Source organism: Streptococcus equinus ATCC 9812 (assembly GCF_000187265.1).
Classification (GTDB): Bacteria; Bacillota; Bacilli; order Lactobacillales; family Streptococcaceae; genus Streptococcus; species Streptococcus equinus.
Window position 1 is genome coordinate 218,043 of the sequence record NZ_GL698429.1, and the last position, 57,671, is coordinate 275,713.

Genomic DNA, 57,671 nt, shown 5'->3' on the forward strand with positions numbered 1-57,671 from the left:
TTCGCATTTCAGCGCGTGATAAGGATGCTCGTTCACTCTTGCGTCGATTAATTATTAATGAAATTCGTGAGATTTTTGAACCTTTTAGCATTCGTGTGCATCAAAGTCAGGCTTACAAGCTTTATGATTTAAATAAAATTGCGCTTCTTGACCGTTATGACTTTGCACAAGAATACGAAACGATTACAGGTTACATTAATCCCAAAAATAAATGGAGACTAGAAGAATTCTATGACTGATTATATAAGCTTAGCTTTAAAATATGGTGGTTTTACATCACTTGATAAAGTGTATTTGAAAAATACTTTGGAAGATTTAACTGATGCGCAAAAATTGAGTTTTATCACACCACCACCAAGTGTTATTAACGCTTATTTTGCAGAAATGTATCAAAAACAATCTCCACAAGCAGCAACGGATTATTACTTTGAACTGTCAAAAGCACTTGATTTGTTAAATGACAAACCATCTTTTGACGAGCATAAACCGTTTATTCGCTTGAATTTATCTGGAAAATCATATGGTTTCACTTATGAAAATGACAAAGAAGTTGCGCGTGTTTTCTCTGAAAAGGATGAAGCAGTGACAACGGATGTCTTGTTTGAATTGGCTCGGGTTTTCCCACAATACAAAGTCTATGTTGAAGCTGATAAGATTAAAATGTCAAAAATGGACTTTGATGACGAAGAACTTGAAGACTTAACGCCAGAAAGCAGTCTGCTCAGCCATGTTTCAAAATTAAAAGGTAACATGGTTAAGCTAAAAAGTTTTAATCGTGATGAATTATCAGATTTGTTGGCGCATTATCAAGGGCAAGTCTACTATACCTTTGATCAGCGTGAATTCATTGCGTATGTAAAAGTAACGAAATAGGAAGGATAACTAAAAACTTCGGTTTTTATTGGTATATATGGAATTACAATTTTTGGGAACAGGGGCGGGTCAGCCCTCAAAGTCACGTAATGTGTCAAGTTTAGTATTAAAGTTACTTGATGAGATCAACGAAGTCTGGATGTTTGATTGCGGCGAGGGCACACAACGCCAAATTTTGGAAACTACAATTCGTCCACGTAAAATAAAACGCATTTTTATCACACACTTACACGGTGACCACATTTTTGGATTGCCAGGATTTCTAGCAAGCCGCGCCTTTCAAGCTAATGAAGAACAGACTGACCTTGATCTTTATGGTCCAGTAGGCATTCGTTCTTATGTTTTAAATAGCTTGCGCTTGTCAGGTGCACGTTTGCCATATCGTATTCATTTCCACGAATTTGACGAAAATAATCTTGGAAAAATCATGGAGACAGATAAATTTGTGGTTTATGCTGAAAAGCTCGATCACACTATTTTCTGTATTGGCTACCGTGTGATGCAAAAAGATCTTGAAGGAACGCTTGATGCGGAAGCTTTGAAAGCGGCTGGTGTACCATTTGGTCCATTGTTTGGAAAAATCAAGAGCGGACAAGATGTTGTGCTTGAAGATGGCACAAAAATCATTGCTAAAGATTATATTTCAGCACCGAAAAAAGGAAAAGTGGTTACTATTTTAGGTGACACACGTCAGACTGATGCTAGTGTTCGTCTTGGCCTTGGTGCTGATATTTTGGTCCACGAATCAACTTATGGTAAAGGTGATGAGAAAATTGCTCGTAAGCATGGCCACTCAACGGGGACACAAGCTGCTCAAATTGCAAAAGAAGCGTCAGCAAAATGTCTGCTGCTTAACCATGTTAGTGCTCGTTTCTTGGGTCGCGAATGCAAGCAAATCGAAAATGATGCCAAAGTCATTTTTGAAAATACACACTTAGTTAAAGATTTGGAAGAAGTTAGCTTATGAGAATAATCGCAATCACAGGGGCAACAGGTGGTCTTGCTCAAGAAATCGTAAAACAATTACCGACAGATGATTTCGTTATTGCTTTAGGACGAAACCTAAAACGTTTGGAAGCATGTTACGCCAACCGACCAAATACAGCTTGTTATGAATTAGACATGACAAGTGATGAGGCGATTGGTGACATGGTTGAAAAATTGTACGCTAATCATGATCACATTGATGTCTTCATTAACAATGCTGGCTACGGTGATTTTAGTGAATTTGATGCTTATACAACAGCACAAATCCGTGATATGTTTGATATCAATACATTTGCAACCATGACTTTTTCACGTTTAGTTGGTCACAAGATGAAAGAAGCAGGACATGGGCATATTGTTAATATCGCAAGTATTGCTGGCTTGATTTCGTCGGTTAAGTCATCTGTTTATTCTGCAACAAAATTTGCAGTGATTGGCTTTTCAAATGCTCTTCGTTTGGAACTTGCTGATAGTAATGTCTATGTGACCACTATTAACCCTGGACCAATTGCAACGACATTCTTTGACAAGGCAGACCCATCTGGCGAGTACTTAAAGAGCGTTGACAAATTTGTTCTTCAACCAGATTATGTTGCCCGTCGTACGGTTGCCATTTTAGGTAAGAATAAACGTGAAGTGAATATGCCATTTTCAATGGCAGCAGCTCATAAATTCTATACACTTTTCCCAAAAATTGCTGATTTTCTAGCACGAAAAGTGTTTAACTACAAATAACCTCCTTTCAATTCTACGTAAGAAGTGAGAAGTGAATGATAACAAGTAAATACCATTGGAAAAATATTGAAAAAGCGCCAGATGATGGCTTTTTTGACCTGACAAAAAAAGAAAAAATAACTGCCTTGGCTAGTAAGATTATTTACAGTCGAGGTATTGATACAGAAGAAAAAATAACTCAATTTTTGTCAAATGATTTATCAAAATTGCATGACCCATATCTCTTACATGATATGGACAAAGCTGTTGCCCGTATTCGTCAAGCAATTGAAAATTATGAACAAATCTTAGTGTACGGAGACTATGATGCTGACGGTATGACAAGTGCAAGTATTATGAAAGAAGCACTTGAAATGCTAGGTGCGGAAGCTCAAGTCTACTTGCCAAATCGTTTTGTGGACGGCTACGGTCCAAATGAATCTGTTTATAAATATTTCATCGAACAACAACAGGTTTCGCTGATTATTACAGTTGACAACGGTGTGGCTGGACATGAAGCGATTAGCTACGCACAAAGTCAAGGTGTTGATGTTATCGTGACAGACCACCATGGTTTGCCAGCTGAGCTTCCAGAAGCCTTTGCGATTGTGCACCCAGAGCATCCAGAAGGAAATTATCCGTTTAAGTATTTAGCTGGTTGCGGTGTTGCTTTCAAAGTAGCTTGTGCTTTGCTTGAATCTATTCCGACAGAAATGCTTGATTTGGTTGCTATCGGTACGATTGCAGATATGGTCAGTTTGACTGATGAAAATCGAATCATGGTTAAAGTTGGACTTGAAATGCTTAAGCAGACTGAACGCATTGGTTTAATGGAGCTGATGAAAGTGTCTGATATTGACATGTTGGATGTTAATGAAGAGACTGTTGGTTTTAAAATCGCTCCGCAGTTAAATGCTCTAGGACGTCTTGATGATCCAAATCCTGCTGTTGAATTATTAACGGGATTTGATGATGAAGAAGCACTAAGCATTGCTCAGATGATTAATGCAAAGAACGAAGAGCGTAAAGAAATCGTTCAAAAGATTTATGATGAAGCTATGAACATGGTGGATTTGGATAAGCCAGTTCAAGTTTTAGCCAAGGAAGGTTGGCATCCAGGTGTTTTAGGGATTGTAGCTGGACGTATTTTAGAACATATTGCTCAGCCTGTTATCGTTTTAAATATCGAAGATGGCATGGCGAAAGGTTCGGCAAGAAGTATTGAAGCTATCAATATTTTCCAAGCACTCGATGACCATCGTGATTTATTTGAGGCTTTTGGTGGACATGCTGGTGCTGCTGGAATGACTTTGCCAGTTGAAAATCTTGAACAACTATCTCAGGTATTGTGCGACTACATTGCTGATAATGGCATTGATTTGTCACAGAAAAAGACGCTGACAATTGACGAAGTTTTGCCACTAGCTGAAATTGATTTAGACACGGTTAAGAGCCTTGAAAAAATTGCACCGTTTGGTATGGACAATCCAAAACCAGTTTTTGAGATTAAAGATTTTGAAGTTAAGCAAGCGCGTACCATGGGGCAAAATGGTGCACACTTGAAATTGAAAATTACGCAAGGTTCAACAGCTGTTGATCTGGTTGCTTTTAACCAAGGACACCTAGTCCAAGAGTTCCAACAAGCACAAAATCTTTGCCTTGCTGTGACTTTGTCAATCAATAAATGGAATGGTCAGACTACTGTACAATTGATGCTTGAAGATGCGCGTGTTGACGGTGTTCAGTTGATTGATATTCGTGCTAAAAATGCAAGCCTTCCTGAGCGTGTGCCTGTTCTAGATGAAGATACAACTGCAAGTGAGGTAGTTGTTCTAGACGTTCCAGAGAGTGCTGATGAATTAAAATCACTTTTTGTAGGTAAACAATTTGATGCTATTTATTTCAAAAACCACATCAAGCGTGCTTATTACCTAACAGGATACGGTACACGAGATCAATTTGCTAAGCTTTATAAAACGATTTATCAATTCCCTGAATTTGATGTTCGTTACAAGCTGAAAGAATTGAGTCATTATCTTAATATTCCTGATATTCTTTTGGTCAAAATGATTCAGGTTTTTGATGAATTGGATTTTGTAACCGTCACAGATGGAGTGATGGTCGTCAATAAAGATGCTGAGAAGCGCAGCATTTCTGACAGTAAAATTTATCAAAATCTTAAGCAAGAAGTGAAATTTCAAGAGCTTATGGCACTTGGAACGCCGCAAGAAATTTATGACTGGTTGATGAACTAGACTAAAAAGTTACGTTGCTTAGCTAAGCGTAGCTTTTTTAGTTTTTTTCCATAGAGAACACTTACTTAAAAATTGAAAACTTTTTAAATTGGAACTATAATGAGACTATAGGGCTTTAGATGACTTTTAAGGTATTTTTTAAAGGAGGTTTCTTATGTGTACTGCAATTACTTATACAACTAAAGATAATTACTTTGGTCGAAATCTTGATTTGGACTTTTCTTACAATGAAACGGTAACGATTTGTCCTCGAAATTATCCTTTTTCGTTTAGACACCAAGGAGAAAATAACAGCCATTTTGCCATGATTGGTATGGCGACCGTAGTTGATGATTATCCACTTTTTTATGAAGCCGTTAATGAAAAAGGTTTGGGTATGGCAGGATTGAATTTTCCAGACAATGCTAACTATCAAGAAGTAGCAGAAGATAAGGTTAATGTTGCATCCTTTGAATTCATTCCTTGGTTATTGTCACAATGTGAATCTGTTGCAGAAGTTAAGGGACTATGTAAAAATCTTAATATAACAAACGAAGCTTTCAGCTCAGATTTTCAACCAAGTCCGCTACACTGGTTGGTAGCAGACGGTCATGAATCAATTGTGCTAGAACCACTTGCTAAAGGGTTAAAAGTTTACGATAACTCAACAGGTGTTTTGACTAATAATCCAACTTTTGATAAACAATTATTCAATTTGAATAACTATCGTCATCTATCTCCAAAGGTTTCAGAAAATCGTTTTGCTAAAGAGTTAGAACTTGAAACTTATAGCCGTGGCATGGGTGGACTTGGCTTGCCTGGTGATTTATCATCAATGTCACGTTATGTAAAAGTTACTTTTACAAAATTAAATTCTGTGGCTGAAGAAACAGAAGAAAGCAGTGTTAATCAATTCTTCCACATTTTAAAATCCGTTGAACAACAAAAAGGACTTTGCTATGTCGATGAAAGTGGCAAATATGAGTACACTATTTATAGCTCATGCATCAACACTGATAAGGGAATTTACTACTACACAACTTATGACAATTCACAGATAACAGCGGTTGATATGCATAAAGAAAATTTGGATGATAGCAAGTTGGTTTCTTATCCATTAGTAAAAGAATGGCAAGTCAACTATCAGAACTAAGGTCTCAAAATTTAATTGCCAAAATCTCTTCCCTTTTAGAAAAAATATGCTATAATGAAATGTAAAACATTTTTTGGCAAAAAGCCCATAGAAAGAAGAAAATGGATTTAAAAAATTATATCGCTACAATTGAAAACTATCCTAAAGAAGGAGTCACTTTTCGTGATATTTCTCCTTTGATGGCAGATGGAAATGCTTATAGCTATGCTGTTCGCGAAATTGTACAGTATGCTACTGACAAGAAGATCGACATGATTGTTGGTCCAGAGGCACGCGGATTTATCGTAGGATGCCCAGTTGCATTTGAACTTGGAATTGGTTTCGCACCAGTTCGTAAACCTGGTAAATTACCACGTGAAGTAATCTCAGCTGATTACGAAAAAGAGTACGGCATTGATACACTATGTATGCATGCTGATGCTATCAAACCTGGACAACGTGTCCTTATCGTTGATGACCTTTTGGCAACAGGTGGTACTGTGAAAGCTACTATCGAAATGGTAGAACGCCTTGGTGGTATCGTTGCTGGATGTGCTTTCCTTGTTGAATTGGACGGATTGAACGGACGTAAAGCACTTGAAGGTTATGATACGAAAGTCTTAATGAATTTCCCAGGATAATTATAGTTAAAAACTATAACTACCTAAAGAAATTATATAATTGAAAACTATATCTCCATCTCTTATAATATTACTTAAAAATAATATTATAGAGTGGAGATATTTTCATGCCAATAAAACTTGATAAAGAATTACCGGCCTTAGACATTTTGCGCAAAGAGAATGTCTTCATCATGGATAATAAACGTGCAAAACACCAAGATATTCGTGCGATGGATTTTCTCATTATCAATCTAATGCCAACAAAAGAAGTGACGGAAACGCAACTTTTACGTTTGCTTGCCAACACCCCATTGCAAATTAATGTAGAATTTCTTTATATGACAAGCCATGAGTCGAAAAATACAACAGCTGAGCATTTGGAAACTTTTTATAAAACTTTTTCAGATGTTAAGCACAAGTATTATGATGGTCTGATTATTACTGGTGCGCCTGTTGAGACGATGCCTTTTGAAGAAGTGGATTATTGGGAAGAGCTTTGTGATATTTTTGACTGGGCAAAAACTCATGTTTATTCGACGCTTCATCTTTGTTGGGGAGCTCAAGCAGGGCTTTATTACAAATATGGCATTAAAAAGGTTATGTTAGAACAAAAATTATCGGGTATCTTTTCTCAAACAGTAAAAGAACCATCAAATCCAATTGTTCGAGGTTTTGATGATTCCTTTATGGCTCCGCATTCTAGGCATACGGAAGTTCGTCATGAAGATGTTGACAAAATCGATAATCTTGAGGTAATTGCTGAAGGACCGTCGGTTGGATTGTCTATTGTGGCAAGTAAAGATTTGCGTGAGGTTTATAGTTTTGGGCATTTGGAATATGACCGTGAAACTTTGGACCGTGAATACAAACGTGATTTGAAAGCTGGGAAAAATCCGAATCTTCCTGAGCATTATTATACCAACGATAATCCAGAGCAAGATGTTCCAATGAAGTGGAATATGGCTGCAACGACATTTTTTAGTAACTGGATTAATTATGCTGTTTATCAAGAAACCCCATATTTGTTAGAGGAGTTAGAAAAAGAGCCTTCATTTTATGGTTTTCTATGATTAGCTGGAGTTGAAAAGTTAGCCGTCTTTTGATATGTTAAGTTTTAGTGGATGTAAAAATCTTTTAGGAATGATATTATGAGTTATTTAGAAAATTATAAATCTGGTAATTTAGTGTTACCAAGTGCTCTTTTGTTTCATTACAAAGACATTTTCAAAAGTTCAGATGACTTTTTGATCTGGCAATTTATTTATTTACAAAATACGACTAAAATGGATGATTTGGCACCAAGTCAAATTGCCAGTGCTCTCGATAAAACAGTTGCTGAAGTGAATCGTTCAATATCTGATTTGGCAGCACAAGGTCTACTTGATATGAAGACGATTGAGCTTGAAAATGAAATCGAAGTGATTTTTGATGCTAGCCCAGTATTAGAATTGTTGGATCACTTGGTAGAAGCACCAAAACAAGTGGCTAAAAAGCAAGCTTCTAATCCATTAAAAGAGTTAGTTGAAGATTTTGAACGTGAATTAGGTCGTATGTTGAGTCCATTTGAATTGGAAGATTTGCAAAAAACCATTCGTGAGGATAAGACTGAGCCTGACTTGGTACGTGCGGCTTTGCGCGAAGCCGTTTTCAACGGAAAAACAAACTGGAATTACATCAATGCCATTTTGCGCAATTGGCGTCGTGAAGGTATAACAACGCTACGTCAAGTTGAAGAACGACGTAAAGAACACGAAGATTCTAAAGCTGGTAAGGTCAATGTTTCAGACGACTTTTTGGCTGCTATGGATTTGTGGAGTGACTGATGAGAATTGGACGAGAACGTTTAAAGAAAGTCTTAGAAATTATCGGTGATATGTATCCTGATGCCCGTTGTGAGTTGGATTGGCAAACGCCATTTCAACTTTTGGTTGCGGTGATATTGTCTGCGCAAACGACGGATAAAGCCGTCAATAAAGTTACACCAAATCTTTGGAAGAAGTATCCTGAGATTGAGGATTTGGCGATGGCTAATCTGTCTGATGTGGAAGATTGTCTTCGTGCGATTGGGCTTTATAAAAATAAAGCTAAGAATATCATCAAGACTGCGCGTGCGATTTTGCAAGATTTTGATGGCAAAGTACCTAAGACACATAAAGAACTAGAAACCTTGCCTGGTGTTGGTCGAAAGACAGCTAATGTCGTACTAGCTGAAGTTTATGGCGTGCCGTCAATTGCTGTCGATACGCATGTTTCACGAATTGCAAAACGTCTTAACATTTCTGCACCAGATGCTGATGTTAAGGAGATTGAACAGGATTTGATGAAAAAAATTCCAAAGAAAGATTGGATTTTGACGCATCATCGTTTGATTTTCTTTGGACGCTATCATTGCTTGGCTAAAAAGCCTAATTGCGATATCTGTCCAGTCCAAACTTATTGCAAGTTTTATAAAGAAAATATCAAAAATAATTAGCAGTTCATATGGACTGCTTTTTATAGTGCTTTTGTAAGGAGAAGTCGTTTTTGATATAATAAAATGAATGATATTTTAGAAGGAAGAATTATGCAAACAGTATTATCACAGCGCTTAGCTGATGTGGCTGAATTTGTGCCACAAGGAGCGCGTTTATTGGACGTTGGAAGTGATCACGCTTACTTACCGATTGCTCTAATGGAAGAAGGAAAAATTGATTTTGCCATTGCTGGAGAAGTTGTGAAGGGGCCTTATGAAGCTGCAGTTCACAACGTTTCTGGAGCGGCTTTATCAGACAAGATTGATGTTCGCTTAGCTGATGGTCTAGCAGCATTTGAAGCATCTGATAACATTACAACAATCACAATTTGCGGCATGGGTGGCGGATTAATTGCCGATATTTTGGCTGCTGGTGCTGAAAAATTAGCAAACGTAGAGCGTCTTATCTTACAACCTAACAACCGTGAAGATGAGCTTCGTACTTGGTTGATGAACAATGGCTTCAAGTTGGTTGCTGAAAAAATCATGACTGAAAATGATAAATTCTACGAAATCATGGTGGTTGAAAACGGCCAAATGGAGTTATCAGTGACAGAATTGCGCTTTGGTCCATTTTTGAATCAAGAAAAGTCTGATGTCTTTAAAGCACGCTGGCAACGAGAGTTGAAAAAACTTGAAATTGCTTTACCACATGTTCCAGAAACTCGAGTTGATGATCGCTCTGCTATTTTACAAAAAATGACAGCCATCAAGGAGGCAATCAATGAAGGCTAGCGAAATTATTGCACGTTATGAAGCATATTGCCCTCGCGAACTCTCAATGGAAGGCGATGTTTCAGGACTTCAAATCGGAACACTTGACAAAGAAGTGAATCGAGTTATGATTGCACTTGATGTGCGTGAAACAACTGTCGCTGAAGCAATTGAAAATAATGTTGATTTGATTATTGTTAAACATGCACCGATTTTCCGTCCGCTTAAAGATCTAGTGGCAACTCCTCAAAATCAGATTTATCTGGATTTGGTTAAGCACGATATCGCAGTTTATGTCAGTCATACGAATATTGACATCGTTTCAGATGGTCTGAATGACTGGTTCTGTGAGCTTTTGGAAATTACTGATACTGAGATTTTGAGTCCGACTTCTGATGGCTACGGTATTGGTCGTGTCGGCAACATCAAAGAACAAACTTTTTCAGAATTTGCTTTAAAAGTTAAAGAAAAATTCCAGCTCGACAGTGTTCGTTTGGTGGCATACGGCAGTCAAGAACAACTTATTAATCGTGTCGCTATTTGTGGTGGAAGTGGCCAAAGCTTTTATCGTGATGCAATGGCAAAAGGTGCCCAAGTTTATATTACAGGGGACATTTATTATCATACAGCCCAAGAAATGATTACAAATGGTATGCTAGCTATCGACCCAGGACATCATATCGAAGTGCTTATGGTTGACAAACTACTTGAGAAATTTAATGCTTGGAAAGCAGAAGGTGACTGGAACGTCGAATTCTTAGCAAGTAAAGCTGAGACAAATCCGTTTTATCATTTGTAGGATTTTTAGCTAACATTTGTCAATAATAGTCTCTAATTGCCTGTAAAATTAGGAAGATTAGTGACAGCATTTGCAAAAAATGATAAAATAGTTCTGATAATTGATATTTATTTATAAAGAGGGAGACCTAACTATGAAAGGTATTATTCTTGCAGGAGGCTCAGGAACACGTTTGTATCCTTTGACTCGTGCAGCTTCAAAACAACTTATGCCAGTGTATGATAAACCAATGATTTATTATCCACTATCAACATTGATGTTGGCTGGTATCCGAGATATCCTAATCATCTCAACACCAACTGATATTCACCGTTTTGAAGAATTACTAGGTGATGGTTCTGAATTTGGTATTTCACTTTCTTATGCTGTACAACCAAGTCCAGATGGATTGGCACAAGCATTTATCATTGGTGAAGACTTCATCGGTGATGACAACGTAGCACTTGTTTTGGGTGATAACATTTATCACGGTGCTGGACTTAGCAAAATGCTTCAAAAAGCGGCAAGCAAAGAAAAAGGTGCTACAGTATTTGGTTACCAAGTTAAAGACCCAGAACGTTTTGGTGTTGTTGAATTTGATGAAGATTTCAACGCTCTTTCAATTGAAGAAAAACCAGAACATCCAAAATCACACTATGCCGTAACAGGTCTTTACTTCTACGATAATGATGTTGTTGAGATTGCTAAAAGCATTAAACCAAGTGCACGTGGTGAACTTGAAATCACAGATGTCAACAAAGTTTACCTAGAACGGGGAGATCTTTCAGTAGAAGTTATGGGTCGTGGATTTGCATGGCTTGATACTGGTACACACGAAAGCCTTCTTGAAGCAGCTCAATACATCGAAACAGTGCAACGTATGCAAAACCTTCAAGTGGCAAACTTGGAAGAAATTGCATACCGCATGGGCTACATCACAAAAGATGATGTGCGCGAACTTGCACAACCACTTAAGAAAAACGAATACGGAAAATACTTGCTCCGTTTGATTGGAGAAGAATAATGACAGAACAATTTTTTGGTAAAGAATTAGCAGCACGAAAAATCGAGGCTATTCCTGGAATGATTGAATTCGATATTCCAGTTCATGGAGATAACCGTGGTTGGTTCAAAGAAAACTTCCAAAAGGAAAAAATGTTACCGCTTGGTTTCCCAGAATCATTCTTTGCAGAAGGAAAATTGCAAAATAACGTCAGCTTCTCACACAAAAATGTTTTGCGCGGACTTCACGCAGAACCATGGGATAAATACATCTCAGTTGCAGACGAAGGTAAAGTTCTAGGTTCATGGGTTGATTTGCGTGAAGGTGAAAGCTTTGGTCACGTTTATCAAACAGTTATCGACGCTTCAAAAGGTATCTTTGTTCCACGTGGTGTCGCTAATGGTTTCCAAGTATTGTCTGATAAAGTATCATACAGCTACTTAGTCAATGATTACTGGGCACTTGAACTTAAACCAAAATACGCTTTTGTAAACTACGCAGATCCAACTCTTGGTATCAAATGGGAAAACTTGGAAGAAGCAGAAGTTTCTGAAGCAGATAAAAATCACCCATTGCTTAAAGACGTTAAACCTTTAAGTAAAGATGATTTGAACTAAGACTTTAAATATTTAACAAAATTTAATCAGAAAGGAGTGTTCAGTTTTTCAAACTGAACACGGGACTAAATCTCCAAGAAAAAAGATAAATCTTCCTAGACGCTAGTCGTCTGCGTCAGATTTCCTATTTTTCTACGAGATTTTTCGCAAGCGAAACGTCCCTTTGTATCTTAATTATGTCTGAATACAAAAATATCATCGTAACCGGTGGTGCAGGTTTCATCGGTTCAAACTTTGTACACTATGTTTACAATAACCACCCAGATGTACACGTTACAGTACTTGATAAATTAACATATGCTGGTAACCGTGCAAACTTGGAAGAAATCCTTGGTGACCGTGTTGAGTTGGTTGTTGGTGATATCGCTGACGCAGAATTGGTTGACAAATTGGCTGCTAAAGCTGATGCAATCGTTCACTACGCTGCAGAAAGCCACAACGATAACTCATTGAAAGATCCAAGTCCATTTATCCAAACAAACTTTGTTGGTACATACACACTTTTGGAAGCAGCTCGTAAATACGACCTTCGTTTCCACCACGTATCAACTGACGAAGTTTACGGAGATCTTCCACTTCGTGAAGACCTTCCAGGACATGGTGAAGGACCAGGTGAAAAATTCACTGCAGAAACAAAATATAACCCAAGTTCACCATATTCATCAACAAAAGCTGCATCAGACTTGATCGTAAAAGCTTGGGTACGTTCATTTGGCGTTAAAGCAACTATCTCTAACTGCTCTAACAACTACGGACCATACCAACACATCGAAAAATTCATTCCTCGTCAAATCACAAACATCTTGTCAGGAATTAAACCAAAACTTTACGGTGATGGTAAAAATGTTCGTGACTGGATTCACACAAACGACCACTCAACTGGTGTTTGGGCAATCTTGACAAAAGGACGTATCGGTGAAACTTACCTTATCGGTGCAGATGGTGAAAAGAACAATAAAGAAGTTCTTGAACTTATCCTTGAAAAAATGGGTCAACCAAAAGACGCTTACGATCACGTAACAGACCGTGCAGGTCACGACCTTCGTTACGCTATCGATTCAACTAAACTTCGTGAAGAACTTGGTTGGGAACCAAAATACACTAACTTCGAAGAAGGACTTGAAGCAACAGTCAAATGGTATACAGATAACCAAGATTGGTGGAAAGCTGAAAAAGAAGCAGTTGAAGCTAACTACGCTAAAACACAAAAAGTTCTTGACTAATAAATTAAAAAGCCTATCACATCAAGCTTTTTCAGCTTGTGTGAAGGGCTTTTTTATGTAGAAGGGGCAAAGTATAGGGGAAAATGTTATAATAAGTTTACTTTTTGGATAAAGGAGGAGCAGTGATGAGAGATGACGTTAAATTAGCTCACGAAATTACTAAAAGAGCGCATAAAGGTCAAGTTGACAAAGCCGGTGCACCCTATATTTTACATCCTGAGACTGTAGCGTCATTCGTCACGAAAGATGATGAAAAAATTGTTGCCTATTTACATGATGTGATAGAAGACACTCCTTGTCAGCTGAGAGATTTAGAAAATGCAGGATTCTCATCTGAGATTATAAAAGCAGTTGATTTATTGACTAGAAAAACTGGTCAATCGTATAAGCAATATCTTAAACTTGTTAAAACAAATGAATTAGCACGTGTTGTCAAGTTAGCGGATTTGAAGCACAATTCGGATTTATCAAGGCTTACTCATGTTACTGAAAATGACATTAAACGTTTGAAGAAGTACCAAGATGCTATTGTTTTTTTAAGCACTTAGAAGCTCTACGTGCTTTTTCTCACTTTACATTAGGAAAAAAACAACTCATAAGTTAACCTTTGATGTAAGAATTGTTCTTGTTTTTCTTAACATCAAATTCAGAATAATAGCTATTTTTCTGGTACAATAGAAGAAAACGAGAAAGAAGAGAATGATGACAAAGTTAGCAACGATTTGTTATATTGATAATGGTGAGGCACTTTTGCTTTTGCACCGTAATAAAAAGCCAAATGATGTTCATGAAGGAAAATGGATCTCAGTTGGTGGTAAGCTTGAAGCAGGTGAGACTCCTGATGAATGCGCAAAGCGGGAAATTTTTGAAGAAACTCATTTTATCGTCAAAGAAATGGACTTTAAGGGAGTGATTACTTTCCCAGAATTTACGCCTGGTCATGATTGGTACACTTATGTGTTTAAAGTGACTGATTTTGAGGGTGAGTTGATTTCTGATGAGGAATCACGTGAAGGAACATTGGAATGGGTTCCTTATGATAAAGTTCTTTCAAAACCAACTTGGGAAGGTGATTACGAAATCTTTAAGTGGATTTTGGATGATGTTCCATTCTTTTCAGCTAAATTTACTTATGATGACCAACAACGTTTAGTTGATAAAAGTGTCACTTTCTATGATAATAAGTAGCACTTAAAGAATAGATTTACGTGAGTGAGGTTTTTATGGACAGTCATAAAGAAAAAAAGTTTACAGATTCCTGGTTTTTCAAATGGGTATTAAATAGTCAAGCGACAGTAGCTATTTTGGTTACGTTTATTGTCTTTTTGACACTTTATTTGTTTACTAAGATTTCATTTTTATTTGAACCGGTTCTGGCATTTCTTGCTATCATCATGCTTCCTTTGGTTATATCAGCCATTCTTTATTATCTGATTAAGCCTTTGGTTGCTTTTATTGAACGTCGTGGTTTTAGTCGAACGACTTCAATTTTTATTGTTTTTGCCATTATTATCGCTTTGATTATTTGGGCAGTTGCAAGCTTTATTCCGATGATTGAAGGGCAAGTTAAGTCATTTATTGAAAATTTACCTGCCTATGTTAAAAGTGTTAACATTGAAGGTTCTAAGCTTTTGAGAAGTCCATGGCTTTCTAATTATCAGACTGAGCTGCAGGATATGCTGGTAAATATTAGCAACAAGGCCGTTGATTACGCTGAAAGTTTTTCTAAGAATGCTTTTGATTGGGCATCTAATTTTGCCAGTGCTATAGCTCGTGTAACTGTTGCTATTATTATGTCACCTTTCATTCTATTTTATTTCTTACGTGATAGTCATAAGATGAAGGATGGTTTAATCAAGGCTCTGCCAACAAAAATGCGTCGTCCCTCAGCACGAATTCTTGGTGACATTAATAAACAACTTGCTGGATATGTTCAAGGTCAAGTTACGGTTGCTATCGTTGTTGGAATTATGTTTACGGTCTTCTTTAATATTATAGGCTTGCGTTATGCGGCAACTTTTGGTATTATTGCAGGGTTTCTTAATATGATTCCGTATCTTGGTAGCTTTTTAGCTATGGTTCCTGTTGTGATTATGGGGATTGTTCAAGGACCGATTATGCTTGTTAAGGTTTTAGTCACTTTTGTGATTGAACAGACTATTGAAGGACGTTTTGTGGCACCATTGGTTTTGGGAAGCAAGTTGAGCATTCACCCAATTACCATTATGTTTATTTTGCTAACGTCTGGTTCGATGTTTGGTATTTGGGGAGTTTTCCTAGGAATTCCAATCTATGCGTCTATCAAGGTTGTTGTAAAAGAAATTTTTGACTGGTACAAAGGTGTCAGTGGTTTATACGAAGAAGATTTTATCGTCGAAAAAGGAGAAGAAAAAACAGAGAATGTTAAATAGTGAAAAAATGGTAGCTTCGCTTCAAAGTCAAGATTTGGAGCATGCTAATAAATACTTTAAACGTGCTTTAAAAGAAGATGATGCGGAAACGCTCTTAGAATTGGCTGAATATCTTGAAAGCATTGGATTTTTACCGCAGGCAAAAGAAATCTACTTGCAAGAGCGTGAAGAATACCCAGAAGTTAATGTCAATCTTGCACAAATTGCTACAGAAGACGGCGACATTGAGGGGGCATTCTTGTATCTTGATGCGATTTCACCTGATAGTGATGCCTATTTGTCAGCACTTCTTGTTATGGCAGACATTTATGAAATGGAAGGTCTTGCGGATGTGGCGCGTGAGAAACTTTTGTTGGCTAATGAAATCAGTGATGAACCATTGGTTATCTTTGGTCTTGCTGAAATTGAACTTGAGCTTGGCAATTACAATCAAGCGATTAAAGAATACGCTAAGTTAGATAATCGTGAGATTTTGGAATTAACTGGTATCTCAACTTACCAACGTATTGGTCGAGCTTACGCTAGTCTTGGTAAATTTGAAGCTGCGATTGAGTTCCTTGAAAAAGCTGTAGAAATCGAATACGATGATAATACTATCTTTGAATTGGCAACAATCTTGTATGACCAAGAAGAGTACCAAAAAGCAAATATTTACTTCAAACAATTGGAAACAATGAATCCAGACTTTGAAGGTTATGAATATGTCTACGCGCAATCTCTTCACGAAGAAAATAAAACTGAAGAAGCTCTTCGTTTAATTCAAAAAGGGTTAGCAAAAAATGAATTTGATACCAATCTTTTACTTGCTGCATCACAATTCTCATATGAATTACATGATCCAAAACAAGCTGAAAGCTATTTAGTGAAAGCAAAAGAAGTAGCTGTAGACGATGAAGATGTGCTTATGCGTTTGACTAACTTGTATTTGGAAGAAGAGCGCTATGAAGATGTGATTGCACTAAATCGTGATAATATCGATAATGTTCTTACAAAATGGAACATTGCTAAAGCTTATCAAGCACTTGAAGCTGATAAAAAAGCTCTTAAGATTTATGATGATTTAGCGACAGATTTAGCAGACAATCCTGAGTTCTTACAAGATTATGCTTATATTTTGCGTGAATTTGGCTATATCGATCGTGCAAAAGATGTTGCAAAACGCTATTTAACCTTTGTTCCAGATGATGTTAATATGGTGGAATTTATAGATGAAGATGAATTTTAAAAGTCTTTTAGCTGGTAATCTCATAACAGTTATTATCATTTTTGTTTTGTTATCGTTCTTTGATCAAAGTGGAGATTTGATGCGCAATATTATTGTCGTGTTTGTCGGATTTGTCTTGATGACTAGCTATGATTTTATCAGAACAAGAAAAGATAAGAAAAAGTAGAGCGTAGCAATTGCTACGTTTTTTTATGCTGTTTTCATAGACATTTTCATTAACATAGGTTAAAGATAAATAAAAATTTCACAAGCGAAATTTCACAAACATTTCGTAAAACTATGGTATAATTGATTCATGTTTGTGAAAAAATAAAATTTTGTGATTTAGATTTGACTAATTTTATCACTAATCATATTAATAAGTGATGTATTTTGAAGGAAATACCTTTCTTGATTAGTCATCTAAATATAGGAGATAAAATGACAGAACAAAAGCAATATGGGGCTGACTTAGTTGTAGACAGTCTCATTAACCATGACATCGAATACGTATTTGGTATTCCAGGGGCAAAAATTGACCGAGTTTTTGATACCCTTGAAGACAAAGGACCAAAATTAATCGTTGCTCGTCATGAACAAAATGCTGCCTTTATGGCACAAGGTATTGGACGTATTACAGGAAATCCTGGTGTTGTGATTACAACAAGTGGACCTGGTGTGTCAAACTTGGCAACAGGTTTGGTTACAGCGACTGACGAAGGGGATCCAGTTCTTGCTATTTCAGGACAAGTAAAACGCTGTGATTTGTTGAAACGTTCGCACCAATCAATGAAAAACGTTGCGATGATGGAACCTGTTACAAAATTAGCAGTTGAAGTTCATGATCCAAATACTCTTTCTGAAACAATTGCTAATGCTTATCGTGCTGCAAAATCAGGCAAACGTGGGGCAAGTTTTGTATCAATTCCACAAGATGTGACAGACAGTCCAGTGTCAGTTAAAGCTATCAAACCATTGACAGACCCTAAACTTGGTTCAGCATCTGTTGAAGATATTAACTACCTTGCACAAGCTATTCGCAATGCCAAATTGCCAGTTCTACTTTTAGGGAACGGTGCTTCTACACGAGCTGTAACAAAATCAATTCGTAAACTGTTAGGAACTGTTAAATTGCCAGTTGTTGAAACATTCCAAGGTGCTGGTATTGTATCACGTGAACTCGAAGAAGATACTTTCTTTGGTCGTGTTGGACTTTTCCGCAATCAACCAGGTGATATGCTTCTTAAAAAAGCTGACCTTGTTATCGCAATCGGTTATGACCCAATCGAGTATGAAGCTCGTAACTGGAATGCTGAAATTTCAGCACGTATCATTGTTATCGATGTAGCTCAAGCAGAAATCGATACTTATTTCCAACCAGAGCGCGAATTGATTGGTGATATTTCTGATACCATTGACTTATTGTTGCCAGCAGTTAATGGCTACACATTACCAGCATGCTCAGTAGATTATCTTCAAAATCTTAAGAAAAACGTTGTTGAGGATGTGAAATTTGATCGAAACTCTAAAGAAGGTCTTGTTCACCCACTTGATGTTATTGACGTTTTACAAGAAAACACTACAGATGACATGACTGTTACTGTTGACGTCGGTAGTCACTACATTTGGATGGCACGTTACTTCAAATCATACGAAGCACGTCATTTGCTATTTTCAAATGGTATGCAAACTCTTGGAGTGGCTCTTCCATGGGCGATTTCAGCTGCGCTTGTCCGCCCAAATACAAAAGTCATTTCTGTCTCTGGTGACGGTGGATTCTTATTCTCAGCACAAGAATTAGAAACAGCTGTTCGCCTTAATTTACCAATCGTACACATCATCTGGAACGATGGAAAATACAACATGGTTGAATTCCAAGAAGAGATGAAATATGGTCGTTCTGCCGGTGTTGACTTCGGACCAGTTGACTTTGTAAAATATGCTGAAAGTTTTGGTGCTAAAGGTTACCGAGTTGATAGCAAAGATTCATTTGAAGCAACACTTAAAAAAGCTATTGCTGAAGCTGAAAATGGTCCAGTCTTGATTGATATTCCAATTGACTACAAAGATAACATCAAACTTGGTGAAACAATTTTACCTGATGAATTTTATTAAGCCTTGCATTTTAGAGAATTTGGCAATAAAATAGATTAGTATTATTTAATTTTAAATGACGAAAGTGAAGGAGAATATGTCAGAAACAATTAAACTTTTCCAATACAATACCTTGAGTGCCCTTATGGCTGGTCTTTATGGTGGTACATTAACAATCGGTGAACTTTTAGAGCACGGTGATTTGGGAATTGGAACACTTGATTCTATTGATGGAGAGTTGATTATTCTAGACGGTAAAGCCTATCAAGCTATCGGTTCAAACGGAAAACCTGAAATTGTTGAGGTTTCTGATGATGTCAAAGTTCCTTATGCTGCAGTTGTCCCTCATCAAGCAGAAGTGATTTTCAAACAACGTTATGAAATGGATGATGTTGAATTGAAAAAACGCATTGAATCATATTATGATGGGGTAAACTTGTTCCGTTCGATTAAAATTAAAGGGACTTTTTCTAAAATGCATGTTCGCATGATTCCAAAATCTGCACCAAATACAAAATTTGCAGAAGTAGCGACACGTCAACCAGAATATACTCGTGAAAACGTGACTGGTACCATTGTCGGCATTTGGACGCCACAGATGTTCCACGGTGTTAGTGTCGCAGGATATCATTTGCACTTTATTTCAGATGATTTAACTTTTGGTGGTCATGTGATGGATTTTGTGATTTCAGAAGGTGTTGTTGAAGTAGGACCTGTTGACCAACTAGATCAACGTTTCCCAGTTCAAGATCGTAAATACCTTTTTGCAAAATTCAATATGGATGAGCTAAAAGAAGACATCAATAAAAGCGAGTAAATCGTCTAGTTACGCATAAGAAAAAGCACATTACTAAATAAGGGTTATCCTTATTTTAGCAATGTGTTTTTTTATAAGATAAAATTCAATACAAAGTTGATTTTTATACGATTTTATCATAAACTATAATTTGTTGTGTATGAATTTTTTATCAATTTTGAAAATATTTGAAAATGAATTAATTCAACAATTTTATTAAATTTACAGGAGAATGTATGGATATTTTTCGAAAGACCCCAATGGCGCAAAAGACAAGTCATTTGCAACGACGCTTGGGGCTTGCTGAACTTATCTTTTTAGGGGTAGGTTCGATGGTCGGGACTGGTATTTTTACCATAACAGGAGTGGGTGCTTCGCAATATGCAGGACCTTCCATTACCATCTCGATTATTATTGCTGCTATTTGTGTGACGATGTCAGCATTGTTCTTTGCTGAATTTGCTTCAAGATTGCCTCATTCAGGCGGTGTTTATCGCTATTTGTATACTGTTTTTGGTGAGTATCCTGCTTGGATTGCTGGTTGGTTTATGATGATTGAGTTCGCCGGAGCTATTTCATCGGCTGCCTCAGGTTGGGGTGAGTACTTAAAAGCTTTCTTAAGAACTTTTGGCATCAATCTGCCAACGGCATTGAGTGGTCCATTTAATCCAGCAAAGGGAACTTACGTTGATATTGTTCCAGTTATCTTGTTATTTTTTGTAACGGTGCTGGTTGTCATGGGAGTGCAGACAGTATTACGCTTCAATTCAATCTTGGTTATTTTTAAACTAGCTGTGTTAGTCATTTTCATCGCTCTTGGTTTAACAGCTATTAACACTAACAATTGGAGTGATTTTGCACCGTACGGTTTTGGTCAAATTTATGGCGGAAAAGTTGGTATTGTGGCAGGAGCTTCATTGATGTTCTTTGCCTTTCTTGGATTTGAATCAATTTCAATGGCGGCTGATGAAACAAAAGAGCCACAAAGAAAAATTCCTCAAGGTATTTTCACATCAATTGGTTTGACAACTTTATTGTACATTTTAGTGACATTGGTTCTAACAGGAACAGTTCACTATTCTAAGTTGAATACTGCAGATGTTGTTCCTTTTGTACTTCGCAGCATTGGATTCCCTTTGGTTGGTAATATTGTTTCTGTTGTGGTTATTTTCACATTGGTGACTGTATGTATCTCAATGATGTTTGCATTGTCTCGTGTGATTTATAACATCAGCTGTGATGGGTTACTGCCAAAACTATTCCAAGAATTGACACCTAAAAGTAAGGTGCCTAAAAAAGCAACAATCTTTGTTGGGATTGTGACAATGCTCTTTTCAGGAATTTTCCCTTTGGAAATCCTTGCTTTGTTAGTTAATATTGTGACACTTGCATACCTTATCTTGCTTGCTTTTGGGGTTATCAAACTTCGTAAAGACTTTGGCGAACCAAAAGAAGGAGAGTTCAAAACACCTTGGGTGCCTGTTCTTCCAATTCTATCAATTATAGTTTGCTTGTCATTGATGACACAATGTAAGCTTGAGACATGGATTAGCTTTATTGTTGCTTTCATTATCGGAAGTTTAATCTATTTTGGTTTTGGTTACAGACATTCTCAATTTAGAAAAGAAACTGAAGAAGAAAAATAATAAAAAGTGATTCGTTTGAACGAATCACTTTTTGCTCTCGATGCGCATGCTATTGATTTTTTCTTCAGTTGGTGTGACACGAAGTGTTTTTTGACCAGTGTAAGTGACAAAACCAGGTTTGGCACCAGTTGGCTTATTAAGTTTTTTAGCCTCAATCATATCGACTTGGATAAGATTTGATAGGCGAGCTTTAGAGTAATAGGCGGCAAGCTCCGCGGCATCAGTCTTGACTTCGTCGCTTGGGTTGAAGTTATCTTTGATAAGAACGTGACTGCCAGGAATATCTTTGGCGTGGAACCAAAGTTCACCTTTTTTAGCCATTTTGAAAGTCAATTCATCGTTTTGAAGATTATTTCGCCCAACCATGATGATTGTCTTGCCGTCTGAAGCCAGATATTGTTCTGGTTTTTTACGTTTGTGACGTTTATCTTTTGTGCGACGTTTGACAAATCCTGTCTCAACCAATTCTTCACGGATATCAGCAATATCTGAGATAGAAGCATGACTCAAGGATGTTTCAACACTTTCAAGATAAGCAATCGTATGTTTAGTTTCTTCGATTAGACCAGTTAAGTGTTTAACAGCTTCTTTAAGTTTTTGGTATTTTTTGAAATAACGCTGCGCATTTTGGTTAGGTGTCAAACTTTTATCAAGAGCAATCGTGATTTTTTCGTTAGTGTAGTAGTTGTCAAGTTCCACTTGGTCTTGGTTGTTTGGCACCATTGAGAGATAAGTGGTTAAAAGTTCACCTTTTTGTCGGAACTCTTCGGCGTTTTCAGTCGCTTGGAGTTCTTTTTCTTGTTTTTTGAGTTTTTTGATATTCTTGTCTAGCTCTGTTTGAACGCGGTGAATTAAATCACTTGATTGTTGGTTAACACGATCGCGCTCGGCTTTATCTTGGTAGAAAACATCTAGAAGTTCTGAAAGACTATCAAATGTTTTTTCTTTATTACTGTTGTCAAATAGCACAGCGGCAAATGATTTATCAGTCATATTTGGCTGAACATCTCTAGCAAAGAAGGCGCGGAATTGTTTGATTTTGTCATCGCTAAGCTGAGCTGACAGATTTTCAGCAGTGTCACGTCCTAAGCCTTGGAAAAGTTTTTGAAGGTGACGAGGTGCTAAATCCTCAGTTTGTAAGATTTCAAATAATTTTTCATCTGAAACCGTAAATGGATTTTTGGCATCTGTTTTTGGTGGAGCGATGTAAGTTGAACCAGGCAAGATTGTTCGGTAGCTATTTTGTGAAAAGCCGATATGTTTGATAGATTCGATAATCTTACTTTCAGCCTTATCAATCAAAATAATGTTACTGTGTTTGCCCATGATTTCAACGACCAAAGTGACCTTGACATGATCACCAATTTCGTTTTTATTTGAAAAGGCAATTTCTAAAATACGGTCGTTATCGATTTGTTCAAGACTTTCAATGACAGCACCTTGCAGGTATTTACGCATAATCATGGTAAATGTGTTTGGTGTTTGTGGATTTTGAAAATCTGTTTTGGTAATTTGCACACGTCCAAAAACAGGGTGAGCAGAAAGTAGTAGTTTATAATTTTTACGGTTATTACGAATAGTTAAAACAAGCTCATGCTCAAAGGGTTGATTGACCTTTTGAATGCGTCCGTAGAGGAGCTCATCTTGTAATTCTTTGGTTAAATGATGTAGAAAAAAACCATCAAATGACATGATTAAAGTTGTCAAAAGTCTTATTAGCAGAAAAAACTGCAAAAAAGACTTGCGACGTCTCCTTTCTAATCTCGTGATTTCAATTCTTTTATTATACCATATTCACTGTGAAAACTGGTATTTACGCGATGGGAAAGTTTACTTTCTTGGGAAACTGACAGAAAAAATGTGAAAATTTTGAAAAGTGCTTGATATTTTTTGATTTTAGGTTATAATTATAAAAAAACACAGGAGGAAGACTAGGATGAACATGACACAAATTCTTACAAGTTGGCAAAGTTGGCGTATGTAGAAGTTGTGTTTATGTAGTTGCATAGATACGACTTTTGGAGTACTTCTAAAAAGTATCTATGCGCTAATCTTAGTTACAAGATACCAAAAGCGTGTAGTAAAAACTTACTACACGCTTTTCTTTTTAGTTGACTCACAGGTTGAAAGCAAATGAAAAACAGATATTAGTCAACGGAGATAAAAAGATGAAAAATAAAGCACTTATTGGAACACTTATTGGTCTTGTGATTTTGGTAGTTGGTTCAATGATTTATGACCAAACTAAAAGTGATTCAAGTAAAAATGATGTAGTTAAAATTGGTATTTTGCAATATGTTACCCACGATGCTCTTGATGAAATCGAAAGAGGGATTGAAGATGGTTTAGCCGATGCTGGTTATGATAAGAGTAATGCTAAAATTACGGTTCTCAATGCAGAAGCTGACCAAAGTAAAATTCAAACCATGAGTAAACAATTGGTTAACGCCAAAAACGATATTCTTATTGGAATTGCTACACCAGCAGCTCAAGGTTTGGCATCAGCTACGAGTGATACTCCAGTTGTGATGGGAGCAATTTCAGACCCAGTTGGTGCAAAACTGGTGAAAAATCTTAAACAACCAGAAGCAAATGTCACTGGTGTGTCAAACCAAGTTCCAATTGAGCAAACAGTTGAAATGATTCAAGAAATCACGCCAAATGCCAAAACAATCGGTGTTCTGTATGCTAGCAGCGAGGATAATTCTGTTTCTCAAGTAGCGGAATTCAAAAAATACGCTGAAGCAGCAGGAATCAATGTCGTTAAATACGCCGTTCCATCAACAAATGAAATCAAAACGACAATGTCAGTAATGACTAGCAAGGTTGATGTGGTTTTCGTGCCACAAGATAACACGGTTGCTTCAGCATTTACGACAGTTGTCAATTCAGCAAATGCTGCTAAAGTTCCTGTTTACTCATGTGTCGATACTATGGTTGAACAAGGAAGTCTTGCATCAGTTGCACAAAGTCAATATGATTTGGGTGTGGAAACAGCTAAAATTGCAGTTAAATTACTTGCAGGTAAAAAAGTGTCTGATGTTCCTGTAAAAATTGTTAATACTGGTACACCAACGCTTAATTTGAAAGAAGCAAAAGAGCTTGGCATTACGATTCCTGACAGCATGTTGTCAAAAGCAACAGTAGCAGTCAAAGAAGATGAAAATTAAGAGAGGAAGAGAAAAAATATGATTATTTCGTCAGTTTCACAAGGACTTTTGTGGGGAATTCTTGGATTAGGAATTTACCTCACATTCCGAATCCTTAATTTTCCAGATATGACAACAGAAGGGTCATTTCCGCTTGGCGGTGCGGTAGCCGTTACCTTGATGAACAATGGATTACATCCGCTTTTAGCGACTTTAGCAGGAATGTTTGCGGGATGTTTGGCTGGGTTGGTTACTGGTCTTCTTTATACGAAAGGAAAAATTCCAACACTTCTAGCAGGGATTTTGGTGATGACGTCATGTAACTCTGTCATGCTTATGGTTATGAAGCGTGCTAATCTTGGATTACTTGATATCAAACCACTGCAAGCAATGCTGCCATTTTCAGATAGCACAAATCTTTTGGTGATTGGCTTGTTAGCAGTTGTCATTGTGATTTTTGCACTGATTTTCTTCTTATACACCCGCCTAGGTCAAGCTTATATTGCAACGGGTGATAATCGAGATATGGCAAAAAGTTTTGGTATCAATACTGACCGCATGGAAGTTATGGGACTTGTGGTTTCAAATGGTTTGATTGCTTTGTCAGGTGCCCTGGTTAGTCAACAAGATGGCTACGCGGATGTCTCAAAAGGAATCGGTGTTATCGTTATTGGTCTTGCAAGTATTATTATCGGAGAAGTGCTTTACTCAACAGGCTTGACGCTACTTGAGCGTTTGATTGCGATTGTGGTTGGTTCAATCTTGTACCAATTCTTAATTACAGGTGTTATTGCACTTGGATTTAATACGAATTATCTTAAATTGTTTAGTGCGATTGTCCTAGCAATCTGCTTAATGGTTCCAGTTCTTAAAAATAAATTCTTTAAAGGAGTGACCTTATCGCGATGAAAAAAATTGTAGAATTAAAAAATGCAACGGTTCAAGTCAACAATGGTCTTGATGAGGTCAAAACAATTCTTGATGATGTAAATTTGACCATTTATGAACATGATTTTTTAACCATCTTAGGTGGAAATGGTGCTGGTAAATCAACACTCTTTAATGTGATTGCTGGAACATTGATGTTGACTAGCGGAAAAATTTACATTTTGGGTAAAGATGTGACGCATCTGCCAGCTGAAAAGCGTGCCAATTATCTTGCGCGTGTTTTCCAAGATCCGAAAATGGGAACAGCACCACGTATGACGGTGGCTGAAAATCTTCTCATTGCTAAATATCGTGGTGAAAAACGTGGACTTTTGCCACGGAAAATTCATCATTTCACTGATGAGTTTAAAACATTAGTTGCACGAACTGGAAATGGTCTTGAAAAACACTTGGACACACCGACGGGGCTTTTATCAGGTGGGCAACGTCAAGCGCTCAGCCTTTTAATGGCAACCTTAAAACGACCAGAATTGTTGCTTCTTGATGAACACACAGCTGCGCTTGATCCAAAAACAAGTGTATCTTTGATGAATCTGACAGACGAATTTGTAACTGGTAATGAGCTAACAGCGCTCATGATTACACACCACATGGAAGATGCACTCAAGTATGGCAATCGCTTGATTGTTATGAAAGATGGAAAAATCATTAAGGATCTCAATCAAGAAGAAAAAGCTCAGATGGCAATTGCTGATTACTATCAATTGTTTGAATAAGAAAAAATGCCTTAGGGCGTTTTTTTGCGCTCTTAATAACATTTCCAAATTCAAAAGAAGAAAATCTTCTGAAAATATGTTACAATGAAATTGCTGTAATTCGACTTGCTAACCTTTTTTTGGAGGCAAGGACCGTTAGTAAGATTTCATAAGCAAAGTAATTTGCACGTAAAAAAATTAAAATAAGGAGAAAACATCGACATGAGCGATATTAAAATTATTGCCCTAGGTGGGGTTCGTGAAAATGCTAAGAACCTCTATGTGGTAGAAGTTAATGACTCGATTTTCGTTTTGGATGCTGGGTTAAGATATCCTGAAAACGAGCAACTTGGTGTGGATGAAGTTATTCCAAACCTTGATTACTTGATTGAAAATAAAAAACGTGTTCAAGGGATTTTCCTAACACACGGGCACGCGGATGCTATCGGAGCTCTTCCATACATCTTATCTGAATTCAAAGCACCAGTCTTTGGTTCACCACTTACAATTGAATTAGCAAAACTTTTTGTTAAAAATAGCACTAATGTTAAAAAATTCAATAATTTCCACGTTATTGATGCTGAAACAGAGATTGAATTTGCGGATGCAACTATTTCATTCTTTAAAACTACTCACTCAGTTCCAGAAAGTTTAGGGATTGTTGTAGGGACAGACGAAGGAAACATTGTTTACACAGGTGACTTCAAATTTGACCAAGCTGCACGTAAATATTACCGCACTGATTTGTCACGTTTGACAGAAATTGGTCGTGAAGGAGTGCTTGCTCTTCTTTCTGATTCAGCTAACGCAACTAGCCATGTGATGACAGCTAGTGAAGCAGAAGTTGCGGCTGAAATGGATAGCGCAATCGCTGACGCTGAAGGCCGTGTTATCATCGCTGCCGTTGCTTCAAACCTTGTTCGTATCCAACAAGTTTTTGATTCAGCTGCAGAATATGGTCGCCGTGTGGTTCTTACAGGTTTTGATGCTGAAAACATTGTTCGCACAGCGATTCGTATGAAACGCCTTCGTTTGGTAGATGAAAAACTTATCATCAAGCCAAAAGATATGCACAAATACGAAGACCACGAATTGATTATTCTTGAAGCTGGTCGTATGGGTGAACCAATCAATGGTTTGCATAAGATGGCTCTTGGTCGTCACCGTTACGTTCAAATTAAAGACGGTGATTTGGTATACATTGTTACAACACCAAGCCTTTCAAAAGAAGCTGCTGTTGCACGCGTTGAAAACTTGATTTACAAAGCAGGTGGGATTGTTCACCTTATTTCACAAAGCCTTAACGTGTCTGGTCATGCCAATGCGCGTGACTTGCAATTGATGCTTAACCTTCTTCAACCGAAATACCTCTTCCCAGTTCAAGGTGAGTACCGTAATTTAGCTGCTCACGCTGAATTGGCAGAAGAAGTTGGTATGTATCCTGAAAATATCTATATCGTTAAACGTGGTGATGTCATGGTTCTTGGTAAAAATGGCTTTAACCACGAAGGTAGCGTGCCAGCTGGAGATGTCATGATTGATGGTAATGCTATTGGCGATGTTGGTAACATCGTTCTTCGTGACCGTAAAGTCTTGTCAGAAGATGGTATTTTCATCGTTGCTTTGACCGTTAATAAACGTGAGAAGAAAATCGTTTCTAAAGCGAAGATTCACACACGTGGATTTGTCTATGTTAAGAAGAGCCGTGATATTCTTCGTGAGTCAGCTGAATTGGTTAACCAAACTGTTGAAAATTATCTTGAACAAGAAAACTTTGACTGGGGTGAATTAAAAGGAGCAGTTCGCGATGAAGTCGCTAAGTTCTTATTTGACCAAACAAAACGTCGCCCAGCGATTTTACCAGTCGTCATGGAAGTAAGATAAAAAATAAAGGGAGGGTGAGCAATGCTCGATCCTCTTTTTTTGTTTTTTTAAGCTTTGCTTGTTATACTAAAGCCCGGGTAATTTGTTTATCTAAAAAACCGATAAAGAAAGGCTATGTATGAGAACATTATTTAAGATTATCTTCTTTATTCCAAGTCTTATTATTAATATTATTTGGAATGTTTTCTGGGCAATTATCAAGACCGTCGTCTTGTTTGCTATTGTTTGTTTTGGTCTGCTTTATTATGCTAATAACAGTAGCTCGCAGTTAGCAAATTCTATTTCAAATATTGCAAACAGTGTAACGACTTATTTTGCAGACAATAAAGACGATATTGCTTCTAATTTAAAAGAATTGTCAACGGATGACTTTACACATTATTCTGGTGCTCGCTGGTCTAGCAATTCAGCAAATGTTTATATTGAAACAACAGATGAGACCTTGGTTTCTGCTTACGAAGAAGCTATTAATGCTTGGAATGCGACTGGTGCCTTTACGTTTAATCTTGTCGAGGATGAAAGTTCAGCTGATATTGTTGCGACGGAATACTCTGATGCAAGCTCGAAAGCAGCAGGGCTTGCTGAAACTGAGACTAATGCTTTGACAAATCAAATCACCCATGTTGATGTGAAGTTGAACACGTATTATTTGCTTGAAAATGATTATGGCTACACACACAACCGTATCGTTTACACTGCCGAGCATGAACTTGGGCATGCAATCGGATTAGATCACGACGATGACGAAGAATCAGTGATGCAGTCATCAGGCTCTTACTATGGTATTCAAAGCGTCGATATTGAAAAAGTGAATGAGATTTACAATTCTTAATGAAAAAGATTTTGAAAAATCTGCTGAATTTGGCAGATTTTTTAATATTCTTCTAGTTTAACGGGTGAGGATTTGTTAAAATATAACTATGATTATTTTACAAGGAAACAAAATTGAACGCTCTTTTTCGGGCGATGTATTATTTGATAATATTAATATTCAAGTTGATGAAAAAGACCGTATTGCGCTTGTTGGGCGAAATGGTGCTGGTAAGTCAACGTTGTTAAAAATTTTAGTTGGGGAAGAAGCACCAACATCAGGTGAAATTAACACAAAACGTGATTTGAGTTTGTCATATTTGGCACAAGATAGCCGTTTCGAGTCTGAAAATACGATTTTTGATGAAATGCTCCATGTTTTTGATGATGTGCGCAGTATGGAATCTCGTCTTCGTAAGATGGAAATGCAAATGGCTGAGCTAACAGGCGATACTTTTGATAAATTGCTGTCAGATTATGACCGCTTATCAGAAGAATTTCGTGTTAAGGGTGGTTTTACTTACGAAGCAGAAATCAAAGCGATTTTGAACGGGTTCAAATTTGATGAATCGATGTGGCAAATGAAGATTTCTGAGTTGTCTGGTGGTCAAAATACACGTTTGGCACTTGCCAAAATGTTGCTTGAAAAGCCTGAACTTTTGGTGCTTGACGAACCAACCAACCACTTGGATATCGAAACGATTGCTTGGCTTGAAAATTATTTGGTCAACTACCAAGGCGCATTGATTATCGTCAGTCACGACCGTTACTTCCTAGATAAAGTGGCAACGATTACTCTTGACTTGACAAAACATTCGCTTGACCGTTATGTTGGTAATTACTCAAAATTCATGGATTTGAAAGCTGAGAAATTGGCACTCGAAGCCAAAAATTACGAAAAACAAGCTAAAGAAATTGCTAAGCTGGAAGATTTTGTGCAACGTAATCTTGTGCGTGCTTCAACGACAAAACGTGCGCAAGCTCGCCGCAAACAATTGGAAAAAATGGAACGCTTGGATAAACCGTCAGCTGGTCAAAAATCTGCTAATATGACCTTCCATGCGGACAAAGTATCAGGTAACGTTGTTTTGACAGTGGCGGATGCTGCCATTGGCTATGACGACCAAATCTTATCTGAACCAATCAACATTGATGTTAAGAAATTTGATGCGATTGCCATTGTTGGACCAAACGGTATCGGAAAATCAACGTTGATTAAATCAATCGTCGGTCAGATTCCGTTTATCAAAGGAATATCAACTTACGGTGCCAACGTCGAAGTGGGTTACTATGACCAAACACAATCAAACTTGACTCGTACCAATACTGTACTTGATGAGCTTTGGAATGATTTTTCAACAACACCAGAAGTTGAAATTAGAAATCGTCTTGGTGCTTTCTTATTCTCAGGTGATGACGTTAAAAAATCTGTCAGCATGCTTTCAGGTGGCGAACGAGCTCGTCTTTTGTTAGCAAAATTGTCAATGCAAAACAACAATTTCCTTATCCTTGATGAACCAACCAACCACTTGGATATCGACAGTAAGGAAGTTCTGGAAGATGCCTTGATTGATTTTGACGGCACGCTTTTATTTGTCAGCCACGACCGTTATTTCATTAACCGTGTAGCGACAAAAGTGCTTGAAATCTCCGAAGAAGGCTCAACACTTTACCTTGGTGATTACGATTATTACCTTGAGAAAAAAGCAGAGCTGGAAGAATTAGCTCGCTTGAAAGCTGAAGAAGCACAAGAAAAAACAACAGTTGTCGTTGAAAAAGCGCCAGCTAATGATTATCAAGCGCAAAAAGCAAATCAAAAAGAACTTCGTAAACTCACACGCCGAATCACTGAAATTGAAAATCAATTAGAAAAAATTGAAGCGCGTGAAGAAGAAATCAGCCAAGCCATGCTTGCTACAAACGAAGCAAGTGAGTTGATTGATTTGCAAAAAGAACTCGATGAACTAACTGAACAACAAGAAACCCTCATGCTTGAATGGGAAAAACTCAGCGAAAAGGTTGAGGGTTAAAATACTAGTAATCTCGGCAGAAATGTCGGGATTTTTTGTTTTAAAAAATCAATAGCAGGCTATTGATTTTCGCCTTTAAAGTTTTATAATAGTGTTGGAAATAAAATGAAATGTTTAGCAAATCTTAAAGAGTGCCTGCTGCTTTGGAGTGGCATTTTTTGAAATTGCTTTTTTATTGTTGGAGGTTACTATGAATCCTAAAAATGCTCCATATGGTTGGCTGGTTAAGCGGATTGCGCATCGTTTAGAACAAAATATGAATAACTTTCTAAAACCTTACAACATCACTATTATGCAGTCTTGGGTTTTGCTTTATTTGAAGGATACCAAGGCATGCTGTACTTATAAGGAACTTGAGAAGACGTTTGAAGTTTCACAACCAACGATGGTTGGGATTATCTCACGTTTAGAGCAAAAGGATTTAGTCAATTCTGTTCAGGATGAAAAGGATAAGCGCATCAAGAAGGTTCATATTACTGACAAGGGGATTGAAGTGATTATTCTGGTGTGTGACCACTTGAAAGAATCAGAAGATGATATCATTAGTGGTTTTTTTGATAATGAAAAAGAAACATTTCATTCTTTGCTTGAAAGAGCTTATTATAATGTTGTAGAAAGAGGTGACAAGAATGATTAAAACTCTTTTAGCTCAAGTTAAGGAGTACAAGACACCGTCTTTGCTTGCTCCTTTGTGTGCGGCTTTAGAAGTTTTCTTCGATATGTCAGTCCCTTTTGTCATTGCTAAATTGATTGACCAAGGGGTTCAAGCTGGAAATCTAGCTGTTGCCATGAAATATGGTATTTTAATGTTAATCCTTGCCACATGTGGCTTGACGACTGGTTTTTTAGCTGGTAAATTTGCTGCGCAAGCATCTGCAGGTTTCGCAGCTAATTTGCGTGAAGGTATGTATGATAATATTCAAACCTTTGCTTTTTCAAATATTGATAAATACAGCACAGCTGGTCTTGTCACTCGTATGACAACAGACGTTACAAACGTGCAAAATGCTTATCAGATGATTATTCGTGTGGTTGTGCGTGCACCTCTTACAATCATTGTCAGCATGATTATGTGTTTTGTAGTTGATCATCGTTTGAGTTTGATTTTCCTTGCTGCTGTCTTGATTCTTGGAGCTTTTCTTTTATTTATCATGCGTAAGGCGATGTCTACTTTTAATTATGTCTTCCGCAAATACGATGATTTGAATGCTAGTGTTCAAGAAAATATTTCAGCTATCCGAGTTGTCAAAGCTTTTGTACGTGAAAAATACGAAAACAAAAAATTCACGAAAGCAGCTGAAAACATTTATAATCTTTTTGTTAAAGCTGAAAAAATCATCATTTTTAACGTTCCAGTTATGATGACAATCATCTTCGGATGTATCATTTGCTTGTCATGGTTTGGGGCACAGTTTATCGTTGGCGGAACACTTACAACAGGTGAATTGACTTCTTTGATGTCTTATATCTTTGCCATGATGATGTCACTCATGATGCTATCAATGATTATGGTTATGGTTTCAATGAGTACTGCCAGTGCAGAACGTATCGCTGAAGTTTTGAATGAAAAAGCTGATATTGTTAATCCTGAAAATCCATTAATGGAAGTTCCAAATGGAGAAATCAATTTTGACCATGTACATTTTTCATACAAACATGGCGGTGGTGAAGAAGTGCTTTCTGATATTGATTTGAGCATCAAGTCAGGTGAAATTATTGGTGTTATCGGTGGTACAGGTTCAGGGAAAACATCATTTGCTAACTTGATTTCTCGCCTTTATGATGTTGATGCTGGGGCAATTAAAGTTGGTGGACATGATGTTCGTGAATATGATTTGGAAGTTCTTCGTGACCAAGTTGCGGTTGTTCTTCAAAAAAATGTCCTTTTCTCAGGTACTATTTTAGACAACCTCCGTTGGGGTAATGAAAATGCGACTGACGAAGAATGTATCGAAGCTTGTCGTCAATCTTGCGCTGATGAATTCATCGAGCGTTTCCCTGACAAATATAACACTTGGATTGAGCAAGGCGGAAGCAACGTTTCTGGTGGTCAAAAACAACGTCTATGTATTGCTCGCGCATTGCTTAAAAAACCAAAAGTTTTGATTCTTGATGATTCAACAAGTGCCGTTGATACAGCAACGGATGCCAATATTCGTAAGTCATTTGAAGAAACTATCCCAGGAACAACAAAAATTATCATTGCACAACGTATCTCAAGTGTGCAGCACGCTGATAAGATTTTGGTTCTTGATGATGGTAAAATCTCAGGCTTCGCTAGCCATGATGAATTACTTAAAACAAATGCTATCTATCGTGAAATCAATGATGTTCAACAACATGGTAGCGGTGATTTTGATGAGGAAGGAGGTAATAACTAATGTCTCAATCTAAAACTCAAGTGAATAAACAGGCAACGCTAAAACGTGTTTTGGCTTATGTTTTCAAAAACTATAAATGGCGATTTATGGCAGTGTTTGTTTTGATTTCAATCTCTGCCCTTTGTATGGTTCGTTTTAGTTTGTTTATGCAAACCTTGATTGATAGTTATATTACCCCTCTTTTAGCAGCTAAGAATCCTGATTTTTCAGGATTGGCACATGCTATTTTCCAATTGATTATTATTGGGATTATCGGAGTTGCAAGTACTTATACCTTTAACCGTCTTATGGTTTATGTTGGACAAGGGACAATGCGTCGTATTCGTGTTGATTTGTTCACACACATGGAAAGTTTGCCAATTAAGTACTTTGATACACATGCCCACGGTGATATCATGTCAATCTACACTAACGACGTTGATACCCTTCGTCAGTTGATTAGTCAAAGTATTCCGCAAGTGGTTAATTCAACTTTTTCTATTGTGACAACATTTGTCAGCATGCTTGTTTTGAACGTGCCATTGTCAGTTTTGTCACTATTTATGGTTGTTATTCTACTTTATGTGGCTCGTAAAATCGCTGCGCAATCATCAAAATATTTCCATGACCAACAAAATGATCTCGGTCGTGTCAATGGGTTCATTGAGGAAATGATGGATGGTCAGAAAGTCGTTAAAGTTTTCAACCACGAAGAGCGTGCTAAGGAAGATTTTCGAAAACTTAACCAAGAACTTCGTGAATCTGCTACAAATGCCAACATCTTTGCGAATATCTTGATGCCAGTCTCTGCAAATATCGGTCACTTTTCATACGTTCTTTGCGCCATGCTTGGAGCAGTTCTTGCTCTTAATGGTTATGCTGGCTTGACTTTGGGGACTTTGGTTTCTTTCCTAGCATTAAACCGTGGTTTTACTAATCCGATTACTCAAATTAGCCAACAAATCAACTCTGTTGTTATGGCGATGGCAGGTGCTGACCGTGTCTTCCAACTGCTAGATGCAGAATCTGAATTGGATGAAGGTTACGTTGAATTGGTTAATGCAAAAGAAGACGCTGCTGGAAATCTGCAAGAAGTGGAAGAATCAACTGGTACTTGGGCTTGGAAACATCCACACGAAGATGGTACAGTGACTTATCATAAACAAGAAGGTCGTGTAACTTTCACAGATGTAACCTTTGGTTATAATGATGATAAGATGGTTTTACATGACATTAATTTGTTTGCGAAACCTGGTCAAAAAATCGCTTTTGTAGGCTCAACTGGTGCGGGTAAAACAACCATTACAAACTTGATTAACCGTTTCTACGATATCCAAGAAGGTAAGATTCATTACGATGGTATTAACATTCGTAAAATTAAAAAAGCTGACCTTCGTCGTAGTTTAGGAATTGTATTGCAAGACACACACCTCTTTACAGGAACGGTTATGGATAATATCCGCTACGGACGTTTGAATGCTAGTGATGAAGAATGTATCGAAGCTGCCAAATTAGCTAATGCACATGATTTCATTAAGCGTTTGCCAGAAGGTTACGATACCATTTTGACAGGTGACGGAAGCAATCTTTCTCAAGGACAACGTCAATTACTTGCGATTGCGCGTGCAGCTGTAGCAAATCCACCTGCTTTGATTTTGGATGAAGCAACGTCATCAATCGACACGCGTACTGAAGTTCATGTGCAAGAAGGTATGGATGCCTTGATGAAAGGTCGTACAACATTTGTTATCGCTCACCGCTTGTCGACTGTTCGCAATGCTGATTGTATCATGGTTCTTGAACAAGGACGCATCATCGAACGGGGTAACCACGACGAGTTGATTGCGCAAAAAGGACGTTATTACCAACTTTATACAGGTAATGCCATTAGTGAATAATAGATTTAAACAATCTTTGGAAAATAGCACGGCTGTTTTTCAAGGGTTGTTTTTTGTTTTAGGTATATATTTTATTTGAAAATGTTAAATTGTCGTGATACACTTTGTTCAAAATAAAGGAGGGGTATCATGGCGAAATCTATCAATATTCGGCAACTTTCAGAGGCTATTTCGGTTGAAAAAGATAATGGAACTAAGGTGAATTATTTCTTATATCCCGAATTTGAAATTCATCAAAATGTTTTACCTGCAAATACCATTCAAGATTGGCATAAGCATCAAGCTATCGAGGAAATTATTGTACCAACAAAAGGAAATGTAACTGTTCAAGTCTTGGAAGACAATGCTGTAAGGACTTACAATGCGAATTGTGGTGAAGTTCTGCGTGTCAAACAATCTATATACAGAATCATTGGTGATGTCAAAGAAGAAACAGAGCTTATCGTTTTCCGATTTGTACCGACTGGTAGTGACCAATCTGACAAAATAAAACATGACAAAGTCGATTGCGAAAAATTGGTTGCAGAAATTTTGAAAAGGAAATAGGGCTAGATGGCGCATTTGGCGCCTTTTTTAGTCTATCTTTTTAAAACGGTTGCAAATAACGGTTAAATAATTTGTGATTTGAGACATAATATCATATGATGAATGGAGTAAGAAAAAGATATTTGGAGGGCAATGTTATGAATTTGTCTCTAGAACAATATATAGATATGTATCTCAAAATGCAGCGTATTCGTGAGTTTGATATGCGCATTAATAAGTTAGTTCGACGTGGCTTTGTCCAAGGCATGACGCACTTTTCAGTTGGAGAAGAAGCGGCAAGTGTTGGAGCAATGGCGCATTTGACTTATGATGATATTATTTTTTCAAATCATCGTGGACATGGGCAGTGTATTGCTAAAGACATGGATTTGAATAAGATGATGGCTGAGCTTGCTGGTAAGGTGACTGGAGTGTCAAAAGGTCGTGGTGGTTCCATGCATTTGGCAGATTTTGAAAAAGGCAATTATGGTACGAATGGTATTGTTGGTGGTGGCTATGCACTTGCTGTTGGTGCTGCCTTGACACAGCAGTATAAAAAGACAAATAACATTGTTGTTGCTTTTTCTGGTGACGGTGCAACCAACGAAGGCTCTTTTCATGAATCAGTAAACCTAGCAGCTACTTGGAGATTACCTGTCATTTTCTTTATTATCAATAACCGTTATGGTATTTCTATGGATATTAGGAGAGCGACCAACACGCCGCATCTTTACACACGTGCTGAAGCTTATGGTATTCCTGGGTTTTACTGTGAAGATGGTAATGATGTCCTAGCTGTTTATGAGACAATGGGCAAAGCGGTTGAACATGTGCGTTCTGGAAATGGTCCAGCCATTGTTGAGGTGGAATCCTACCGTTGGTTTGGGCATTCGACAGCTGACGCAGGCAAATACCGAAGCAAAGAGGAAGTTAATGACTGGAAGAAAAAAGACCCGCTTGTTAAATTTCGCACATACTTGACTGAAAATCATTTAGCAAGCCATGACGAATTGGATGCAATCGATACGCAAGTAGTTAAAGAAATCGATGATGCTTATGCATTTGCACAAAATAGTCCTGAACCAGATTTGTCAGTAGCGTTTGAAGATATCTGGGTAGATTAAGTGCCTTTCAATCACAAAGAGGAGAAAGACAATGACTGAAACAAAACAAATGGCATTTCGTGAAGCAATCAATCTTGCAATGACAGAGGAAATGCAAAAAGATGAGACAATTTTTTTGATGGGTGAAGATGTTGGCATTTACGGTGGTGACTTTGGTACGTCTGTCGGCATGTTTGAGGAGTTTGGTCCTGAACGAGTCAAGGATACCCCGATTTCAGAAGCTGCAATTGCAGGAAGTGCTATCGGTGCTGCGATAACTGGTCTTCGTCCGATTGTTGATGTGACCTTTATGGATTTCATCACTATTGCGCTTGATGCCATTGTTAATAACGGCGCTAAAAATAATTACATGTTTGGTGGTGGTTTGAAAACGCCAGTGACCTTTAGGGTGGCATCGGGTTCTGGGATTGGTTCTGCAGCGCAACACTCACAGTCTCTGGAAGCTTGGCTGACTCATATTCCTGGCATCAAGGTTGTTGCACCAGGAAATGCTAATGATGCTAAAGGACTTCTAAAATCAGCTATTCGAGATAATAATATCGTCATTTTCATGGAGCCAAAGGCGCTTTATGGCAAGAAAGAAGAAGTCAGTTTGGATTCTGATTTTTATTTGCCACTTGGAAAGGGTGAGATTAAGCGTGAAGGAAATGATTTGACTGTTGTTTCTTATGGTCGCATGCTGGAACGCGTCCTTCAAGCAGCAGATGAAGTAGCAGCTGACGGTATTAGCGTTGAAGTGGTTGACCCACGGACACTTATTCCACTTGATAAGGAGTTGATTATCAATTCGGTGAAAAAGACTGGAAAGCTCATGCTGGTTAATGACGCTTATAAGACAGGTGGTTTTATTGGAGAAATAGCTGCACTGGTTACAGAAAGTGAAGCTTTTGATTACCTTGATTATCCGATTGTGCGTTTGGCCAGTGAAGATGTACCAGTTCCATATGCTCGTGTATTGGAAGAAGGCATTTTGCCAGATGTTGCTAAGATTAAAGCAGCCATTTATCAGATGGCACGCAATGGTCGGAAGTCTTGAAAGGAGTCTCTGTGGTAAATGAAATGATTATGCCAAAGGCATCTGAAATTGGAAAAGTTCGTGCCACACCAGCTGCTAGAAAGTTGGCACGTGAGCGCGAAATTGATTTAGATAAAATCAGTGGTAGTGGCGAAAATGGACGAATTCACAAGGAAGATGTCGAACAATTCAGCAAGATTCGTGTGACGCCACTAGCTCGCAGAATTGCTAAGGATAGAGGTGTTAAACTTGAAAAGCTAGTTGGAACAGGTGTTTCTGGCAAGATTACGAAGGAAGATGTTCTAGCGAGTCTAGGTGAAACTGTTGCTCAAAAAGAGGGCAAGGGCAGCCAAGTGTCACATCAACCTGTAGCTGTGTCAGATACATCACTTGCCAGTGATGGAGTTGAGATAGTTAAAATGTCTGCCATGCGTAAAGCCATTTCAAAAGGAATGAGTCAATCATATTTTACGGCGCCAACTTTTACGCTTAATTACGACGTTGATATGACAAATTTGATTGCTCTTCGAAAGCAACTTGTTGAACCAATTAAGGAAAAGACAGGCTACAAGGTCACTTTCACAGACTTGATAGGGCTTGCTACGGTTAAGGCTTTGATGAAAAAAGAGCATCGTTTTCTTAACGCTTCTTTGGTTAATGATGCTCATGAAATTGAAGTGCATCATTTTGTCAATCTTGGAATTGCTGTTGGACTTTCTGAAGGCTTAGTGGTTCCTGTGATTCATGGCGCTGAACAGATGAGCTTGTCAGACTTTGTGGTAGCTTCAAAAAATGTTATTGAAAAAGCACAGACTGGCAAATTGAAATCAGCAGACATGTCTGGCTCAACTTTCACCATAACAAATCTTGGAATGTTTGGAACCAAGTCATTTAATCCAATTATAAATCAACCAAATTCGGCGATTCTCGGCGTTTCAGCGACCATTGATACACCTGTTGCTCATGAGGGTGAGGTGGTTATTCGACCAATTATGGGAATGAGTTTGACCATTGACCACCGCTTGGTTGACGGAATGAATGGTGCAAAATTCATGTTGGATTTAAAAGCACTTCTTGAAAATCCGTTGGAATTATTAATTTAGCTAATGAACTGAAAAGAAAGGTAATTTATGGCAATAGAAATTATCATGCCAAAGCTTGGCGTTGACATGCAAGAAGGCGAAATCATTGAATGGAAAAAAGCGGAGGGCGATTCTGTTCAAGAAGGCGATATTTTGCTTGAAATTATGTCTGACAAGACAAATATGGAAATCGAAGCCGAAGACTCTGGAGTACTTTTGAAAATTCTTCACGAGGCTGGTGAAGTTGTCCCAGTTACGGAAATCATTGGCTACCTCGGTGCTGAAGGTGAGGTGGTCGAGAAAATTGAACAAGCCACAGCAGACTTAACTGCAGTAGGATTGGAAGTACCTAAGGAAGTGGCGGCTGATGCAACTTTTGAACAAAAAGTTCCGCTTGCAGCTGATGAGTATGACATGATTGTGGTTGGTGGAGGTCCTGCAGGCTATTATGCAGCTATCCGTGGTGCCCAGCTTGGAGGAAAAATTGCAATTGTTGAAAAATCAGAGTTTGGCGGTACCTGCCTAAATGTTGGCTGTATTCCAACCAAAACTTATCTTAAAAATGCTGAAATCCTTGATGGGTTGAAAATCGCCGCTGGTCGTGGTATCAATCTAGCCTCAACTAGCTACAGTATTGATATGGATAAGACAGTTGCATTTAAAAATTCTGTTGTTAAAACACTGACAAGTGGTGTTCGTAGTCTTTTGAAAGCCAATAAAGTAACTATCTTTGAAGGACTAGCCGAAGTCAATCCAGACAAGACAGTTACGATTGGCTCGCAAGTGATTAAAGGACATAGTATTATTTTGGCAACAGGTTCAAAAGTATCACGCATTAATATTCCAGGTATTGATTCTCCACTTGTTTTGACCTCTGATGATATCCTTGATTTGAGAGAAGTTCCGAAATCATTAGCTGTCATTGGTGGCGGTGTTGTTGGGATTGAGCTTGGCTTGGTCTGGTCGTCTTACGGCGTTGATGTGACTGTTATTGAAATGTCAGACCGCATTATTCCAGCAATGGACAAGGAAATCTCACAGGAATTGCAAAAAATTCTGACCAAAAAGGGGATGACTATTAAAACAAATGTTGGAGTGTCAGAAATTATTGAGAAAAACAATCAGCTTGAGTTGACGCTGACAAATGGCGAGAAAATCCAATCAGACAAAGCTCTGCTATCGATTGGACGAGTGCCACAACTGCAAGGCCTTGAAAATCTCAACCTTGACATGGAAGACAATCGCATCAAAGTTAATGCTTATCAAGAAACGTCAATCTCTGGTATTTATGCCCCTGGTGATGTCAATGGCCAAAAAATGCTAGCACACGCTGCTTATCGTATGGGAGAAGTGGCTGCTGAAAATGCTCTACGTGGCAATCATCGCAAAGCCAATCTCACATACACTCCAGCAGCAGTTTATACACACCCAGAAGTTGCTATGGTTGGGTTAACTGAAGAGGCTGCGCGTGAACAATATGGTGATATTTTGATTGGAAAGTCTAGCTTTACTGGTAATGGACGAGCTCTTGCTTCTAATGAAGCACAAGGTTTTGTTAAAGTCATTGCTGACAGCAAGTACCATGAAATTCTTGGGGTGCATATTATTGGACCATCAGCAGCTGAGCTCATTAACGAAGCGGCAACTATTATGGAAAATGAATTGACCGTTGATGATGTTGCCCAAGCCATCCATGGACACCCGACCTTTTCTGAAAACATGTACGAAGCTTTCCTAGATACCATTGGTGAAGCCATCCATAACATGCCAAAGAGATAGTTTGACATACGCTATGATTCAGCAAGTTAGCATAAATCAAAAAGAGTATGAGATAGAATTCTCATACTCTTTTATGATTCTAAACTGTTTAGATTTCCTCTTCAACGAGTTTGTTTGAAGTTTGTGTTTTAGCGAGGTAAACGCCTGTCAACGTGATGATAATAGTGATAATAGATTGCAGGTTTAAATGTTTTTGGAAAATGACCCAAGCGTAAAGAGCTGCAACGACGGGTTGTGATAGAGTGATTAATGATGACAGACTAGCATTGACTTTTCCTAGGCAATAAGCGAGCAGTCCTTGTCCTAAAATCTGTGACACAAGAGCTAGTGCCAAAAGTGGCCAGAGTTCTTCAAAGTTTTTAGGCACGTAAAAACCTTCTGTAAAGGAGATAACAGCAGCCAATACGAGCAATGTTCCAAAAGCGCTGAGGAACATGATAACATTTGATTTGACCGTATCACGTAGCTTGTAAACGGTAATCATGAACATTGCGTAAAAGACTGAAGCACCTAGTCTCATTGAATCGCCAAGAAGGTCTCTCAGGTGACACAGTGACTTTATTTGCCATAACGACAAAAACGCCAAGCAAAGTAACAAGTCCACCTAAAAGAAATTTTGGTGTCATTTTTTCTTTGAACAGAAAATAACTGACTGGAATCACCGTAAATGGTGTTAGATTAACGAGCTAATTTGAATTTGCCACAGTTCTGTAAGAAAAAGAACTGTTCCAAAAAGTCAAATTCCCTGCTAGAAAAGCGCCTGCTAAAACGATAGTGACAACTTGTTTATAGCTGAGTGATTGCAAATCTGATTTCCTGATAAAAGGTAGTAGCATTGGGATAAAAAATAAAACTCGGTAAAAGCCAGTGTTGATTGGTGGCAATGGGCTGAGTTTTACAAAAATACCACCTGTTGCCAAAAAACAGATTGCTAAAAAGATTAGAAAGATGTATTTTGCTGAGTTACAGCGGTTGTTATTCATGTATTTTTTTACCTCGTGTAAAATTTTAAAGGATAAGTGGTATAATAAAAAGTACCAGTATTTAAAAATTTTTAGGTGCCACCTTGGAGGGAAAATGATTCATTTAGATAGAACCGCAGGTGCTAGCCCACTGTACCAGCAGATTTACCAGCAAATCAAGTCAGATATTTTGCAGGGCTATTTATCACCTGATGAGAAACTTTTAGGGACAAGAACGCTCGCTAAAATGCTTGAGGTCAGTCGAAATACGGTTGATAGAGCTTATGTGCAATTGACCTTGGAAGGATATATTGAAAGCCGTCAAAATGCAGGCTTTTATGTCTTGAAATTACCAAAATCGTTTAAATCAGAGAAAAAATTTAGCGAGCAAGTTCCGACGAATGAGGACTGTATTTCTGATGAAGAGATTATTTATGATTTGACAAATAGTAGCCATACCAGCAATTTATTTCCCAAAAAAGTGTGGAAAAAGCATTACTTAAATACGCTTGATGAGTTGGATGATGCTGAGAAGTTGTCGACACTTCAACCGTTTCAAGGTGAATATAAACTTAGAAAAGAGATAAGTCGTTATTTGGAACGTATTCGTGGCGTTAGGTGCCACCCAAGTCAGATTATTATCACGAGTGGTCTTCAGCAGTCGTTAGACTATCTTTGCCAGTTTTTAGGAAATACGCAAGAAAGTGTTTTGATGGAAGACCCAAGTTATCCCAAAGCGCGTGCAACTTTTAAGAAAAATCATTATCAAATTGTGACAGCTGAGGTCGATGACAAGGGATTAGATTTGACAAAGGTTGACAAAAATGTCGCAATCAAAATGATTTACACAACACCGTCGCATCAATTTCCGCTGGGGATGATTATGCCTATCTCGAGGCGTCAAGAGCTTTTAACGTTTGCAAAAGAAAGAAATTCATTTATTATCGAGGATGATTATGACAGTGAGCTCCGCTATTATCAAAGACCAATTCCAGCTCTGAAATCGATTGACTATCTTGATCGTGTGATTTACTTGGGGACTTTTTCAAAGATATTATCGCCATCTTTTCGTATGGGTTATATGGTTTTGCCAGAACAGTTTACGGAAAAATTCTTAGAAAAAGGGAAACTTTATAATAGTACCGTTAATCTTTTGAACCAAATTGCGCTTGCTAATATCTTATCAAGTGGTGATTATGACCGCTTAGTTCGTAAGATGAATCATGTTTTTAAGAAACGTTATGAAGCATTTAAACAGGAATTTCAAAAATTTAAAACACCGATAGAGTTGTCTTCAAACGTTAGTGGTCAGTATTTTTTGCTGCACTTATCAAATGGGATGCAACAAGATGAGTTGATTAAAAAAGCTGAAAGAGAAGGTGTTCGAGTTTATGACACTATGCAATTTTGGCAGGAAAAAGCAGCCTGCCCTCAGGAAAGTCTTTTTCTAGGTTTTAGTAAAATTGATTTGGAAGATATTCCAGATTGCGTTAGCCGCCTCAGAAGGGCATGGGAGAAGTAGTGAGCATATTAAGAGACGGTGGGGTAGGATTCTGATATACTAAGCCTAATGAAAATGAAGGAGCTTTTATATGAAGTATATCGTCAATAAGTCTCATAATCCTGCCTACAATATTGCGTTAGAAGCTTACGCTTTTCGTGAATTGTTAGCTGAAGATGAGCTTTTCATTCTTTGGATTAATGAGCCTGCGATTATCATTGGCAAACACCAAAATGCTATTGAAGAGATTAACAAAGCTTATACAGATGAGCATGGCATTCATGTAGTCCGTCGTTTGTCAGGTGGCGGTGCGGTTTACCATGACCTCAATAATTTGAATTACACAATTATTTCTAATAAATCACAAGAAGGTACCTTTGATTTTAAGACCTTTTCAAGACCTGTCATTGAAACCTTAGCTGATTTAGGGGTGACAGCGACTTTTACTGGTCGTAATGACCTTGAAATTGATGGCAAGAAGTTTTGTGGCAATGCACAAGCTTATTTCAAAGGACGGATGATGCACCATGGTTGTCTGTTATTTGACGTGGATATGACGGTGCTTGAAAATGCCCTGCAAGTTTCAAAGGATAAAATTGAATCAAAAGGTGTTAAATCAGTGCGTGCACGTGTGACCAATATCTTAGATGAATTGCCAGAAAAAATGGCTGTTGAAGCATTTTCAGAACAATTACTTAACAAAATAAAAGAACAATACCCTGACATGACGGAGTATGTTCTTTCTGAAGCTGATTTAGAAAACATTCAAAATCTAGCCGATAACCAATTTGCCACTTGGGATTGGACTTACGGACAATCACCAGAATATACCATTAAGCGTTCAGTTCGTTATCCAGCAGGAAAAATCACAACATATGCCAATATTGAAAAATCGGTTATCAAAGGAATTAAAATTTATGGAGATTTTTTTGGCATCAAAGATGTGGCTGAGGTCGAACAATCCTTAATTGGACTTCGATACGACTATCTTGACGTTCTAAAAAAACTCCAAACAATTGACACCACTAAATATTTCACCAATATAACTCCACAAGAAATCGCGGGAGCAATCGTGGAGTGAGGAATATATAAAACAAGTTAGCAAAAATTGCTAGCTTGTTTTGGTATATTCTCTAATTAAGTATCTTGTGATGAGTGTAGTCTTTATTTCCAAGTTGCATTTTCGTAGGAAATAGTGACAGGGTTATTGTCACTTACAAGATAAACATCAACGATAGTTGCTTTTTGACCTGCTGTTAAGCCATCAATAGATTGGGTTGAAACATTTGTAAATGTGTAATCCAAGGTTTTTCCTTCAGAATCTAAAACAGTCCATCCGCCTAAATCAATATAGTCTGAACTTGTATTCTCTACTACCGTTGTAACAACAAGTGCTTTTTTCCTTCGAATTTACTATACTCTTCCTCTGGGTACCCTTCTTTTAAGTCAATATTTTCATCTATAACAGGTTTCTGTATTGTCATTTTTAAACCTGCTGATTCATATCCAGTAACTTCCGTATCACTTTCAGTGAAGGTATAACTTTCATCAAAAGATAATTGATGAGATGTCTCTTTTTTACTAGAACTTGATTCTTTGATAATCTCAATAGAAGTTGAACTTGTTTCTTCGTCCGAGTTATTTGAACAAGCAACAAGTGCAGAGGCAGAATGAATAAATACCTATTGTAATAATGGTTAGAATTAGCCATTTAATCCAGTTTCCAAAAAGCTGGATTGCTTTTCCATCAAAGTATAAGCGCTGTCCGTCAATCACGGTATGCTTGACCTTCCAATTAATCATGATGCAGATACCCCATGGAGCGTAAATACTAAGTGTAAAAATAGTAATTAAGGTAGCTACAATACTATGTCCAATAAAGCTTAGCAAACCACCATCAAAATAACTTTCTTGTTTCATCAAAATTCCTTTATGTGAAATTCTAAACATTTTAATGTGAGCAAAACGATAACAGTTTAACATAATGATGTTTGACATGCAAGATAGAATAGCGTTTCATCAAAAAAAGAAGACCAACTTTTGTTAGTTGGTGTTTTTTTATGTGCTATAAAATGTTTTTATTTTTCGATTTTTGCTTGCATCAGCTTAAGAAAGAGTTTGGTACTTGGTGATTGAGTGCTTTGCTTTTTCCAGAGAATCTGAAGTGAATCGTGCTTTTGAGTCGCAAATGGAATAAATTTTAGTTCAGAATCAGTGTAGGAAGTGTTGATAATATCACCTAGACAAATCGCAATACCAAGTCCAGCTTTGACTAGAAGTGATGCATTGTAGAGAAGATTATAGGTTGCAACGATGTGATAATCGCCAAGTCCAGCTAGCTCTCGGAGGTCATTATTGGTTTGAGCAGAAGTGATTAGTGGATAGGACAAAATATCTGCTAATTCAACTTTATCAAACTTAGTCAACGGATGATTTTTGGTGACCAAGACTCCCCATTGGTCACGATTTTTAAGAGCAAGCGCATTGTATTTTCGGTTGTCAAAATCACCGATTGTGATGCCTAAATCGTAGACCCCTTTATTCAATTGCTCCAAAATGTCATCAGCGTTTCCGCTACGAATGTGAATACGAATCTCAGGGTACTGGTCTGTCATTTTTTTGATGACAGTTGCGACAATATCAAGTGAGTGAGTTTCGGCAGCACCAATGTAAATTTCTCCAGAAATCTCTTCTGATTTTCGGATATTATTTTCTGTTTTTTCGACCAAAGAAAGAATTTCGATGGCACGATTGTAGAGGTATTGCCCATCATCTGTCAATTGAATTTCACGACTGCCACGGTAAAAAAGTACAGTATCAAGTTCTTCTTCCAAATCTTTGATTTGGCGTGATAGTGTCGGTTGTGTCACGTGTAAGGTATTTGCAGCGTTTGAAATACTTTTCGTTTGTACAATGGTTACAAAATAATTAAGAACGCGAATATCCATATCTTTTTCCTATACATTTTAGCTATATTAATTATGTAATATAAGTATTTGCTATGTTTATTGTAGCGTGTTAGAGTATTTTTGTAAATTAAAAACAAAAAATCCTTGACCTGAAGTCGACTACAAGGTGTAGACTAAGTGCCGTTTCGGTCCTAGAAGGACTTTGAAAATGGAGGAATAAAAATGAAAATCATCAATCAAGAATTATTGACTGGTGAGCGTGCTTGTTTTAAAGCAGAACATACAAAAATCACTCAATCAGTTTTTGCGGACGGCGAATCACCTTTAAAAGAAAGCCGCAATATTATTTTAGAAAATGATATTTTCCGTTGGAAATACCCGCTTTGGTATTCAAAACATGTTACAGCTGAAAATGTTCAGCTACTTGATACTGCACGTTCTGGAATCTGGTATACGCATGATATTAAAATCAAAAATAGTGTCATTCAAGCTCCCAAGACTTTCCGTCGCAGCTCAGCTATTGCTTTAGAAAATGTTCAAATGCCAAATGCTTTAGAAAGTTTGTGGTCATGTGAAGAGGTTAGATTAACAAATGTTAATGTGACTGGTGACTATTTTGGCATGAATAGTAAGAATGTTAAGCTTGAAAATGTGACTATTACTGGTAATTATTGCTTTGATGGTGCTGAAAATGTGGAAGTCTCAAATAGTACTTTGCTATCCAAAGATGCTTTTTGGAACTGTAAGCACGTGGTTGTACGTGATTCGACAATCGTTGGCGAATACCTTGTGTGGAATACGAAGACATTACTTTTATCAATTGTACGATTGAAAGTAATCAAGGGCTTTGTTATATGAAGCATGTTACGCTTGATAATTGTAAATTAATCTATTCAGATTTGGTCTTTGAGTACGTTGAGGATTTGCAAGCAGACATCAAGTCAGACATTATCAGCGTTAAAAATCCAATTTCGGGTTCAATTGTAGCTGACAATATCGGTGAGATTATTTTTGATGACCCTAACATTAATAGCAATAAAACTAAGATTAGCTTGAGAAAGGCTGTGTGATACGTGAAAAAATATCATTTTGATAAAATTGTCAATCGTCGTAAAGTGAATTCCTATAAATGGGATGTTGGTGAGGATGAACTCCCGATGTGGGTTGCAGACATGGATTTTGACACAGCTCCAGAAATCAAATGTGCTATTCAGACACGTTTAAATCAGGGTGCTCTTGGTTACAATACCGTGCCGGATTCATTTTTTGAGTCTTATATTTCATGGTGGGAGCGTCGACATGGTTTCACGCTTCAAAAAGAGTGGCTGATGTTTTGTACAGGTGCTGTTCCAGCGATTTCATCAATTGTCCGCAAGATGACGAAAGAAAATGACAAAGTCTTGCTCATCACTCCAGTCTATAACATTTTTTACAATTCAATCTTGAACAACGGTCGTGAAGTTTTAGAGAGTCGCATGCTGTATGAGGATGGAAAGTACAGTATCGACTATGAGGATTTGGAAAATAAGCTAGCGCAAGATGAGACGACTTTGATGATTTTTTGCAATCCACACAATCCAACAGGTTATGTCTGGACAAAAGCTGAGCTCGAAAAAATTGGTCAACTTTGTCTAAAACATGATGTTCTTATCTTATCAGACGAAGTGCAGTGTGATTTGACACATCCAGGTAGTAAGTATACGCCTTTTGCATCAGTATCAGAGGCTATTTCAAATATCAGTATGACTTGTATGGCGCCGTCAAAAGCTTTTAATATCGCAGGACTGCAGACATCAGTGATTTCTGTGCCAAACGAAGCCCTTCGTAAACAAGTCAATCGTGGCATCAATACAGACGAAGTGGCAGAACCAAATTCATTTGCCATTCAAGCGACAGAAGCAGCTTTTAACGATTCTGAAGGTTGGTTAGATGAATTGAATCACTATTTGGCAACTAACCGCGCCTATCTAATTGAGCAAGTGAGTGAGACTTTCCCTGAAATTAAAATTGTTGAGGCAAAGGCGACTTACCTTGCTTGGCTTGACTGCTCTGCTATTTCATAAGATACAACAGAATTATGTGCTTTTATCCGCCACGAAACAGGCTTAATCTTATCAAGCGGTGAGATTTTTGGTGGCAATGGAAGAGCATTTATCAGATGGAACTATGCTTGCCCGCTTGAGCTATTAATTGATGTTGTGGAGTGTTTTAAAAAAGCAGTTAGAAAATATAGCGAGCAGTAAATGAAAAAATATCTAAGGATTTTGTTTATTGTGATGGCTGTGCTTTTATCAGCTTGCCAGCCAAGTCAGCAAAACCACATACACAAAAGGTTTCAGGTGAAAAAATGATTAAAGTAAGTGTAAATAATAAAACATTTAAACTTCTTTTGAATGATTTGACTGCCGCGCGTGAGTTTCGAGACAGTCTTCCTTTGACGTTAAAGATGAGTGATGTTAATGGTAATGAGAAATACGCCGTGTTAGATAGAAAGTTTACCTCAGATAATCATTGAGCTGGAGAAATCCACTCTGGTGATTTGAAATTATGGGCTGGTAATGGTTTGGTCTTGTTTTATGACGATTTTTCATCAAGCTATTCCCACACTGATTTAGGAAAAATAGTGGATGGTAGTGGACTTTCTGATAGTCTTGGACGTGGTAATATCTCGGTAACATTTGAAGAGGAGGATTAGCATGGCATTTGTAGTGACGGTTGCTGGCGAAAGCTTTGGGTTGATTTTAGAAAATAGTGCTAGCGCGAAAGCATTTGCCAAACTTTTGCCACTTGAGCTAGATATGGCTGATGTTAATGGCAATGAGAAATTTTATTTACTAGCTGACCACCTACCAAGTCACGAACGCTGTTCTTGTTTGATAAAAGCAGGTGATTTATTACTATGTCAGACGAATGAACTGACCTTTTTCTATGATGATTGCAAGACTTGTTTTAAATACATTTATCTAGGGCATATCAAAGACACGAGTAGCTTTAGCAAAGCAATGGCTGGAAAAAACGTTACTGTTGTTTTTGAAGAAAAGTAGGATAGTCTTGACCGCTTCGAGAAATTACTGCTTTTTTTGCTATAATGTTTGAAAAAAGAAATGATGGGATGGCAACCTATGACAAAAATGAGACGTCGTGACCGTGAAGTGACTGACTTGACAGAAATCAAAGCTATTGTTGAGAAAAATATGATTTTGCATTTAGGGCTTTTTGATGAGGAATTTCCTTACGTTGTCCCTTTGCATTATGGATATGAGTACCGTGAAGAAACTGACCAGTTTACTTTTTACACACACGGTGCGAGACAAGGGCATAAAATTGATTTAATCTACCAAAATCCCAATGTTTGTGTTCAGATTGAGGGAGAAGTGGTGCCTGATTACGACTATGACGTGCCTTGTAAATACGGTGCTTTTTTTAGTTCGTTTATCGGACGTGGAAAAGCAGAGCTTCTCGAAGATTCAGATCAAAAAGCCTACGCCCTTAATCTACTCATGCAGCACCAAGCTGGAAAAACATTTGAATTCACCGAAAAAATGACAAAACCAGTCGGCGTGATTAAGATTGTGATTGATCAATATTCCGCCAAAGCTAAGACAATGATGCCTAAAAAATAATAGAAAAACAACTAATCTAAAGTAGATTGGTTACTTTTTTTGTTAATAAAGATAGAAAATTAAAAAATTCACTTGACTTGGAGCTAACTCAATGGTGTACAGTAACAGATGATGTTAGAAAGAGGAGAAAACTATGGAAAGTGATGTAGTTGCAGCACAGCAAAACACGTATTTTTTAGTAATCGTGATATAGAAAAATTGTTCATTCCTTCGATTATTGAACAAGGTTTGGAATATCTGGTGGGCTTAATCGCCTCAATTTTGGTTTCAAAAGTTGGTGAAGCAGCAGTGTCAGGAGTATCCTTGGTTGAATTTCTTATGGCGCTCTTTATCAGTATCTTTGCTGCATTGGCAACGGGTGGTGGCATTGTTGCAGGTCAATACTTAGGTGACCGTGATAGTAAAAATGCTAATAAAGCTGTCAATCAGTTGGTCAAATTCACATTGTATTTTAGCTTAATGATCACTATTTTAATTTTTGTGATTAAGCCATTTATCTTAAGTCATTTATTTGGAACGATTACACCTGAGGTTCATTCGCAAGCAGATCGCTACTTTAATATCGTTGCTTTATCAACACCGTTTATTGCTCTTTATAATTCGGGTGCAGCGATTTTTAGAACCCTAAACAAATCACGCTTTCCGATGAATATTATGTTGGTCATGAATGGCTTGAATATTTTAATGGGGATTAGTTTGATTTATGGCCTTGGTTGGGGCGTTGAAGGAGTAGCTGTACCGATTCTTTTTTCACGTGTTGGCGCAATGATTTTAGTGCCTTGGTTTGCCTATCATCTAACGTCTGAATTGACTTTAGGAAATTTTTTGAAAGAAAAAGTTGACTGGAAAATGATTAAGAAGGTTCTTAGTGCAGAATATTACAAACGTAAAGTTAGCCGAATCATCCATATTACAAATGCTTGTCTTTCAGCTGCTGTTATAGCTTTAATGCCTTTGTTAATGAAATTATATAATCTATCAGCTGTCTTTCGTAGTGCGGGTGATACAAATTTTCCAATGGTCATCAGTATTTCTTCTATGCTTTTAGTTCGTGTAGTATGTGCCTACTTTTTTCTGTTAACCTTAGAATGGGGATGCTAGGAACTTGGGCGGCTATGTTTCTAGACTGGTTTGTTAAAGGAATTATTCATGAAATCCGTTACCATAAGGGGACATGGAAAAATTATAAGTTAGTGTAAGAAAAGATTTCCTCACTAGCTTGGTGGGGAATTTTTATTGGGAAACTATGCTTTTTAGGCATTGGATATATCAAATATAAGTATTTGTAATGGCCGGCATTCCTTGTTATGATAATGGTAGAAGTTAAGGAAAGGAAGTGTCGAATGCAGAAAACTTCAAACCGTTCATTGGTTTTACTGTTAACAATCGGTGTATTTGGGATTTTGAATACTGAAATGGGGATAACGGGTATCTTACCACATATTTCTGAGCATTATGGTATTTCACTAACTACAGCCAGTCTGTTGGTATCTGGATTTGCTTTAGTCGTGGCTATCGCAGGACCAACCATGCCCTTACTGTTTTCAAAGGTCAACCGAAGGTCTGTTATGCTTTTGGCTACCGGTGCTTTTGCTTTGAGCACTATCGTTTCAATTTTCGCACCAAACTTCACTGTTTTACTGATTGCGCGTGTTCTACCAGCAATTTTTCATCCTGTATATGTTTCTATGGCAATGACGGTTGCAGCTACATCGGTTCCTGAAAATGAATCGCAAAAAGCAGTTGCTCAAGTTTTTATGGGAGTTTCAGCTGGAACGCTGCTTGGAGTGCCAGTTTCTAATTTTTTAGCTAGCCAATTCTCGCTCAGCTTAGCCATGCTTTTTTTTGCTGTTATTAATTTACTTGTTTTTATCGGAACCATAGTTTTAGTGCCATCGATGCCAGTGACACGTGGCTTGTCTTATGGACAACAATTAAGTATTTTAAAACGAAAAACGATATGGATTTCTATTATAAGCGTTATTTTATTGAATGGAGCTGTGCTTGGTTTTAATTCCTATATGTCAGATTTCTTAGCGACTTTCTCACAAATCAACGTTAATTTAATCGCCTTGGTTTTGTTAAGTATTGGCTTGGCTAATATTATCGGTAATGCTCTGGCTGGAAAATTCTTAGACAAAAATGCTCATCAATTATTGATTAGTTTACCAATCGTCCTAATTATTAATCTAGCTTTGCTATTTTTCTTTGGAAATCAAGCACTAACAATGATGATTTTAGTTGTCATTTTTGGAATGTTTGGTGGACTTGCAGGAAATGTGAATCAATATATGATTTATAGCGTTGGTGATGATGCACCCGATTTTGCTAACGGCTTATTTTTAGCAGCTGCTAATCTTGGTGTGACTGTTGGGACATCGTTTACAGGTAAATTTATTGACATCGGAAATGGTAGTCAGTTTAGCATTTGGGGAAGTATCATAATGTTGTTATTTGCTTTTTTAACGATACAAATTCGACAGAAGTGGCTTTCAAACAAATAATTTTATTGAAATTTTGATAAATCATCTTGACTTAGAGCGGACTTCAAGGTGTAAAGTAACTACTAGAAAAAGATTTCAAAGCTTTTTGTCGACAAATTTTTTAAATTATTTTAGGTTAGTGTTACACTTTAAGTAACATCATAAACACATAATAAAAAGGAGAATAAGATGACTGAACAATTACATTTGGTACAAGAATGGGATAAAGTTTTCCCAAAAAGTGACAAAGTTGACCACAAAAAAGTGACTTTCCATAATCACTTTGGTATTACTTTAGCTGCTGATATGTATACGCCTAAGAATGCTTCAGGCAAATTGCCAGCACTTGCTGTATCAGGACCTTTTGGAGCTGTAAAGGAACAATCTTCAGGACTTTATGCGCAAGAAATGGCAGAGCGTGGTATCTTGACAATTGCTTTTGACCCGTCTTACACAGGAGAATCAGGCGGTACTCCACGTTATATGCAATCGCCAGACATTAATACCGAAGATTTCCAAGCAGCTGTTGATTATCTATCAACGCTTGAAAATGTTGATGCGGATAAAATTGGTATCATCGGTATTTGTGGTTGGGGAGGCATTGCCCTTAATGCAGCAGCGATTGACCCACGTATCAAAGTAACAGTAGCCTCAACTATGTATGACATGTCTCGAATTGCTGGAAATGGTTATTTTGATTCAGCTGATAATGAAGAAGCACGTTACCAAGCTCGTCTAGCTCTTGCAAATCAACGTACCAAAGATTATCAAAATGGTGATTACGCTCTAGCTGGTGGTGTGGTTGACCCTCTTCCAGAAGACGCACCGCAATTTGTCAAAGATTATTATGCTTATTACAAACAACCGCGTGGTTATCATGCACGTAGCCTTAATTCTAATAATGGTTGGGCAGTTCAATCAAATACAAGTTTCCTAAATACGCGTTTCCTTCACTATACTGATGAAATTCGTAATGCTGTGCTTGTCGTTCATGGTGACAAGGCTCACTCATATTATATGGGTAAAGATGCCTTTGAAAAATTGACTGGCGACAACAAGAAGATGATTTCTGTAGTAGGTGCAAGTCACTGTGACCTTTATGACCAAAAAGATATCATCCCATTTGATGACATTGAAAAATTCATCAACGAAAATCTATAATTAAGTTTATAGTATTCATAAATTAACTTTCTTTGCGAATATAAAAAAACTTCCGTCTGTTAAGGCGGAAGTTTTTGGTTTAACGAAGTAATTCTTGATAAAGAGCAACTTCATCTTCAGCAACGTTGAAAATAATTTTCTTAACGTATTTACTTTGTGCCAAGAAATTTTTGACTGTATTTACAGCGATTCTAGCAGCATCTTCGTTAACGAAATGTTTATCGTGATTTGTTGCTAGCGACGCTAGTGCTACAGACTCTAACTGATTTTTTTCAGCTAAGGTCAAGCAAGAAAGATAACTTTGTGCAAGTAAATCAGCATCAGATTCTGTCAAATGTTCATTGATAGCTGGTCCAACAGTGTGGAGAATGAATTTTGCTGGAAGATTATAACCAGGTGTGATTTTAGCACTACCTTCTGGTTCGTCATGTCCTTGATCCTTCATCAGATTGTAGCATTCCAAACGTAGTTGAACACCAGCGTAAGTATGAATCGTGTTGTCAGCACATTCGTGAAGAGGTTGGAAACAACCAAGCATTTGGTGGTTTGCCATATTGACAATAGCATCAACCTGAAGACGTGAAATATCTCCTTTCCACACATATAATCGATCATCTGTGGCGAGTGGTTGAATGTGATTTAAAAAGACAACAACGCGCTCAGCTTTTTTTAATTGAAGATAGTCATTTTGTATAATCAAAAAGCGTGTTGAAACAGCCATAGGCGGTCTAACATTGAGAAGAGCTCGCAAAAGTGCTTCTTGTCCAGGTAAATCTTCAGGCACATCGATAGCTTTGAATTGTGGATTTTCCATAATCAGGTAATCTAAAAGGAAGTTTACCATTTCTTTCTTAGTCATACGGACTCCTTACTAAATATATAAAATCGCTTACTCAGATTTTAGTATATCACCTTTTTAAGGAATTCGCATTAAGAAAAAGTAGACTTTCTTAGCCTATTTTTTGATAATCATCTCAATAACTTTAGCAAGTTTTTCTTCTTGAAGTTCAGGATCTTGTACAGGCTCCTCAATGACTTGATTGATTTTATTTGCAATCACAATTCCAATAGTACGATTGATGCTTGATCTGACAGCTGTAAGTTGAGTCACGATATCTATGCATTCTTGCTCTTCGTTAATCATTTTTTGAATGCCACGTAGCTGCCCTTCAGCACGTTTTAAACGATTGAGAATATCTTTTTTATCTGTTTTCATGAGGCCTCCTTTTTATATATTATACCGGTGGTAGGTATAGTTGTCAAACTTGAAACCTTTTCGTTGACAGAATAAAAGTCTCTATGATATCATTCTTTTATACCTATAGGGGTATTTTGAAAAAGAAAGAGAAGCTCATTTTTCTTAAAAAACTTTTTACTCAACCAGTGAGGACAATTACAACAACTGAGCTTGAGAACAAGATGCGAAACAAGTTTACTGTCTTATTAGATGTGCGAACAGCTCAAGAATACATGGGGGGCATATTAAGGGAGCACGACTTTTTTCATTTGATAGGATTTATACCTATGAGGGTAAAAAAGATAAGTCTATTTATCTTATCTGTCACTCTGGAGCACGCAGTAAGCGTGCCGCAAAAATCTTAAAAGCTAAGGGGTACGATGCTATTTCTGTTAAAGGTGGCATGTTAGCTTGGCACGGAAAAATTGTTGGAGGAAAATAGATGACTAAAATTCTTATTGTTGGTGGTGTCGCTGGGGGCATGTCAGCTGCGACACGTCTTCGCCGTTTGATGGAAGATGCTGAAATTATTGTTTTTGATAAAGGACCATACGTTTCATTTGCTAACTGTGGCTTACCTTTCCACGTTTCTGGAGAAATTGCAGAGCGTAGCAATTTACTAGTTCAGACACCTGAGCGATTGAAAGCACGCTTTAACATTGATGTACGTCCAGAATCAGACGTATTATCAGTTGATGCAGACAAGAAAGAAATCACAGTTCGTCATGGTGACAAAGACTATACAGAATCATATGATAAATTAATTCTATCACCAGGTGCTAAACCATTTGTTCCAGAGATGGAAGGATTAGACAGTGCAGATAATGTTTATGTGCTCCGTAATATTCCAGATTTGGATAAAATCATGGCTGCCTTGTCTGAAGTTCAATCTGGACGAGCAACAGTTATTGGTGCAGGGTTTATCGGTCTTGAAATGGCAGAAAGCTTAGCCAAAAAAGGTTTGAAAGTGACCATCGTTGAAAGGGCACCGCATGTCTTACCGCCACTTGATGAAGAAATGGCAGCTTTTGTTAAGCAAGAGTTGGAAGAAAATGGTATCAAAGTTTATACCAATCAATCTGCTAAAGCTTTCAAAGATAATGGCAAAACGATCATTTTAGAAGATGGTAGTGAGTTGGTATCTGACATTACGATTATGTCTGTCGGGGTTCAACCAGAATCAAGTTTAGCAAGAGAAGCCGGTCTTGAACTTGGTATGCGTGGTGGCATTTTAGTTAATCAAAATTATCAAACAAGTAATCCAGATATTTACGCAGTCGGTGATGCTATCATCGTCAAACAAGAAATAACAGGTCAGGATGCACTGATTTCTTTGGCGAGTCCAGCTAACCGTCAAGGTCGTCAAGTTGCTGATAATATCGCTGGCATAGCGCGTCAAAATAAAGGTAGTATTGGAACAGCTATCGTTCGAGTCTTTGATTTAGCAGCGGCTTCAACAGGGCTAAGTGAACGTATTGCTCGTCAGCATTTTGAAGATGTTGCTGTCGTTCATACGAATAACAAGGATCATGCGGGCTACTATCCAGGAGCAACTGATGTTGTTTTGAAATTAATTTTCAACAAGAAAACTGGAGCTATCTATGGAGCTCAAGCTGTGGGACAAAAAGGTGTCGACAAACGTATCGATGTTTTAGCCACTGCCATCAAAGCGGGCTTAACTGTAGCAGACCTTCCAGAACTAGAGTTCGCTTATGCGCCACCATTTGGAGCTGCTAAAGATCCAGTTAATATGGCAGGATATGCTGCACTTAATATCATTGAAGGTATTAGTGAGTCTGTCCAATGGTATGATTTGGCTGACGAATTAGCCAAAGCTAAACTCTTACTTGATGTGCGTACAAAAGCAGAAGTTGCTAGAGGCTATATCGCAAATGGTATTAACATACCACTTGACGAATTACGTGAGCGTCTATCTGAATTAGATTCTAGCAAAGAATATATCATCAGTTGTCACAGTGGTCTTCGTTCTTACATTGGAGAACGCATTTTGAAACAAAACGGTTTTAAAGTGAAGAATCTTGATGGTTCTTACCACCTCTATAGTACTGTAAAACCAGAGGATATTAAACATGATTAAAGAAATCTCAGCAACTCACCTACATGAAAAAATGAAGAGCGAAAGCTGTAATATTATTGATGTGCGTGAAAGAGTAGAATTCGTTACGGGGCATGTTCCGACAGCTGTTAACCTTCCTTTAAGTGAATTTGTATCTGGCTACCAAGTACTTGATAAAGATAAAACTTATCATATTATCTGTCAAAGTGGTGCACGTTCTGGACAGGCTTGCCTTTTTCTTGATGCACAAGGCTATAATGTCGTCAATATTGCTGGTGGTACTTCAGCGTGGCCAGGAGTATTAGAATACTAATTAAACATTTTCTAATTTTTTAGCAGGGTAAATTTACTCTGCTTTTATGTTATAATCATTTTATGATTGATAAGAATACTATTTTACAAGAAGCTGAAAAGCTTGTTTATGATAAATTGCATACGGATGCAAGCGGGCATGGCTGGTGGCATGCGGTTCGTGTGAGAAATACGGCGCGTGAGTTGGCGGAGAAAGAAGGAGCAGATAGTTTCATTTGTCAATTGACTGCTTTGGTGCATGACATGGCTGATGAAAAATTAAATGATAATCCAGAGCAAGCTTTAGCAGAATTGAAGAGTTGGTTGACTAATCAAGGCTTAGCTGCGAGCGATGTAAATCATATTATCCAAATCATCAATACCATGTCATTTAAGGGCGATGGCAGCAGTATACCAGAAACACTAGAAGGAAAAATTGTACAAGATGCTGACCGACTAGATGCTATTGGCGCAATTGGGATTGCCAGATGTATGGCATATTCAGGTAGCAAAGGTCGTCCAATTCATGACCCAGACATGAAAGCTCGTGAGCATTTAAGTTACGAT

At 37.7% G+C, this 57,671-nt stretch carries 55 protein-coding genes and 5 pseudogenes (2 of these 60 cut by a window edge); 52 read left to right on the plus strand and 8 right to left on the minus strand.

The features are described 5' to 3' along the window. The 23 genes from hflX to HMPREF0819_RS01100 form a co-directional block, all read left to right on the plus strand. On the plus strand, positions 1–239 hold the 3' end of the coding sequence (hflX, locus tag HMPREF0819_RS00990) for a GTPase HflX (RefSeq protein ID WP_004231125.1). Its footprint begins 1,000 nt before the window's first position; the window shows 239 of its 1,239 coding nt (coding positions 1,001–1,239); its start codon lies off the left edge, out of view; its stop codon occupies positions 237–239. After that, the gene (locus HMPREF0819_RS00995) at positions 232–873 is read left to right on the plus strand and encodes a hypothetical protein (protein ID WP_004231126.1); all 642 of its coding nucleotides are present in this window, start codon (positions 232–234) and stop codon (positions 871–873) included. The genes hflX and HMPREF0819_RS00995 overlap by 8 nt, the downstream gene beginning before the upstream one ends. A 37-nt stretch (positions 874–910) precedes the next feature. Then, the gene (rnz, locus tag HMPREF0819_RS01000; RefSeq protein ID WP_004231127.1) at positions 911–1,840 is read left to right on the plus strand and encodes a ribonuclease Z; all 930 of its coding nucleotides are present in this window, start codon (positions 911–913) and stop codon (positions 1,838–1,840) included. Then, positions 1,837–2,595, plus strand: coding sequence for an SDR family NAD(P)-dependent oxidoreductase (locus HMPREF0819_RS01005; protein WP_004231128.1), 759 nt, complete (start codon positions 1,837–1,839; stop codon positions 2,593–2,595). The genes rnz and HMPREF0819_RS01005 overlap by 4 nt, the downstream gene beginning before the upstream one ends. A gap of 35 nt (positions 2,596–2,630) precedes the next feature. Next, the gene (gene recJ, locus HMPREF0819_RS01010; RefSeq protein ID WP_004231130.1) at positions 2,631–4,829 is read left to right on the plus strand and encodes a single-stranded-DNA-specific exonuclease RecJ; all 2,199 of its coding nucleotides are present in this window, start codon (positions 2,631–2,633) and stop codon (positions 4,827–4,829) included. 154 nt (positions 4,830–4,983) lie between these two features. Further along, positions 4,984–5,961, plus strand: a complete 978-nt coding sequence (gene bsh / locus HMPREF0819_RS01015; RefSeq protein WP_004231132.1) for a choloylglycine hydrolase — start codon at positions 4,984–4,986, stop codon at positions 5,959–5,961. Positions 5,962–6,062: 101 nt separating this feature from the next. Beyond that, complete coding sequence (locus HMPREF0819_RS01020; protein ID WP_004231134.1) at positions 6,063–6,581, plus strand: adenine phosphoribosyltransferase; 519 nt, start codon at positions 6,063–6,065, stop codon at positions 6,579–6,581. 107 nt (positions 6,582–6,688) lie between these two features. Next, positions 6,689–7,633 carry a homoserine O-acetyltransferase MetA gene (metA, locus tag HMPREF0819_RS01025; protein WP_004231137.1) on the plus strand — a complete coding sequence of 315 codons (945 nt, stop codon included), beginning with the start codon at positions 6,689–6,691 and terminating at the stop codon, positions 7,631–7,633. A 78-nt stretch (positions 7,634–7,711) separates the two neighbouring features. Then, positions 7,712–8,386: a DnaD domain-containing protein gene (locus HMPREF0819_RS01030; protein ID WP_004231139.1), complete on the plus strand. Its 675-nt coding sequence runs from the start codon at positions 7,712–7,714 to the stop codon at positions 8,384–8,386. Continuing rightward, positions 8,386–9,036: an endonuclease III gene (nth, locus tag HMPREF0819_RS01035; RefSeq protein ID WP_004231147.1), complete on the plus strand. Its 651-nt coding sequence runs from the start codon at positions 8,386–8,388 to the stop codon at positions 9,034–9,036. The genes HMPREF0819_RS01030 and nth overlap by 1 nt, the downstream gene beginning before the upstream one ends. Before the next feature lie 90 nt (positions 9,037–9,126). Then, positions 9,127–9,810 (plus strand): tRNA (adenine(22)-N(1))-methyltransferase, encoded by a 684-nt coding sequence (locus HMPREF0819_RS01040; protein WP_044023401.1) that lies wholly within the window; start codon positions 9,127–9,129, stop codon positions 9,808–9,810. Beyond that, complete coding sequence (locus HMPREF0819_RS01045) at positions 9,800–10,588, plus strand: Nif3-like dinuclear metal center hexameric protein (protein ID WP_004231149.1); 789 nt, start codon at positions 9,800–9,802, stop codon at positions 10,586–10,588. The genes HMPREF0819_RS01040 and HMPREF0819_RS01045 overlap by 11 nt, the downstream gene beginning before the upstream one ends. Before the next feature lie 133 nt (positions 10,589–10,721). Beyond that, positions 10,722–11,591 (plus strand): glucose-1-phosphate thymidylyltransferase RfbA, encoded by an 870-nt coding sequence (rfbA, locus tag HMPREF0819_RS01050; RefSeq protein WP_004231150.1) that lies wholly within the window; start codon positions 10,722–10,724, stop codon positions 11,589–11,591. Further along, entirely contained in the window at positions 11,591–12,187 is a 597-nt protein-coding gene (locus HMPREF0819_RS01055) for a dTDP-4-dehydrorhamnose 3,5-epimerase family protein (RefSeq protein WP_004231151.1), read from the plus strand. Before rfbA ends, HMPREF0819_RS01055 begins: the two co-directional genes overlap by 1 nt. A gap of 176 nt (positions 12,188–12,363) precedes the next feature. Then, entirely contained in the window at positions 12,364–13,410 is a 1,047-nt protein-coding gene (gene rfbB / locus HMPREF0819_RS01060; RefSeq protein WP_004231152.1) for a dTDP-glucose 4,6-dehydratase, read from the plus strand. 125 nt (positions 13,411–13,535) lie between these two features. Next, on the plus strand, positions 13,536–13,958 hold the full coding sequence (locus tag HMPREF0819_RS01065; RefSeq protein ID WP_044023250.1) for an HD domain-containing protein: 423 nt from the start codon (positions 13,536–13,538) through the stop codon (positions 13,956–13,958). A gap of 154 nt (positions 13,959–14,112) precedes the next feature. Further along, on the plus strand, positions 14,113–14,598 hold the full coding sequence (locus tag HMPREF0819_RS01070) for an NUDIX hydrolase (protein ID WP_021142040.1): 486 nt from the start codon (positions 14,113–14,115) through the stop codon (positions 14,596–14,598). Positions 14,599–14,633: 35 nt separating this feature from the next. Beyond that, positions 14,634–15,821, plus strand: a complete 1,188-nt coding sequence (locus tag HMPREF0819_RS01075) for an AI-2E family transporter (protein ID WP_004231158.1) — start codon at positions 14,634–14,636, stop codon at positions 15,819–15,821. Continuing rightward, positions 15,811–17,046: a tetratricopeptide repeat protein gene (locus HMPREF0819_RS01080; RefSeq protein WP_004231160.1), complete on the plus strand. Its 1,236-nt coding sequence runs from the start codon at positions 15,811–15,813 to the stop codon at positions 17,044–17,046. Before HMPREF0819_RS01075 ends, HMPREF0819_RS01080 begins: the two co-directional genes overlap by 11 nt. Further along, positions 17,030–17,212 carry a hypothetical protein gene (locus tag HMPREF0819_RS01085; RefSeq protein ID WP_004231162.1) on the plus strand — a complete coding sequence of 61 codons (183 nt, stop codon included), beginning with the start codon at positions 17,030–17,032 and terminating at the stop codon, positions 17,210–17,212. The genes HMPREF0819_RS01080 and HMPREF0819_RS01085 overlap by 17 nt, the downstream gene beginning before the upstream one ends. Before the next feature lie 254 nt (positions 17,213–17,466). Continuing rightward, positions 17,467–19,140, plus strand: a complete 1,674-nt coding sequence (alsS, locus tag HMPREF0819_RS01090) for an acetolactate synthase AlsS (protein WP_044023251.1) — start codon at positions 17,467–17,469, stop codon at positions 19,138–19,140. 76 nt (positions 19,141–19,216) lie between these two features. Then, complete coding sequence (gene budA / locus HMPREF0819_RS01095; RefSeq protein ID WP_021142045.1) at positions 19,217–19,936, plus strand: acetolactate decarboxylase; 720 nt, start codon at positions 19,217–19,219, stop codon at positions 19,934–19,936. Between the two features lie 215 nt (positions 19,937–20,151). After that, a complete protein-coding gene (locus HMPREF0819_RS01100; protein WP_004231168.1) occupies positions 20,152–21,561 on the plus strand; it encodes an APC family permease in 1,410 nt (469 codons plus the stop codon). A gap of 24 nt (positions 21,562–21,585) precedes the next feature. Here the strand turns inward: HMPREF0819_RS01100 and HMPREF0819_RS01105 are convergent, their stop codons facing one another. Further along, positions 21,586–23,253 carry an Rqc2 family fibronectin-binding protein gene (locus HMPREF0819_RS01105; protein ID WP_004231169.1) on the minus strand — a complete coding sequence of 556 codons (1,668 nt, stop codon included), beginning with the start codon at positions 23,251–23,253 and terminating at the stop codon, positions 21,586–21,588. A gap of 476 nt (positions 23,254–23,729) precedes the next feature. Here HMPREF0819_RS01105 and trpX point away from each other — a divergent pair, with 476 nt between their 5' ends. The 15 genes and pseudogenes from trpX to lpdA all read left to right on the plus strand — a co-directional run bounded on the left by trpX (position 23,730) and on the right by lpdA (position 40,860). Next, positions 23,730–24,731: a tryptophan ABC transporter substrate-binding protein gene (trpX, locus tag HMPREF0819_RS01110; RefSeq protein ID WP_044023252.1), complete on the plus strand. Its 1,002-nt coding sequence runs from the start codon at positions 23,730–23,732 to the stop codon at positions 24,729–24,731. Between the two features lie 18 nt (positions 24,732–24,749). Continuing rightward, positions 24,750–25,619 carry an ABC transporter permease gene (locus HMPREF0819_RS01115; protein ID WP_004231173.1) on the plus strand — a complete coding sequence of 290 codons (870 nt, stop codon included), beginning with the start codon at positions 24,750–24,752 and terminating at the stop codon, positions 25,617–25,619. Further along, complete coding sequence (locus tag HMPREF0819_RS01120) at positions 25,616–26,374, plus strand: ABC transporter ATP-binding protein (protein ID WP_004231177.1); 759 nt, start codon at positions 25,616–25,618, stop codon at positions 26,372–26,374. The genes HMPREF0819_RS01115 and HMPREF0819_RS01120 overlap by 4 nt, the downstream gene beginning before the upstream one ends. A 201-nt stretch (positions 26,375–26,575) precedes the next feature. Continuing rightward, a complete protein-coding gene (locus HMPREF0819_RS01125) occupies positions 26,576–28,237 on the plus strand; it encodes a ribonuclease J (RefSeq protein WP_004231180.1) in 1,662 nt (553 codons plus the stop codon). A gap of 118 nt (positions 28,238–28,355) precedes the next feature. Next, positions 28,356–29,069 (plus strand): matrixin family metalloprotease, encoded by a 714-nt coding sequence (locus tag HMPREF0819_RS01130; RefSeq protein ID WP_004231183.1) that lies wholly within the window; start codon positions 28,356–28,358, stop codon positions 29,067–29,069. 88 nt (positions 29,070–29,157) lie between these two features. Further along, complete coding sequence (locus HMPREF0819_RS01135; RefSeq protein ID WP_004231185.1) at positions 29,158–31,077, plus strand: ABC-F family ATP-binding cassette domain-containing protein; 1,920 nt, start codon at positions 29,158–29,160, stop codon at positions 31,075–31,077. A gap of 190 nt (positions 31,078–31,267) precedes the next feature. Beyond that, positions 31,268–31,714, plus strand: a complete 447-nt coding sequence (locus HMPREF0819_RS01140) for a MarR family winged helix-turn-helix transcriptional regulator (protein ID WP_044023253.1) — start codon at positions 31,268–31,270, stop codon at positions 31,712–31,714. Then, positions 31,707–33,458: an ABC transporter ATP-binding protein gene (locus HMPREF0819_RS01145; protein WP_004231190.1), complete on the plus strand. Its 1,752-nt coding sequence runs from the start codon at positions 31,707–31,709 to the stop codon at positions 33,456–33,458. The genes HMPREF0819_RS01140 and HMPREF0819_RS01145 overlap by 8 nt, the downstream gene beginning before the upstream one ends. Continuing rightward, the gene (locus HMPREF0819_RS01150) at positions 33,458–35,335 is read left to right on the plus strand and encodes an ABC transporter ATP-binding protein (RefSeq protein WP_004231193.1); all 1,878 of its coding nucleotides are present in this window, start codon (positions 33,458–33,460) and stop codon (positions 35,333–35,335) included. Before HMPREF0819_RS01145 ends, HMPREF0819_RS01150 begins: the two co-directional genes overlap by 1 nt. A 129-nt stretch (positions 35,336–35,464) precedes the next feature. Next, positions 35,465–35,881, plus strand: coding sequence for a cupin domain-containing protein (locus HMPREF0819_RS01155; protein ID WP_004231195.1), 417 nt, complete (start codon positions 35,465–35,467; stop codon positions 35,879–35,881). A gap of 137 nt (positions 35,882–36,018) precedes the next feature. After that, a complete protein-coding gene (locus tag HMPREF0819_RS01160) occupies positions 36,019–36,984 on the plus strand; it encodes a thiamine pyrophosphate-dependent dehydrogenase E1 component subunit alpha (RefSeq protein WP_282644819.1) in 966 nt (321 codons plus the stop codon). A gap of 31 nt (positions 36,985–37,015) precedes the next feature. Continuing rightward, positions 37,016–38,020: an alpha-ketoacid dehydrogenase subunit beta gene (locus HMPREF0819_RS01165; RefSeq protein ID WP_004231206.1), complete on the plus strand. Its 1,005-nt coding sequence runs from the start codon at positions 37,016–37,018 to the stop codon at positions 38,018–38,020. Positions 38,021–38,073: 53 nt separating this feature from the next. Continuing rightward, positions 38,074–39,102: pseudogene (locus tag HMPREF0819_RS01170) on the plus strand (dihydrolipoamide acetyltransferase); the annotation flags it as partial. 27 nt (positions 39,103–39,129) lie between these two features. Next, a pseudogene (locus HMPREF0819_RS09525) lies at positions 39,130–39,382 on the plus strand (biotin/lipoyl-containing protein); the annotation flags it as partial. Positions 39,383–39,495: 113 nt separating this feature from the next. Then, entirely contained in the window at positions 39,496–40,860 is a 1,365-nt protein-coding gene (gene lpdA, locus HMPREF0819_RS01175) for a dihydrolipoyl dehydrogenase (RefSeq protein ID WP_419579850.1), read from the plus strand. Between the two features lie 88 nt (positions 40,861–40,948). Here the strand turns inward: lpdA and HMPREF0819_RS09210 are convergent, their stop codons facing one another. Both HMPREF0819_RS09210 and HMPREF0819_RS09215 read right to left on the minus strand, forming a co-directional pair. Then, positions 40,949–41,380 carry a DMT family transporter gene (locus tag HMPREF0819_RS09210; protein WP_004231215.1) on the minus strand — a complete coding sequence of 144 codons (432 nt, stop codon included), beginning with the start codon at positions 41,378–41,380 and terminating at the stop codon, positions 40,949–40,951. A 166-nt stretch (positions 41,381–41,546) separates the two neighbouring features. Beyond that, complete coding sequence (locus tag HMPREF0819_RS09215; RefSeq protein WP_237393034.1) at positions 41,547–41,780, minus strand: hypothetical protein; 234 nt, start codon at positions 41,778–41,780, stop codon at positions 41,547–41,549. 157 nt (positions 41,781–41,937) lie between these two features. Here HMPREF0819_RS09215 and pdxR point away from each other — a divergent pair, with 157 nt between their 5' ends. Continuing rightward, entirely contained in the window at positions 41,938–43,344 is a 1,407-nt protein-coding gene (gene pdxR / locus HMPREF0819_RS01185; protein WP_044023255.1) for a MocR-like pyridoxine biosynthesis transcription factor PdxR, read from the plus strand. Between the two features lie 70 nt (positions 43,345–43,414). Further along, positions 43,415–44,404, plus strand: coding sequence for a lipoate--protein ligase (gene lplA / locus HMPREF0819_RS01190; RefSeq protein WP_004231220.1), 990 nt, complete (start codon positions 43,415–43,417; stop codon positions 44,402–44,404). 83 nt (positions 44,405–44,487) lie between these two features. Here the strand turns inward: lplA and HMPREF0819_RS09220 are convergent, their stop codons facing one another. The 3 genes from HMPREF0819_RS09220 to HMPREF0819_RS01205 form a co-directional block, all read right to left on the minus strand. Continuing rightward, positions 44,488–44,628 carry a hypothetical protein gene (locus HMPREF0819_RS09220; protein WP_004231222.1) on the minus strand — a complete coding sequence of 47 codons (141 nt, stop codon included), beginning with the start codon at positions 44,626–44,628 and terminating at the stop codon, positions 44,488–44,490. A gap of 333 nt (positions 44,629–44,961) precedes the next feature. Next, positions 44,962–45,243, minus strand: a complete 282-nt coding sequence (locus HMPREF0819_RS01200) for a DUF898 family protein (protein ID WP_044023256.1) — start codon at positions 45,241–45,243, stop codon at positions 44,962–44,964. Between the two features lie 158 nt (positions 45,244–45,401). Next, positions 45,402–46,271 carry a LysR family transcriptional regulator gene (locus HMPREF0819_RS01205; protein ID WP_004231226.1) on the minus strand — a complete coding sequence of 290 codons (870 nt, stop codon included), beginning with the start codon at positions 46,269–46,271 and terminating at the stop codon, positions 45,402–45,404. Positions 46,272–46,454: 183 nt separating this feature from the next. Here HMPREF0819_RS01205 and HMPREF0819_RS01210 point away from each other — a divergent pair. From HMPREF0819_RS01210 to HMPREF0819_RS01245, 8 genes and pseudogenes are all read left to right on the plus strand, one after another. Next, positions 46,455–47,302: pseudogene (locus tag HMPREF0819_RS01210) on the plus strand (DUF3737 family protein). Positions 47,303–47,305: 3 nt separating this feature from the next. Then, positions 47,306–48,475: pseudogene (locus tag HMPREF0819_RS01215) on the plus strand (MalY/PatB family protein). Positions 48,476–48,579: 104 nt separating this feature from the next. Further along, positions 48,580–48,927: pseudogene (locus tag HMPREF0819_RS01220) on the plus strand (cyclophilin-like fold protein). A 1-nt stretch (position 48,928) separates the two neighbouring features. Then, positions 48,929–49,276, plus strand: coding sequence for a cyclophilin-like fold protein (locus HMPREF0819_RS01225; RefSeq protein ID WP_004231239.1), 348 nt, complete (start codon positions 48,929–48,931; stop codon positions 49,274–49,276). Between the two features lie 78 nt (positions 49,277–49,354). Then, positions 49,355–49,855: a pyridoxamine 5'-phosphate oxidase family protein gene (locus HMPREF0819_RS01230; protein WP_336495110.1), complete on the plus strand. Its 501-nt coding sequence runs from the start codon at positions 49,355–49,357 to the stop codon at positions 49,853–49,855. Between the two features lie 198 nt (positions 49,856–50,053). Further along, on the plus strand, positions 50,054–50,956 hold the full coding sequence (locus HMPREF0819_RS01235; RefSeq protein WP_004231243.1) for an MATE family efflux transporter: 903 nt from the start codon (positions 50,054–50,056) through the stop codon (positions 50,954–50,956). A 242-nt stretch (positions 50,957–51,198) separates the two neighbouring features. After that, positions 51,199–52,359, plus strand: coding sequence for an MFS transporter (locus tag HMPREF0819_RS01240; RefSeq protein ID WP_044023257.1), 1,161 nt, complete (start codon positions 51,199–51,201; stop codon positions 52,357–52,359). 168 nt (positions 52,360–52,527) lie between these two features. Further along, the gene (locus HMPREF0819_RS01245; RefSeq protein ID WP_004231248.1) at positions 52,528–53,499 is read left to right on the plus strand and encodes an alpha/beta hydrolase; all 972 of its coding nucleotides are present in this window, start codon (positions 52,528–52,530) and stop codon (positions 53,497–53,499) included. A gap of 79 nt (positions 53,500–53,578) precedes the next feature. Here HMPREF0819_RS01245 and HMPREF0819_RS01250 read toward each other — a convergent pair whose 3' ends face one another. Further along, positions 53,579–54,358 carry a protein-ADP-ribose hydrolase gene (locus HMPREF0819_RS01250; RefSeq protein WP_004231250.1) on the minus strand — a complete coding sequence of 260 codons (780 nt, stop codon included), beginning with the start codon at positions 54,356–54,358 and terminating at the stop codon, positions 53,579–53,581. A gap of 96 nt (positions 54,359–54,454) precedes the next feature. Then, a complete protein-coding gene (locus HMPREF0819_RS01255; protein ID WP_004231253.1) occupies positions 54,455–54,715 on the minus strand; it encodes a metal-sensing transcriptional repressor in 261 nt (86 codons plus the stop codon). A gap of 298 nt (positions 54,716–55,013) precedes the next feature. Here HMPREF0819_RS01255 and HMPREF0819_RS09530 point away from each other — a divergent pair, with 298 nt between their 5' ends. The 4 genes from HMPREF0819_RS09530 to HMPREF0819_RS01275 form a co-directional block, all read left to right on the plus strand. Further along, the gene (locus HMPREF0819_RS09530) at positions 55,014–55,178 is read left to right on the plus strand and encodes a rhodanese-like domain-containing protein (RefSeq protein ID WP_413081340.1); all 165 of its coding nucleotides are present in this window, start codon (positions 55,014–55,016) and stop codon (positions 55,176–55,178) included. Beyond that, on the plus strand, positions 55,179–56,834 hold the full coding sequence (locus tag HMPREF0819_RS01265; protein ID WP_004231257.1) for an FAD-dependent oxidoreductase: 1,656 nt from the start codon (positions 55,179–55,181) through the stop codon (positions 56,832–56,834). Further along, entirely contained in the window at positions 56,827–57,126 is a 300-nt protein-coding gene (locus HMPREF0819_RS01270) for a rhodanese-like domain-containing protein (protein WP_004231259.1), read from the plus strand. Before HMPREF0819_RS01265 ends, HMPREF0819_RS01270 begins: the two co-directional genes overlap by 8 nt. 62 nt (positions 57,127–57,188) lie before the next feature. After that, positions 57,189–57,671: the 5' portion of an HD domain-containing protein gene (locus HMPREF0819_RS01275; RefSeq protein WP_004231261.1), read on the plus strand. Its footprint extends 168 nt past the window's final position; 483 of the gene's 651 nt are visible here — the first part of the coding sequence; its start codon is at positions 57,189–57,191; its stop codon lies off the right edge, out of view.

Coding starts and splice junctions, on each gene's coding strand:
- HMPREF0819_RS01065 (WP_044023250.1), top strand. CDS start 13,536: ATGAGAGATGACGTTAAATTAGCTCACGAAATTACTAAAAGAGCGCAT.
- HMPREF0819_RS01120 (WP_004231177.1), top strand. CDS start 25,616: ATGAAAAAAATTGTAGAATTAAAAAATGCAACGGTTCAAGTCAACAAT.
- HMPREF0819_RS01115 (WP_004231173.1), top strand. CDS start 24,750: ATGATTATTTCGTCAGTTTCACAAGGACTTTTGTGGGGAATTCTTGGA.
- HMPREF0819_RS01140 (WP_044023253.1), top strand. CDS start 31,268: ATGAATCCTAAAAATGCTCCATATGGTTGGCTGGTTAAGCGGATTGCG.
- HMPREF0819_RS01080 (WP_004231160.1), top strand. CDS start 15,811: ATGTTAAATAGTGAAAAAATGGTAGCTTCGCTTCAAAGTCAAGATTTG.
- HMPREF0819_RS01255 (WP_004231253.1), bottom strand. CDS start 54,715: ATGAAAACAGATAAAAAAGATATTCTCAATCGTTTAAAACGTGCTGAA.
- recJ (WP_004231130.1), top strand. CDS start 2,631: ATGATAACAAGTAAATACCATTGGAAAAATATTGAAAAAGCGCCAGAT.
- HMPREF0819_RS01200 (WP_044023256.1), bottom strand. CDS start 45,243: ATGAAACAAGAAAGTTATTTTGATGGTGGTTTGCTAAGCTTTATTGGA.
- HMPREF0819_RS01165 (WP_004231206.1), top strand. CDS start 37,016: ATGACTGAAACAAAACAAATGGCATTTCGTGAAGCAATCAATCTTGCA.
- HMPREF0819_RS01245 (WP_004231248.1), top strand. CDS start 52,528: ATGACTGAACAATTACATTTGGTACAAGAATGGGATAAAGTTTTCCCA.
- HMPREF0819_RS01085 (WP_004231162.1), top strand. CDS start 17,030: ATGAAGATGAATTTTAAAAGTCTTTTAGCTGGTAATCTCATAACAGTT.
- HMPREF0819_RS01030 (WP_004231139.1), top strand. CDS start 7,712: ATGAGTTATTTAGAAAATTATAAATCTGGTAATTTAGTGTTACCAAGT.
- lpdA (WP_419579850.1), top strand. CDS start 39,496: ATGATTGTGGTTGGTGGAGGTCCTGCAGGCTATTATGCAGCTATCCGT.
- HMPREF0819_RS01250 (WP_004231250.1), bottom strand. CDS start 54,358: ATGACTAAGAAAGAAATGGTAAACTTCCTTTTAGATTACCTGATTATG.
- HMPREF0819_RS01145 (WP_004231190.1), top strand. CDS start 31,707: ATGATTAAAACTCTTTTAGCTCAAGTTAAGGAGTACAAGACACCGTCT.
- HMPREF0819_RS01155 (WP_004231195.1), top strand. CDS start 35,465: ATGGCGAAATCTATCAATATTCGGCAACTTTCAGAGGCTATTTCGGTT.
- HMPREF0819_RS09210 (WP_004231215.1), bottom strand. CDS start 41,380: ATGAGACTAGGTGCTTCAGTCTTTTACGCAATGTTCATGATTACCGTT.
- pdxR (WP_044023255.1), top strand. CDS start 41,938: ATGATTCATTTAGATAGAACCGCAGGTGCTAGCCCACTGTACCAGCAG.
- metA (WP_004231137.1), top strand. CDS start 6,689: ATGCCAATAAAACTTGATAAAGAATTACCGGCCTTAGACATTTTGCGC.
- HMPREF0819_RS01100 (WP_004231168.1), top strand. CDS start 20,152: ATGGATATTTTTCGAAAGACCCCAATGGCGCAAAAGACAAGTCATTTG.
- HMPREF0819_RS01070 (WP_021142040.1), top strand. CDS start 14,113: ATGACAAAGTTAGCAACGATTTGTTATATTGATAATGGTGAGGCACTT.
- HMPREF0819_RS01125 (WP_004231180.1), top strand. CDS start 26,576: ATGAGCGATATTAAAATTATTGCCCTAGGTGGGGTTCGTGAAAATGCT.
- HMPREF0819_RS01075 (WP_004231158.1), top strand. CDS start 14,634: ATGGACAGTCATAAAGAAAAAAAGTTTACAGATTCCTGGTTTTTCAAA.
- rfbA (WP_004231150.1), top strand. CDS start 10,722: ATGAAAGGTATTATTCTTGCAGGAGGCTCAGGAACACGTTTGTATCCT.
- HMPREF0819_RS01020 (WP_004231134.1), top strand. CDS start 6,063: ATGGATTTAAAAAATTATATCGCTACAATTGAAAACTATCCTAAAGAA.
- rnz (WP_004231127.1), top strand. CDS start 911: ATGGAATTACAATTTTTGGGAACAGGGGCGGGTCAGCCCTCAAAGTCA.
- HMPREF0819_RS00995 (WP_004231126.1), top strand. CDS start 232: ATGACTGATTATATAAGCTTAGCTTTAAAATATGGTGGTTTTACATCA.
- HMPREF0819_RS01240 (WP_044023257.1), top strand. CDS start 51,199: ATGCAGAAAACTTCAAACCGTTCATTGGTTTTACTGTTAACAATCGGT.
- rfbB (WP_004231152.1), top strand. CDS start 12,364: ATGTCTGAATACAAAAATATCATCGTAACCGGTGGTGCAGGTTTCATC.
- HMPREF0819_RS01270 (WP_004231259.1), top strand. CDS start 56,827: ATGATTAAAGAAATCTCAGCAACTCACCTACATGAAAAAATGAAGAGC.
- budA (WP_021142045.1), top strand. CDS start 19,217: ATGTCAGAAACAATTAAACTTTTCCAATACAATACCTTGAGTGCCCTT.
- HMPREF0819_RS01005 (WP_004231128.1), top strand. CDS start 1,837: ATGAGAATAATCGCAATCACAGGGGCAACAGGTGGTCTTGCTCAAGAA.
- HMPREF0819_RS01045 (WP_004231149.1), top strand. CDS start 9,800: ATGAAGGCTAGCGAAATTATTGCACGTTATGAAGCATATTGCCCTCGC.
- alsS (WP_044023251.1), top strand. CDS start 17,467: ATGACAGAACAAAAGCAATATGGGGCTGACTTAGTTGTAGACAGTCTC.
- HMPREF0819_RS01265 (WP_004231257.1), top strand. CDS start 55,179: ATGACTAAAATTCTTATTGTTGGTGGTGTCGCTGGGGGCATGTCAGCT.
- HMPREF0819_RS01040 (WP_044023401.1), top strand. CDS start 9,127: ATGCAAACAGTATTATCACAGCGCTTAGCTGATGTGGCTGAATTTGTG.
- HMPREF0819_RS01230 (WP_336495110.1), top strand. CDS start 49,355: ATGACAAAAATGAGACGTCGTGACCGTGAAGTGACTGACTTGACAGAA.
- HMPREF0819_RS01135 (WP_004231185.1), top strand. CDS start 29,158: ATGATTATTTTACAAGGAAACAAAATTGAACGCTCTTTTTCGGGCGAT.
- HMPREF0819_RS01055 (WP_004231151.1), top strand. CDS start 11,591: ATGACAGAACAATTTTTTGGTAAAGAATTAGCAGCACGAAAAATCGAG.
- bsh (WP_004231132.1), top strand. CDS start 4,984: ATGTGTACTGCAATTACTTATACAACTAAAGATAATTACTTTGGTCGA.
- HMPREF0819_RS01105 (WP_004231169.1), bottom strand. CDS start 23,253: ATGTCATTTGATGGTTTTTTTCTACATCATTTAACCAAAGAATTACAA.
- nth (WP_004231147.1), top strand. CDS start 8,386: ATGAGAATTGGACGAGAACGTTTAAAGAAAGTCTTAGAAATTATCGGT.
- HMPREF0819_RS01225 (WP_004231239.1), top strand. CDS start 48,929: ATGGCATTTGTAGTGACGGTTGCTGGCGAAAGCTTTGGGTTGATTTTA.
- lplA (WP_004231220.1), top strand. CDS start 43,415: ATGAAGTATATCGTCAATAAGTCTCATAATCCTGCCTACAATATTGCG.
- HMPREF0819_RS01130 (WP_004231183.1), top strand. CDS start 28,356: ATGAGAACATTATTTAAGATTATCTTCTTTATTCCAAGTCTTATTATT.
- HMPREF0819_RS01160 (WP_282644819.1), top strand. CDS start 36,019: ATGAATTTGTCTCTAGAACAATATATAGATATGTATCTCAAAATGCAG.
- trpX (WP_044023252.1), top strand. CDS start 23,730: ATGAAAAATAAAGCACTTATTGGAACACTTATTGGTCTTGTGATTTTG.
- HMPREF0819_RS01205 (WP_004231226.1), bottom strand. CDS start 46,271: ATGGATATTCGCGTTCTTAATTATTTTGTAACCATTGTACAAACGAAA.
- HMPREF0819_RS01150 (WP_004231193.1), top strand. CDS start 33,458: ATGTCTCAATCTAAAACTCAAGTGAATAAACAGGCAACGCTAAAACGT.